Origin of the sequence: Mycobacterium malmoense (assembly GCF_019645855.1) — a bacterium.
GTDB lineage: Bacteria > Actinomycetota > Actinomycetes > Mycobacteriales > Mycobacteriaceae > Mycobacterium > Mycobacterium malmoense.
In genome coordinates, this window is sequence record NZ_CP080999.1 from 4979874 (window position 1) to 5036242 (window position 56369).

Below are 56369 nucleotides of genomic sequence, written 5' to 3' on the forward strand. Positions count from 1 at the left end.
CGTGCGCTCGGCATTCGACCACGTCGTCTGCGTCGACGACGGCAGCACCGACGGCACCGGCGAGATCGCCCGGCGGGCCGGGGCCCACCTGGTGCGTCATCCCATCAACCTGGGCCAGGGCGCGGCCATCCAGACCGGTGTCGAGTACGCCCGCAAGCAGCCCGGCGCACAGGTTTTCGCCACGTTCGACGCCGACGGCCAGCACCGCGTCAAGGACCTGGCCGCGATGATCGGCCGGCTCTGCGCCGGTGACGTCGACGTCGTCATCGGAACCCGGTTCGGCGGTCAGGACGGCGGCCGCCCGCCGTTTCTGAAGCGGGTCGTGTTGCGGACGGCCGCGCGGCTGAGCCCGCGCGGCCGCCGACTTGGCTTGACCGACACCAACAATGGGCTGCGGGTGTTCAACAAGAAGGTCGCCGACGGGCTGGACATCACCATGAGCGGCATGAGTCACGCCAACGAGTTCGTCGCGTTGATCGCCGAAAACCATTGGCGCGTCGCCGAAGTGCCGGTCGAGGTGCTCTACACCGAGTATTCGAAGTCGAAGGGGCAGCCCCTGCTCAACGGCGTCAACATCGTCTTCGACGGGTTCCTGCGAGGGAGGACATCATGAACTGGATCCAGGTGCTGCTGATCTCCTCGATCGTCGCGCTGCTGGTGTATCTGCTGCGGTCGCGGCGCAGCTCACGTTCCAAGGCCTGGGTCAAGGTCGGCTACATCCTGTTCGTGCTGGCCGGCATCTATGCCGTGCTGCGGCCGGACGACACGACGGTGGTCGCGCACTGGTTCGGGGTGCGCCGCGGCACCGACCTGATGCTCTACGCGCTGATCATGGCGTTCAGCTTCACGACGCTAAGCACCTACATGCGGTTCAAGGACCTGGAGTTGCGCTACGCGCGACTCGCCCGGGCCGTGGCTTTGGAGGGCGCACAGCCACCCGAGCGGGCGTCGAACGTGTAGCCATTGCGAAAAAACCGCCGGAATCTCGCAGTGGGTGCACGCTCGGCGCAGGGGTCAGCCGGCGTGCGACCGCCGGAAGTAGTCCACCGTCCGGCGCACACCCTCGTCCAGCCCGACTCGCGGCCGCCAGCCCAACACCCTTGCGGCCAAGCCGATGTCAAGGCAGGACCGCCTGAGGTCGCCGAGGCGAGGCGGATGGAACTCCGGGTCGTCGGGCCCCCCGACCGCGGCGGCCACCGCCGAATGCAGTTGGCGGTCCGAGGTTTCGATTCCGGTGCCGACGTTGAAGCGCTGCCCGCCGCCCGCGTCCCCGGAGGCCTTGACGAAGGCGTCCACCACGTCGTCGACGAACACGTAGTCACGGGTGTTGGTGCCGTCGCCGAACACCTTGGTGGGCTTGCCCTCCAAAAGCGCCAGGGCGAAGATCGCCACCACGCCCGCCTCGCCGTGCGGGTCCTGGCGCGGGCCATACACGTTGGCCGGCGCGATGTGCGAGCAGTCCAGGCCGTACAGGTGGCGGAAGGTATTCAGGTAGATCTCGCCGGCCACCTTGCCCGCGGCGTAGGGCGAAGCGGGATCGGTCGGGTCGTCCTCACTGGTCGGGTACCGCGGCGGGGTGCCGTAGATGGAACCGCCCGACGAGGTGTGCACGATTTTGCGCACGCCCGTCCGGCGTGCGGCCTCGGCCAGGCGCACCGTGCCGACGACGTTGACCGAGGCGTCGAATTGCGGGTCGGCCACCGAGCGCCGCACGTCGATCTGCGCCGCCAGGTGGAACACCACCTGCGGCCGGTGCTCGTCGAGGATCGCGCGCAGGTCCGCGGTCACGATGTCCGCCTCGACGAAGACGTGCGCGGGATTGCCGGCCAGGTGCTCGAGGTTGGTCGCGCGGCCGGTCGCGAAGTTGTCCAGGCCCACCACCGCGTGACCGTCGGCCAGCAGGCGGTCGACTAGCGTCGACCCGATGAATCCGGCTGCCCCGGTGACCAGTGCGCGCACCGGCCCACCATACAGAGTGGGGGCGGCCGCCGCGGCGCTGATCATCGCGCAGCTGGCGATCCGCGCGGCGCTGGCGTTCGGCGGCTACTTCTATTGGGACGACCTGATTCTCGTCGGGAAGGCCGGCACCGAGGGGCTGCTGTCGCCGGCGTACCTGTTCGACGACCACGACGGCCACGTGATGCCGGCCGCCTTCCTGCTCGCCGGCGCCATCACCCGCCTGGCGCCGCTGGACTGGACCGGGCCGGCGATCAGCCTGCTGGTGCTGCAGCTGCTGGCCTCGCTGGCTTTGCTGCGCGCGCTGCACGTCATCCTCGGCTGGCGGTGGGCGCTGCTGATCCCGTTGACGTTCGCCCTGTTTACCCCGCTGGCCGTGCCGGGCTTCGCGTGGTGGGCGGCGGCGCTGAACTCGCTGCCCATGCTGGCGGCGCTGGCCTGGGTGTGCGCCGACGCGATCCTGCTGGTCTGCACCGGCGACCGGCGCTACGCGGCGACCGGCGCGCTGGTCTACCTCGGCGGGCTGCTGTTCTTCGAGAAGGCCGCGGTGATCCCGTTCGTCGCCTTCGCGGTGGCCGCGCTTCTATGCAACGTGCAAGCGGTCCACGTTCGGGGTGACGGGTCGGCGTTGCGGACGGTGTGGCGGGCCGGCCTGCGGCTATGGATCGCGTCGGGGGCGTTGACCGCCGGCTGGGTGGCGCTGTACCTGGCCGTCGTCAATCAAAGGCGGTGGAGTTTCGACCTGGCGATGACGTGGGACCTGCTGTGGCGGTCGATCACCCACGGCATCGTGCCGGGGTTGGCCGGCGGGCCGTGGCACTGGGACCGTTGGGCGCCGGCCTCGCCGTGGGCCACGCCCCCGGCGTCGGTGATGGCGCTCGGCTGGCTGGTGCTGGCCGGGGTGCTCGCGCTGTCGCTGATCCGCAAGCGACGCGTCGGGCCGGTGTGGCTGACCGCGGCCGGGTACGCCGTCGCCTGCCAGGTGCCGATCTATCTGATGCGGTCGTCGAAGCAGACCGCCCTGGAACTCGCCCAGACCCTGCGGTATCTGCCGGACCTCGTCGTGGTGCTGGCGTTGCTGGCCGCTGTCGCGCTGTGCGCCCCGAACCGGCCGGCCGCGCCGCGTTGGCTGGACGCCTCGCCGAAACGCGCCGTGGTGACGGCGGGTCTGGCGGTGGCGTTCGTGGCCAGCAGCCTGTACTCGACGGCGACGTTTCTGACCAGCTGGCGCGACAGCCCCACCCGGCCCTACCTGGTCAACGCCCGCGCCGGCCTGGCCGCCGCGCACGCGGCCTCGAAGGCGCCGCTGCTGGATCAGGAGGTCGACCCGCTGGTGCTGCAACGGGTGGCCTACCCGGAGAACCTGGCCAGCCACATGTTCGCCCTGCTGCGGGACAGGCCCGAATTCGCCGCGGCGACAACCCAATTGCGGATGCTCGACAGCTCGGGAAGGCTGATCGACGCGAGGGTGACCTGGATCCGGACCATCGCGCCGGGGCCCACGCCGCGGTGCGGCTATTTCGCGCAACCGGATAGGCCGGCGCGGCTGATCCTGGACGGGCCGCTGCTGCCCGCCGACTGGACTGTCGAACTCAATTACCTCGCCAACAGCGAGGGTTCGATGACGCTGTCGCTGACGCAGGGGCCCGACGTCAAGGTTCCGGTGCATCCGGGACTCAACCGGGTCTTTGCCCGGCTGCCGGGCGCCGGCGACGCGATCACCGTTAGGGCCAACACCACCGCGCTTGCCCTGTGCCTCGCGTCGGGGCCGGTGGGGTTTTTGGCGCCGGCCTAGCGCGGCGGGAAGTTAGGGCCTCCTAGACAAACTTAAAAGCACACCCCCAGAAGGGGTGCTCAGCAAGGCCAGCGTGTGGTATAGATCACACTTTGATGCTAATCCGAACGTCCTTTTTTGACACGTTCTCACGACGTAGAAAGTTCCTTTCCACCCGTATCAAGTTCACCGAGCGGCTCATGACGAGCTAGGAGCTGCAGAAACTCCCGATTGATGAACAAGCGGTCGCGGCCGATCTTCACCGTTTGCAGGAGCCCGGCCTCGGTGAGCGCGGTCAGCCAGGACGTCGCGGTCGGTCGTGACACGTCGCAGCGCTCCATCACGGTGGCTATCCGGCAGTACGGCTGCTCGAAAAGCACGGACTGGAACTCAGCGTCCGCACCCCCCCGGGATGCCGCCCGTGCTCGCTGGTTGAAGTCGTCTTGCAACCTACGGATCGCGGCGATTTTGCGCAGTGTGTAACGCGACGTCACTTCGATCCCGGCCAGCACATACAGCACCCACTCTTCCCAAGCCGATTCAGCAGTGACCGCCAGAAGCAGACGGTAGTAGTCGTTTTTCGAGTCGATGATGTATCGCGATAGATAGAGCACGGGCAGCCCAAGGAGGCCGGCATACATAAGCATCAGGACGTTGAGGATCCGGCCGGTGCGCCCGTTGCCATCGGAGAATGGATGTATCGCCTCGAACTGATAGTGGGCTGCAGCCATCCTCACCAGTGGGTCGAGACCATCATCTGCATGGATGAATCGCTCCCACTCACTGAGCTTTTCGTTGATGACATCGCGCCCTTCAGGGGGGCTGTAGATCACCTCATTGGTTCCGGGCCGACCGATCCTGGTGCCGGGCAGCGCGCGCACCTTCATCTCACGTCCCTTGATGATGCTGCATATTGCTGATGCAGTCGCCGTCGTAAGTCCGCGCTCGAGGGTGCGGTCGAATCCAACGCGCAGCGCGGTGCGATACCGGAGAGTCTCGCGCGTGGCGGGATCAGCACCGGCTTCATCCTCGAGATGGCGAAACAACTCGTCGGTGGTTGTGACGATGTTTTCGATCTCCGAACTGGCTTGCGCCTCCAGAATTGGGATCGCGTTGATGAGAACGGTGGGATTCGGGATCGAGGCGACTGCTTGGTCAAGTTGTGCGAGCGCAGCGTTAGCGCCGATTGCGGCCTTGAGAACCCGTCGTGTCTCGAGGTCGTCCGCGCTCGGCGGAGCGGGCAAGTCGTTGTACGGCCGCTCCGGATCCCAGGCGCTCACACCGCACACGATGGCAGGACCACCGCTGATATGTAAAGTTCTTTCGAAAAATTTTACATATTTATCGGACGTGTCAACACACTTTGCATATGCGGCACACGCTGGATCAAGTGGAGCCGCCTGGGGGAATCGAACCCCCGACCTATTCATTACGAGTGAATCGCTCTACCGACTGAGCTAAGGCGGCACACCCGCACGCCGGGCGGCACGAGTCTACGGCAGGCGGGCGGACTCACCCAAGTTCCTGGCCGATGGTGGCAACCATGGCGTCAACGGCGAACTTGGGTTTGACGTTGATCGCCAGCGCTTCTCGGCACTCCAGGACCGCCTCGATGCAGCGCAGCAGCCGCTCGGGCGGGGCATGGGCGGCCAACGCGGCCACCCGATCGGCCATATCGGGATGATTGGCCCGAACTCCCCCGGCTCCCGAAGTAGCCCCAGCCGACACCACCAGCGCATCCCGGAAGTAGGTCGCCAGGTCGATCAGGGCCCGGTCGAGAGCGTCGCGCGACGCCCGCGTCTGACGGGACTTCTGCCGTCGCTCGAGGTCCTTGATCGCGCCCGTGACCCCGCGCAGGGCGCCCGCCGTGCCCTTGCCGGTGCCGCCGGCCCCGAGCGCCGTGCGCAGCTCTTCCGTCTCGGCCTCGGCGCGGTCGGCAGTCAGGACGACGGCCTCGGCCTCGGCAGCGGCGACCAGCTCCTCGGCGGCGGCGTAGGCCCGCGACGGGGTCGCGGCGTCGCGCACCAGCCCCAGCGCCCGCTCGCGGCGCTGCCGGGCCTCGGGGTCGGTGGCCAGCCGGCGCGCCCGCCCGACGTGACCGCCGCTGACCGACGCCGCCCAGTTCGCCGTGTCGACCGCCAGGCCGTCGCTTTCGAGCAGCACGCGCGCGATCGCCTCGGTCGACGGCGTCACCAGCGCGACGTGCCGGCACCGCGACCGCAGCGTGACCGCGATGTCCTCGGGATCCACCGACGGCGCGCACAGCAAAAACACCGTCGACGGCGGCGGTTCCTCCACCACCTTCAGCAGCGCGTTCGCCGCACCCTCGGTCAACCGATCGGCGTCTTCGATCACCACGATCTGCCGGTGTCCGGTGGTCGGGCGGCGCGACGCGATCTGCACGATGGCCCGCATCTCGTCCACTCCGATGGACAGGCCCTCGGGAATCACCCGGCGCACGTCGGCGTGGGTGCCGGCCATCGTCGTCGTGCAGGCCCGGCAGCGGCCGCACCCCGGCTCCCCGTCGGAAGTGCACTGCAGCGCGGCCGCGAAGCACAAGGCCGCGACCGAGCGCCCCGAACCCGGCGGGCCGGTGATGAGCCACGCGTGTGTCATAGTCCCGTCGCCGGCCCCGCTGTGAGCCGAATCACCGCGGGCCACCCGGGCGGCGGCGAGCAGCTCGGTCACCACCGCCTCTTGGCCCACCAGCCGCGTAAACACCCCGGACATCACCGGCAACAGTAACGACACCGGCCGACGGATACCGATCGGCCGCCGTATCGCGACAATTCCGTGACATTTCCTGGCGTTTTGGCGGCCCTGGGCGACTTGCCGAGATGCTCATAGTTTTCCGCCAAGTCCGCGCTGCCCGATACGGTGGATTGGTGGCAACCGCGGCAGCATTGCCCGGGCGGATCAGCGCATTCGTCCGGTGGGTCGTGCGCACGCCGTGGCCACTGTTCTCGCTGAGCATGCTGCAGGCCGACATCATCGGCGGCCTTTTCGTGCTGGGCTTCCTGCGCTACGGCCTGCCGCCCCAGGACCGCATCCAGCTGCAGGACCTGCCGCCGGTCAACCTGGCCATCTTCATCAGCGTCGTGGTCAGCCTGTTCATCGCCGGGATCGTGTTCAACCTCAAACTGCTGCTGCCGGTCTTCCGGTGGCAGCGCCGCGACAATCTGCTCGCCGAGGCCGATCCGGCCGCCACCGAAGTGGCCCGGAGCCGCGCGCTGCGCATGCCCTACTACCGCGCGCTCACCAGCATGGTGGCCTGGTGCATCGGCGGTGTGGTGTTCATCTTCGCGAGCTGGTCGGTGGCCAAGTACACGGCGCCCGTCGTGGGGGTCGCGACGGCGCTGGGCGCGGCCGCGACGGCGATCATCGGTTACCTGCAGTCCGAGCGGGTGCTGCGGCCGGTGGCCGTCGCCGCCCTGCGCAGCGGTGTGCCGGAGAACGTCAAGGCGCCCGGCGTCATCCTGCGGCAGATGCTGAGCTGGATGCTGTCCACCGCCGTGCCGCTGCTGGCGATCGTGCTGGCCGTGGTGGCCGACAAGGCTTCCCTGCTGCATGCCACACCCGAGAAGTTGTTCAATCCCATCTTGCTGCTGGCATTGACGGCGTTGGGCGTCGGGCTGGTGAGCACCCTGCTGGTGGCCATGTCGATCGCCGACCCGCTGCGTCAGCTGCGCTGGGCGCTGTCCGAGGTCCAGCGCGGAAATTACAACGCGCACATGCAGATCTACGACGCCAGCGAGCTGGGCCTGCTGCAGGCCGGCTTCAACGACATGGTGCGCGACCTGTCCGAGCGGCAGCGGCTGCGTGACCTGTTCGGTCGCTATGTCGGCGAGGACGTGGCCCGGCGGGCCCTGGAGCGCGGCACCGAGTTGGGCGGGCAGGAGCGCGACGTGGCCGTGCTGTTCGTGGACCTGGTCGGCTCCACCCAGCTGGCCGCGACGCGACCGCCCGCCGAGGTGGTCCACCTGCTCAACGAGTTCTTCCGGGTGGTGGTGGACACCGTCGGGAAGCACGGCGGGTTCGTCAACAAGTTTCAGGGCGACGCGGCGCTGGCGATCTTCGGCGCACCGATCGAACACCCCGACGCGTCCGGCGGGGCGCTTGCCGCCGCCCGCGAGCTGCACGACGAGCTCCTCCCGGTGATCGGTTCCGCGGAGTTCGGGATCGGCGTGTCGGCCGGCAGGGCCATCGCCGGCCACATCGGCGCGCAGGCCCGCTTCGAGTACACGGTGATCGGCGACCCGGTCAACGAGGCCGCCCGGCTCACCGAGCTGGCCAAACTCGAGGCCGGCCACGTGCTCGCGTCGGCGATTGCGGTCAGCGGCGCGCTGGACGCCGAAGCGTTGTGCTGGGACGTCGGCGAGGTCGTCGAGCTGCGCGGACGGACGGCGCCCACTCAGCTGGCCCGGCCGGTGAATCTGGCCACCCCTGAAGGGGTTGCCAGCGAACAGGTTTCCAGCGAAATGAGCGGCTAGCCGCCACGCTTGGCGGCGGCCTTCCTGGCCGGAGCCTTGCGAGAGGTCTTCTTCGCGGACCGCTTCACCGGACCCCGCGCTCGCCGGTCGGCCAGCAGTTCGGCGGCGCGCTCGTCGGTAATCGACATCACGTCGTCGCCCTTGCGCAGGCTGGCGTTGGTCTCGCCGTCGGTGACGTACGGCCCGAATCGGCCGTCCTTGATGACCATCGGCTTGCCCGACGCCGGATCGGTCCCCAACTCCCGCAGCGGCGGCGTCGAGGCGCTTTGCCTGCCACGGCGTTTGGGCTCGGCGTAGATCTTCAGCGCTTCGTCGAGGGTGATGTCGAACATCTGATCCTCGGTCGCCAGGGAACGAGAATCGTTGCCGCGCTTCAGGTATGGGCCATAGCGCCCGTTCTGCGCGGTGATCTCCTCGCCCGACGCGGGGTCCACGCCGACGACCCGCGGCAGCGACAGCAGCCTCAGCGCGTCCTCGAGCGTGACGGTTTGCAGGTCCATGCTCCGCAGCAGCGAACCGGTCCTGGGTTTGGGACCGGTGTCTTTTTTGCCCTTCTTGACGGGTTCGGCGTTCTCGTCGGCCGGCGGCTCCGGCAGGATCTCGGTCACATACGGCCCGTACCGGCCGTCTTTGGCGACGATCTCGTGACCCGTTGCCGGATCCACCCCCAAGACGCGTCCCTCTTGCGGTGTGGCGAAGAGCTTCTCGGCCACCTCCAGCGTCAGCTCGTCCGGGGTCAGCGAGTCGTTGAGGTTGGCTCGCTGCGGCGTGGGCTCGCCATCGTCGCCCGCCACCACGCGTTCCAGGTAGGGCCCGTTCTTGCCCACCCGGACATAGACGGGGCGGCCCTGCTCGTCGTCAAACACCTTGATGGAGTTGACCTCTCGCGCGTCAATGCCTTCGAGGTTGACGCCGACGAGCTTCTTCAGGCCACCGGAGCGGGCCACCGAGTCGGGCACGCCGTGGTCGCCGCCGAAGTAAAAGTTGTTGAGCCAGTTGGTGCGTTGCTCGTTGCCCGATGCGATCGCGTCCAGCTCGTCTTCCATCGCCGCGGTGAAGCCGTAGTCGACGAGCCGGCCGAAATGCTGCTCCAGCAGCCCGGTGACGGCGAACGCGACCCACGACGGCACCAGGGCGCTGCCCTTCTTGTACACGTAGCCGCGGTCCTGGATGGTCTTGATGATCGACGAGTACGTCGACGGGCGGCCGATGCCCAGCTCCTCGAGCGCCTTGACCAGCGAGGCCTCGGTGTAGCGCGCCGGTGGGTTGGTGGCGTGGCCGTCGGGGGTGAGCTCGAGGGCCGCCAACCGCTGGCCCTCGGTCAGGTGCGGCAGCCGGCTCTCGGCGTCGTCGGCCTCGCCGCCGGCCAGCTCGTCCACGGTTTCCACGTAGGCCTTGAGGAACCCGGCGAACGTGATGGTGCGCCCGCTGGCGGAGAACACGACCTGCCGATCCCCCGACCTGCCGCCGATCCGCAGGCTCAGCGTGGTGCCGCGCGCGTCGGCCATCTGCGAGGCCACGGTGCGCTGCCAGATCAGCTCGTAGAGGCGGAATTCGTCACCGTCGAGTTCGCGGCGCACCGCGTCCGGGGTGGCGAACGCCTCGCCGGCGGGCCGGATCGCCTCGTGCGCCTCCTGGGCGTTCTTCACCTTGCGGGTGTACTGGCGCGGCGACGGCGAGACGTACTCCTCGCCGTAAAGCTGACGCGCCTGGGTGCGCGCGGCGTTGATCGCCGACTCCGACAGCGTCGTGGAGTCGGTGCGCATATAAGTGATGTAGCCGTTCTCGTAGAGCCGCTGGGCGATGCTCATCGTGCGCTCGGAGGAGAACCGCAGCTTGCGGCCGGCCTCCTGTTGCAGCGTCGACGTCATGAACGGCGCGTACGGACGCCGGGTGTAGGGCTTTTCCTCGACCGAGGCCACGGACAGCTGCGCGCCCTGCAGTCCCGTCGCCAGCTCGGTCACGCTCGCCTCGTCGAGGATGACCACCTCGTCCGCTTTGCGCAGCTGACCCAGCGAGTCGAAATCACGGCCGGTGGCGACCCGCAGGCCATCCACGCTGGTCAGCCGGGCGGTGAAGGTGGGCGGCTGGGCCTGCGGGTCCGACACGCTGGCGTCCAGCTGGGCGACGATGTCCCAGTACGCCGCGCTGCGAAACGCCATGCGGTCGCGTTCGCGCTGCACGATGATCCGGGTGGCCACCGACTGGACCCGGCCCGCCGACAGCTTGGGCGCGACCTTCTTCCACAACACCGGGCTGACCTCGTAGCCATACAGCCGGTCCAGGATGCGCCGGGTCTCCTGCGCGTCGACCAGGTCGATGTCCAGGTCGCGGGGGTGCTCGGCCGCCTCGAGGATCGCCGGCCTGGTGATCTCGTGGAAGACCATCCGCTTGACCGGGATGTTGGGCTTGAGGGTTTCCAGCAGGTGCCAGGCGATCGCTTCGCCCTCGCGGTCACCATCGGTGGCCAGATAGAGCTCGTCGACATCTTTGAGCAGACCCTTGAGTTCGCTGACGGTGCTCTTCTTGTCGGGGCTGATGATGTAGAGCGGCTCGAAGTCATGGTCGACGTTGACCCCGAGCCTGGCCCACGGCTCCGACTTGTACTTCGCGGGCACGTCGGCCGCGGCGCGGGGCAGGTCGCGGATGTGGCCCCGCGACGACTCGACGATGTACCTGGAGCCCAGGTAGCCGGCCAGTTTGCGCGCCTTGGTCGGCGACTCGACGATGACGAGTCGCCGACGGGTCCCATTTCCGCCGCTGCTCGGGCTTCTGGGGTCCTTTAGCTTTGGGTCAGCCAACTGCGCTTACGCTCCATCTCTTATCCCGGCCCCACCGCGGGACCGCCCTGGAAGGAAGAATGACAGGCCAACGTCTGAAATTCCGGTGAAATCAGGTACGCCAGCGTTCCTTCGCTTTCGGGCAACTGACAATTTCGCACCCTTGGGTGGGCCTGCGCAAACCGGCCAATCACAATACGGGCCCTAGCGAACCGCTAGGCCCTGGGCCACAGCGGCAACGCTTCGGCGCCGTCCGGCGGTTCCCCCACGTTCTCTACCAGGCGCGACAGCCTGCGACGGCCGCTGATCCGAAGCGCCGGCCGGCCGCCCCGGGTGCCGATCAACGTGGGCGCGATCCCGACCCTCATGAGGGCCGACGCCAGCGGGGAATGGGTGTCGGGCGCGTGGGGATCCAGGCCCAGTAGATAGTGGTCGCCCTCCGGGTGACCGGCCGCCAGGGTCCATGCCCGCAGCTCGCGCGGCCCGGGCAGCCACCGCGGGGGCACCGTCTTGACCGCGCCGCGGGTCCATTCGACGGCGAGGTTGACCAACGAGGGGGTCACCGCCGTCCGCACCAGGGGGGTGTCCTCGTCGGTGCGGCCGATCTCGGGCACCAGGCCTGCCTCGCGGATCATCTCCGCCAGCGCCGACGCGCGCCAGAGGCGATCCACGACCACCGACAGCCGCGCACCCTGAAGCTCCGCGGCGCCGACCACGACGATCTGACCGGAGGCCGCCAGCACCCCGGAAAGATCGGCGACCGCGGGCGGCACCGACTCCGCTGTGAAGAAGGAAAGCTGGCCCACGCCACCGACAGTAGGCCAGGTTCGCGGCTCGAGGCGTCCGGCGCGGGGGTGTCGGCCGCGGCAATGACCCGCCGCAAATGAGAACCCCCCGCCCGGACCGCTGGGTGAAGCGGGCGACGCGGGGGGTTTCTGGGTTTTCAGGGGGTTTCTGGGGTTTTCTGGGGTTTTAGTGGCGAATCTGCTCTTCTCTTAGAGCGAGCGGACTCCGGTGGCCTGGGGGCCCTTAGGGCTGTGGCCGATCTCGAACTCGACCTTCTGGTTTTCTTCAAGGGTGCGGAAGCCCGAACCCTGGATCTCCGTGTAGTGGACAAAAACATCCGCGGAACCGTCCTCGGGGGCAATGAATCCGAACCCCTTCTCCGCGTTGAACCACTTCACAGTTCCCTGTGGCATCTCTCGATCTTTCCTTTTCTTCTGGGTGCGGGGCATCGCGTTTCGATGCCCCGGGCCGCGTACGACCGCCATACCTCGCAGAGTCGCCGGAACTTCACCCGACCGATAACCTCGCAGGAACCGCGGCCGCAACGTTGTTCCTGCGAAAGTTTGACACGAACACAGAAGCTGCGACCGCAATCAGTCAACCATGTTCGTCGCGCTGGCGACAGCCTTGCGTCTTAGACGGATCCTTAGTCGGATTCTTGGAGGGTGTGAGTGGCGAGTTTCGGCAGCGACCTGCTGGCCACCGCGCTCGCCGGTGCGGCCGTGGGCGAGCATCCGCTGCGCCACGTCGCCGAGCTGCCGGCGCGCAGCGGCCGGCCGGCCAGCTGGCCGGAGTGGGCCGAGCCCGACGTGGTTCGCGCGTTCGCCGACCGCGGCATCGACCGACCGTGGGCACATCAGGCCGCGGCCGCGGAGCTGGCCCACGCCGGCCGTCACGTGGTGGTCAGCACCGGCACGGCCTCGGGCAAGTCGCTGGCCTATCAACTTCCCGTCCTCAACGCGCTGGCGACGGACCCGCGGGCCCGGGTGCTGTACCTGTCGCCGACCAAGGCGCTCGGTCACGACCAGTTGCGCGCCGCGCACGCGCTGACGGCGGCGATTCCGCGGCTGCGTGACGTCGCGCCCACCGCCTACGACGGCGATAGCCCCGCCGAGGTGCGCCGGTTCGCCCGCGAACGCTCCCGGTGGTTGTTTTCCAATCCCGACATGATCCATCTGTCGATATTGCGCAACCACGCCCGCTGGGCCGCGTTGTTGCGCGGCCTTCGGTTCGTGGTTGTCGACGAATGTCATTACTACCGTGGTGTTTTCGGCTCGAACGTGGCGATGGTGCTGCGGCGGCTGTTGCGGCTGTGCGAGCGCTACTCGGCTGGCCCCACCGTCATCTTCGCCAGCGCGACGACGGACTCGCCGGGCGCGACGGCCACCGAACTCATCGGGCTCCCGGTCGAGGAGGTTACCGAAGACGGCGCACCGCAGGGCGCGCGGACGGTGGCGTTGTGGGAGCCCGCGCTGCGGGCCGACGTGACCGGCGAGAACGGCGCGCCGGTGCGCCGCTCCGCCGGCGCCGAGGCGGCGCGCGTGATGGCCGACCTGATCGCCGAGGGAGCGCAGACCCTGACGTTCGTCCGGTCGCGTCGCGCCGCGGAACTGACCGCCCTGGGCGCGCAGGCGCGGCTGGACGACATCGCCCCGGAGCTGTCGGGCACGGTGGCGTCGTATCGGGCCGGGTATCTCGCCGAAGACCGCACCGCGCTGGAGCGCGCCCTGGCCGAGGGCCGGCTGCGCGGCCTGGCCACCACCAATGCCCTGGAGTTGGGCGTCGACATCGCCGGGCTGGACGCGGTGGTGCTCGCCGGTTTCCCCGGAACGGTCGCCTCGTTCTGGCAGCAGGCCGGCCGGTCGGGCCGGCGCGGGCAGGGCGCGCTGGTCGTGCTGATCGCCCGCGACGATCCGCTGGACACGTATCTGGTCCACAACCCCGCCGCGCTGCTGGACAAGCCCGTCGAGCGGGTGGTGATCGATCCGGCCAACCCCCACCTTCTGGGTCCCCAACTGCTGTGTGCCGCAACCGAGCTGCCGCTCGACGAGGCCGAGCTGCGGGATTTCGCCGGCACCGACGTCGCCGAGGGTCTGGTCGACGAGTTGGTTGAGAAAGGGCTGCTGCGGCGCCGTGGCGGCAAGTACTTTCCGGCGCCCGGCATACAACCGCACGGCGCGGTGGACATTCGGGGCGCGGCGGGCGGCCAGGTCGTCATCGTGGAGGCGGGCACCGGGCGGCTGCTGGGCAGCGCCGGGGTCGATCAGGCCCCCGCCTCGGTCCACCCGGGGGCCGTGTACCTGCATCAGGGCGATACTTATGTCGTCGACTCGCTGGACATCGAGGACGGGATCGCGTTCGTCCACGCCGAGGATCCCGGCTACGCGACGTTCGCGCGCGAACTCACCGACATCGCCGTCACCGGCACCGGTGAACGCCGCGGGTTCGGTCCCGTCACCCTGGGCCTGGTGCCGGTCAAGGTCACCCACCGCGTGGTGGGTTACCTGCGCCGCCGGCTTTCCGGGGAGGTGATCGACTTCGTCGAGCTGGACATGCCGGAACGCGTGCTGCCCACCACCGCGGTCATGTACACCGTCACCCCGGATGCTTTGTCGCACAATGCTATTGATGCGCAGCGCGTCCCCGGGTCGTTACACGCCGCCGAACATGCGGCCATTGGCCTGCTGCCCCTGGTGGCCAGCTGCGACCGCGGCGACATCGGCGGCATGTCCACCGCGGTCGGTCCCGACGGGCTGCCCAGCGTCTTCGTCTACGACGGCTACCCGGGTGGGGCGGGCTTCGCCGAACGCGGCTTCCGCCGGGCCCGCACCTGGCTGGGCGCGACGGCCGCGGCCATCGAGGCGTGCGAATGCCCGAGCGGATGCCCGTCCTGTGTGCAGTCCCCCAAGTGCGGCAACGGCAACGACCCATTGGACAAGGCGGGGGCCGTGCGGGTGCTGCGGCTGGTGCTCGCGGAATTGGGCGACGAATCGCCCAGATAGGCCGTTGCACCCGCCCCCGGCGCGGCCTGACCTTACCGGCGCGTGAACGAGGGGCCTCGCGCCCCGTAAAATCGGCTGCATGGCCCACGACTGGCTGCTCGTGGAGACGCTGGGGGGCGAGCCCGCCGTGGTGGCGCAGGGGAGGCAACTCAAAAACCTCGTTCCGATCACGACGTTCCTGCGCCGCAGTCCCCATCTCGCCGCGGTCCGTACCGCGATCGCCGAGACGGTGCAGACCGGCCAGAGCCTGACCAGCATCACCACCAAGCGCGACCGAGTTATCCGCACCGAACCGGTGGTGATGTCCGACGGCCGTGTCCACGGTGTGCACGTGTGGACCGGCCCGGCCGACGCCGAGCCGTCGGAGCGGCCGGCCCCCGGTCCGCTGAAGTGGGACCTGACCTTTGGCGTGGCCACCGACACCCGGGAGTCGCTGGCCAACAGCGGGAAGAATCCCGACGTCGAGGTCACCTTCGGCAGGGCCTTCGCCGAAGACCTCCCGTCGCGCAAACTCAATCCGAACGAGACCAAGGTGCTTGCCATGGCGGTCAGGGCCAAGCCTGACCAAACTATTTGCAGCACATGGGATCTGACCGATTGGCGGGGCGATCCCATCCGGATAGGTTTCGTCGCGCGTACCGCTTTGGAGCCGGGCGCGGACGGCCGCGACCACCTGGTCGCGCGGGCGATGAACTGGCGCGCGGAACTGAAGGGCCCGCCGGTGTCGACGGACGACCTGGCGCAGCGGATCCTGCACGGGCTGGCACAGGCCGGGGTTCACCGGGCGCTGGTCGACCTCACGAGTTGGACCCTGCTGAAATGGCTCGATGAGCCCTGCACCTTCTACGACTGGCGGGGCGGTGAGACCCACAGGCCCACGGTTCATCCCGAAGACGAGCGCCTGATGTCCTCCATGACAAAGGAATTCGCCAACGGCGCCACCAGCCGGGTGCTGCGAATGCGGGGCCGCGACGTGGATTGGGTGCCGGTGCATGTCACGGTCAACAGGGTGGAACTCGAGCCGGACACCTTCGCCGGACTGGTGTCGCTGCGATTGCCGACCGATGACGAACTCGCCGCCGCGGGCCTGCCGAAATCCCCGGCCGATACGGCCTAACCGCCCGCGCCTACCGGCCCCGCGCGCGCCGCGGCCCGCGCCGCGCCGGCGACGGCGACGGCCACCCGGACGGTGACGACGACATCGAGATCGTCCACCTCACACCGGGCGTCGTCGACCCGCATCGCGCGGGCCACGGCCGTCGCGCCGGCGCAGGCCGCCCCCGCTCCGGACGGGAGCCGGGTGGCGGCGGCCAACGCGGCCAGGTCGGCCGCGGCCTGGGCGCGGTGGCGCGCCACCACCACCGAGCCGACGTAGGCGCCGGCGCCGGTGACGCACAGCAGCACCACGACCATCGTGGCCGCGACCACGGTGGTCGAGCCGCGGTCATCCCGGCTCGGCCACCGAGACCGCTTTGGCCGCAATATCCAACGTGGGCAGCAGTTTTGAGCGTGCGACCACCGTGGCCACCAGGAAGTCGCCGTCCCGATGCACCTGGATCCGTGCCCCCGCGGGCGCGATGCGCCGAGCGGCGTCGACCGCCGAACGCTCGTCGCCCCGCGCGGCCAGTCGGGCGGCCTCGCGGGCGGCGTCGACGCAGCGCACCTGCATCGACACCGCGGTGACACCGGCCAGGCACAACACCAGCACGACGACCAGCGCGGCGATCGCCAGCGCCGCCTCGACGGTGCTGGCACCCGCACAGCCGGCTAAACCTTGGTGTTGAGCGCGCGACCGATGATCTTGGTCAGCGCCGACACGATGGAATCGCCGGTGACGACGGTGTAAAGGATCGCTCCGAAGGCGGCCGCCGCGATCGTGCCGATGGCGTACTCGACCGTGGACATGCCCGACTCGTCGGTCGCCAACACGGCCACGCGCGCCAGGAATGTGCGGAACAGGTTGATCATCAGTGCTTTCCCTTCGTTTCATAGCAGGCCTGACTGCAGGACATCACGGGCCAACCCGGCGACCACCGGAACGATGCCCAGGCATACGAACGCCGGCAAAAAGCACAGTCCGAGCGGTCCGGCGATCAGAACCCCGGCCCGCTCGGCGGCCGCGGTGGCCGCGTGTGCGGCGTCGTGACGGGATTGGCCGGCCAATTCGGCGACGCCGCCGGCCAACGCCGCGCCCGAACACGCCGAGCGCCGTGCCAATCGCAGCAGCGCGTCGATCTGCGGGTCGACCGCGCTGGCCGGCCGATCCGGCGAAATCGACCATGCGACAGCGGGATCGGCGCCCAGCGCCAGCAGATCGGCGGCGCGGCGCAACACCCGGGCCAGCTTCGGGGGCGCGGACGGGGCGACCGCCGCCGCGGCCGTCGACACCGCCATGCCCGCTTCCAGGCACACGGCCAGCACGTCGAGGCTGGACGCGACCGCCAGCGGATCCGGCCCGGGTCTTCGTAGCGGCCCCCGGCGCAGCCGACGCGCCCGGGTCGGTATCCCGGCGCGCGCCCGCACCACCGACGGGCCGGGGCCGATCCACAATGCCGCGGCCAACAACACCGCCGCTGTGCTCATGCCTCGAGCCGATCGGTGAGGCGGTCCGACCACAACAGCCCGGCGCAGGCCAGCGTCGATCCGACAACCAAGAGCCATCCGCCCGCGTGCCCGCCCAGCAAGAAACTCAGCGGTCGGGCCCCGATCAGCTGGCCCAGCAGCACGCCGAGGATCGGCAGGCCCGCCAGTATCGCCGCGCTGGCGCGCGCCCCGGCCAGGCTCGATGACACCCGCGCCGAAAACCGTTGCCGCTCAGCAATGTCACGCTGCGCGGCCCGCATCAGGGTGGCTATCGCCAGCCCGTGGTCGCTGGCCAGCCGCCAGCACACCGCAAGCCGATCCCAGTGCGCGGGTAGGGCCGACGATCCCGCCGCGGCGCTCAGGCCGGACGTGACGTCGGCACCCAACCTGGCCCGCGCCGCGACGGCGCGCAACGACGCGGCAACCGCGCCAACGGTTTCATCGGCGGCGACGCCAAACGCGCGCACCGGATGAGAGCCCACTCGCAACTCGCCGACCAGCACGTCGAGCGCGGTTTCCAACGTTCGACCCTCCCGCATCGCGCGCCGGATCCGACGGCGGTGACGGTAACGCAGGGCCGCGGTCGCGCCCACCACCGCGATGGCGAGGACCGTCGTCAGCGGCGACAGCACCGCCGCGGCCACGACGGCGCACCCGGCGATGCAGCCGGCCCCGCCCGCCGGAACCGTGACCCGCCGGCGGGCGCGAGCCGCCGGCATGAGCCGGCGCCGCGGCGACGACGGAAACACCACCAACGCAAGCGATAACGCCGAGGCGGCAACCGTAATGCCGGTCATGCCGACATCCGGCTTCGCAGCAAGCGTTGCAGATCGTCCGCGTCGTCGGTCATCCCGTGGTCCGCCCGCCACACCGTGACGGCCCGGACCTCTCCCTCGATTCGGCGCAGCACGGCGATCTCGGCCAGCCGGCGCCGGCCGGTTCGATCCCGCGCGACGTGCAGCAGCACCTGAACCGCCGCGGCGAGCTGACTGTGCAGCGCGGCCCGATCGAGACCGCCCAGCGCACCCAACGCCTCCAGCCGGGCGGGAACCTCGCCAGGACTGTTGGCGTGCACCGTGCCCGCGCCGCCGTCGTGACCGGTGTTCAGCGCCGCCAGCAGGTCGACCACTTCGGCGCCCCTGACCTCGCCGACCACGATGCGGTCGGGCCGCATCCGCAAGGCCTGCCGGACGAGTTGGCGCACCGGAACCTCGCCGACGCCTTCGATGTTGGCGCACCGCGCGACCAGCTTGACCAGATGCGGATGCCGGGGCGCCAGCTCGGCGGCGTCCTCGACGCACACGATCCGTTCCGTGGGCGGCACGGCGCCCAGCATCGCGGCCAGCAAGGTGGTTTTCCCGGCCCCGGTGCCCCCGCACACCAGGAAGGCCAACCGGGCGGCGATGACGTCGGAAACCAGTGCGGCGGCCCGGGGATCGATCGCGCCGGCCGCGATCAGCGCCGCCAGATCCTGAGTGGCCGGCCGCAATATCCGCAGCGAGATGCAGGTGCCCCCGGCCGCCACCGGCGGCAACACCGCGTGCAGCCGCACCGCGAACCCGCCGGCGCCCACGCCGGTCAGCTGGCCGTCCACCCACGGCTGCGCGTCGTCGAGACGCCGGCCGGCGGCCAACGCCAGCCGCTGCGCCAGCCGCCGCACCGCCGCTTCGTCGGCAAAGCGAATTCTGCTGCGCCGCAACCCTTTTCCGTCGTCAACCCACACCGCATCGGGTGCGGTGACCAAGACGTCGGTGGTGCCGTCCGCGCACAGCAACGGTTCGAGGATGCCGGCGCCGGTCAGTTCGGTCTGGAGCACCCGAAGATTGGCGAGGACCTCGGTATCGCCGAGCACCCCGCCGGACTCGGCCCGGATCGCGGCGGCCACCACTCCGGGCTCTAGAGGGGGCCCCAAAGGCGACCCCAGCGGGGCGGATTCGGAGGCCAACCGCTCGCGCACCCGTTCAATCAGCGAGCCGCTCACGCCGCCCTCCCGTTCCGCACCGACCCCGCACGCGGCAGCACGGCAAGCACCCGCCGAGCCGCCACCGCGAGCGCGGATCGCCGTCCCAACCGCAGGCCACCGCGTTCCAACTGCTCGGCCAGCTGCGGTTGGGCTTTCACCGACGCCAGCAGCGGCAGGCCGGTGATGTCGGCGACCTCGGCCGCCCGCAATCCCCCCGGCGACGGACCCCGCACGACCAGCCCGAGGTTGGGATTGATCGCGGCCAGCACCGAAGCCATCGCCGCGGTCGCCGCGCACGCCCGCACGTCGCACCGGCTGACCACGACGACGAGATCGGCGGCATCCAGCGCGGCTTGCGTCGCATCGGTGAGGCGACGGGGCAGGTCGCAGACGACGGCGACTCCCCCACGGCGCCCGGCATCGACTACGGCGTCGACCGGCGCGCCGCCCACTTCGTAGCCGCGCCGGGTGCCGGACAGCAGGCTGATTCCGCGGTGCCGCGGCAGCGCCTCGCGCACGGCAGGCCAGTTGAGCCGTCCGCCCTGCAGCGCCAAGTCGGGCCAACGCAGGCCCGGTGTGTTCTCGCCGCCCACCAGCAGATCGATGCCGCCGCCCCACGGGTCGAGGTCCACCAAGAGCGCGTCGGCGGCGCCCTGCGCGAGGGCGACCGCGAGCGTGGATGCGCCGGCCCCGCCACAGCCTCCGATGACGGCGACGACCGCGCCACGCGGCCCGTCGTCGCGCGCCGATTCACTGGCTTCGCCGAGCTCGCGGATCAATTCATTCTCTTGCTCGGGCAGCCGCAGGACACGTTGAGCGCCGACCGCGACGGCCGCCGCCCAGGTCCCCGTCGCGGGTTCGCCGGCGCTCAGCACGCTGACGTGCGCGCGCTGCGGCATCCCCGCCTGCCCACATCGATCCGCCGCCGCCTCGTCCAGCACCACCGCCGCGGCCGCCGACCAGGTCTTGCGGCTCACCGGGGATGCGCCGCCGGCGCGGACCACCCGAAGGCCGACGGCCGCGGCCACCCGGTCCAACTCGTCGCGCAATTCGGGATCGGTCAACACCGCCAACACGCCCGAGGAACCCGCCGCCGCGGTGCCGGTGGTGCTAGTCACCCACCCACCTTGCGGGCCGCCGACGATGGGACACCAGTCCCAAAGCCGGATTTGTGGATAGAGACGCGAGTGTGCACAAACGGGACGGCCGGCGTCGACTCAGCGCACGAATGACACGTCTCCCGCAACGCGCGGCGGGTGGGCGAAAGGCCTTGCCGCGGGAGAGATATTTACCCCGCAAAAGGGACGACCCCCGCCAGGGGGGGAGGAGGCGAGGGTCGTCGTGCATCAGCCCCGGGGGGTCGGGCTGATACACCCTCGGCTCAGGCCGAGTACTGCTTACTATACACATGACAGTCCGGATTTACGCAAGTAGTCGTGATATCGAAAAAACACGTTGAGCCGCAAAAACACCGCTGGTCACGCCCGTCGCACCGGCGCTGAGCCGCCGTTTTGGGCGCAACGTGGCGGCGCCGTTGGACCGCCGACCTATGCTGGGGCGGTGACCGTCTTCGACTCGGCCGCGCAGCAGCAAACCTCACCGGCGACCGCTGCAACCACCGCTTCCCGCGCCCGCACCGCCGCCTTCTTCGACCTGGACAAGACGATCATCGCCAAGTCCAGCACGCTGGCGTTCAGCAAACCGTTCTTCAATCAGGGACTGCTCAACCGCCGCGCCGTGCTGAAGTCCAGCTACGCCCAGTTCATCTATCTGCTCTCCGGCGCCGATCATGACCAGATGGACCGGATGCGCACCCACATGACCAACATGTGCACCGGCTGGGACGTCGAACAGGTCAAGTCGATCGTCAACGAAACGCTGCACGACATCGTGACACCGCTGGTGTTCGCCGAAGCCGCGGACCTCATCGCCGCCCACAAGCTGTGCGGCCGCGACGTCGTGGTGGTCTCGGCGTCCGGGGAAGAGATCGTCGCGCCGATCGCCCGGGCGCTGGGCGCCACCCACGCGATGGCGACCCGAATGGTCGTCGAGGACGGCAAGTACACCGGGGATGTCGCGTTCTATTGCTACGGCGAGGGCAAGGTGCACGCGATCCGCGAGTTGGCCGCCCGCGAGGGCTACCCGCTGGAACACTGCTACGCCTACTCCGACTCGATCACCGACCTGCCGATGCTCGACGCCGTCGGCCACCCCAGTGTGGTCAATCCGGACCGCGGCTTGCGCAGGGAAGCCGCCGAGCGCGGCTGGCCGGTGTTGGTGTTCTCCCGGCCGGTGTTGCTGCGCGACCGGATTCCGGCGCCGTCGGGTGCCGCGATCGCGACCACCGCCGCGGTGGGCGTCACCGCGCTCGCCGCCGGCGCAGTCACCTACTCGCTGTTGCGCCGCTTCGCGTTCTAGCCCGGCCGAGCCCCGCCGTCAGCAAACGCGTTGAGCGCGCAATCCGGTGCCGCTTCGCAACATTCACAGAATTGGGCCTTGCTGTGCTAAGGACCAAGTAGTACAAAGGAACCACGGAAGCCCGGTGAGGCCTAGATCGGTCCGGAAGAGAAGGTTCGATCTCCCGATCCGGGCGCCCAGCACGGCACCCGGCACCCACGCGGAGTCATAGCCGCGATAATGGCAGAAGTGTTGCGGGCCTGCGTAATTGCGAAAAGCAGAAGGTGTTGGCGGCTCCTTGGGTGGGGTCGCAGCCGGAAGCGCCGCAAGATCGCCGAGGCCAACCCACGCAACCCAAAGATGCACGCTTGGTAACCGAGTTCCGTGCTAGCGGGCGGCGGACCGAATATTCGGAACGCCGCCCGCTCTGCATTTGCCGGACACATTCTCCGACGCCATTTCGAGGTCCGTTGGCTACCGATTTGGCTAACGACCCGACAGCGAGTCGGCGATCGACAACGCCTCCCGCGCGCCGGCTTGCATTGCCCGGCAGCACAGCACCAGCCAGGCGCCCAGCCCGGCCGGCGTGCCGTCGGCGAATCCGCGCGCGGCATTGCGATAGTCCTCCGGCTGGCGCATCCAAATCACCTCGGGCACACCCAATCCGTGTGGATCCAATCCGCTGGTGATCGTCACCAACCGCGACACCGCGCGGGCCACCACGCCGTCCGCACTGCCAAACGGCTTGAGCGTCAACAGTTCTCCGTGCGCGACGGCGGCCACCACCGGTGCCGGCGCGCGGGTGCCGCCGGTCACCAACCCCGCCAGCAGCTCCAGCCGCGGCCCAACCTCGGCATCGGCGCGCGGGCGGCCCAGCCGCTCGTCATCGACCTGGTCGGCCGCCGCCAGCATGTGCAGACGGGCCAGCGCCTGCAGGGGTGCCCGCCGCCAGACACCGACCAGGGGTCCACCGCCGCCCTCCAGCGCCTGGGCCACCCGCAGCGCCCCGCCGAACACCGGATCACTGAACGGGCCGGCCTCCGCCGGATCGTCCAGCCGGACCGGGCCGCCGTCGAGCACCGAGGAGGCGCGCGCCGCCCGCAGCGCGGCTTCGGCGGCGGTCACCGGCCAGCCCCGCAGGTTGGCCCGGTGGCGGTGGGCCCGCCCCAGCGCGTCGCGGGCCCGGTCGCTGGCCTCGGCAACGCCGGGCAGCTCCATCAACGGGGCCAGCGGGTCAGCCGTCACAGGTTGCCAACCTATCCCGGAGGGAACGGGGCGCCCGGAATGGCCTCCAACAACTGACGGGTGTACTCGTGGCGGGGCCGGGTGAACAGTTCCTTGGTGGGCGCCTGCTCCACCACCCGGCCGGCGCGCATCACCAGCACGTCGTCGGCGATCTGCCGGATCACCGCCAGGTCATGGCTGATGAACAGGTAGGCCAGGCCCAGCTCGGCCTGCAGTTCGGCCAGCAGGTCCAATATCTGCGCCTGCACCAGGACGTCGAGCGCCGAGACCGCCTCGTCGCACACCAGCACCTCGGGCCGCAGCGCCAGCGCCCGGGCGATGGCGACCCGTTGCCGCTGGCCACCCGACAGCTCCCGGGGCAGCCGGCCCAACACCGACGACGGCAGCGCCACCTGGTCGACGAGCTCGCGCACCGCCCGCTCGCGCTGCCTGCGGTCACCGACCCGGTGGATTCGCAACGGTTCCTCGATGGCACGAAACACCGAGTACATGGGATCCAGACTGCTGTAAGGGTTTTGGAACACCGGTTGTATCCGCCGGCGAAAGGCCAAGACCCGGTCCCGGTTCAATGCGTCACCGATTTCGGCGCCGTCGAAAACCACGGTGCCCGACGTCGGTTGCAGCAGACCGAGCGCCATCCGCGCCAGGGTCGATTTCCCCGAGCCCGACTCTCCGGCGATGGCCAGGGTGGCGGCCCTGCGCAGCCGAAACGACACGGCGTCGACGGCGCAGAAGTCCGTGCGTCGCCACGGCGCCCCGCGCGATCGCCGGTAGATCTTGGTCAGCTCCGAGGCGACGAGAATCTCCTCGACGCGTTCGTGCGGGGTGCGCTGCCGGGCTGGGGCTGAGCTGCCGACCGCCAGCGACGGGACGGCGGCCACCAACCGCCGCGTGTATTCGTGTTGCGGCTCCCGCAGGATCGACTGCGCCGCACCGGATTCCACCACCACGCCGCGGTGGACGACGACCACGGACTCCGCGCGTTCGGCGGCCAACGCCAGGTCGTGGGTGATCAACAGCAGCGCGGTGCCCAGTTCGTCGGTGAGCCGCTGCAGATAGTCGAGCACCTGCCGCTGCACCGTGACGTCCAGCGCGGACGTCGGCTCGTCGGCGATGAGCAGCTTCGGGCGGCCCGCCAGACCGATGGCGATCAGCGCGCGTTGACACATGCCGCCGGACAGCTGATGCGGGTACCGGCCGGCGTGTTCCACCGGATCCGGCATGCCCGCCTCGGCGAGCAGCCGCACCGCACGCCGCCGCGCCTCGCGGCCATCGGTGTTGGCCCGCAACGCTTCCCGGACCTGGAAGCCGACCTTCCAGACCGGGTTGAGGTTGGTCATCGGATCTTGGGGCACATAGCCGATCAAGCGGCCCCTGACCGACCGCAGCAGCCGACGGTCGGCACCGGTGATGTCGCGCCCGTCGAAAACGATGCGGCCGGCCGTGATTCGGCCTCCGGGCGGAAGTAGCCCGAGAATCGCGGCGGCGGTGGTCGACTTCCCCGACCCCGATTCGCCCACCACCGCGACGGTCTGACCACGCCGCACGACCAGATCCACGCCCCGAACCGCCGGGGCGTGATCGCCGAACCTGACCTCCAGCCCCTCGACCGACAGCAGCGGTGCCTCGCCGGTGCGGTTCATGCGCGCCACGCCCGCGAGGCCGGATCCAGGGCGTCCCGCAAAGCGTCACCCATCATCATGAAGGCCAGCACCGTAATCGCCAGCGCGCCGGCCGGATAGAACAGTATCGGCGAGCCCGACCGCAGCCGGCTCTGCGCCAGGCTGATGTCGCCACCCCAGGACACCACCGACGCCGGCAGCCCCACGCCGAGGTACGACAGGGAGGCCTCGGTCACGATGAACACGCCGAAGGCCAGCGTGGCCACCGCGAACACCGGGCCCAACGCGTTGGGCAGCGCATGCCGAAGCAGGATCTGGAAGTCACTCAGCCCCAACGCCTTCGCCGCAAGCACGTAATCGCTGCCGCGCACCTCGAGCACCGCGCCGCGAGCGACCCTGGCAACCTGTGGCCAGCCGAACAGGGCCAGGATGACGATCACCGTCCACACCCTGCGGTGGTGCAGGACACCCATCAGCACGATGGCCGCCAGCAGCAGGGGCAACCCGAAGAACACGTCGGTGACCCGTGAGACCAGCGCGTCGACCCAGCCCCCGTAGAAGCCGGCCAGCGCGCCCAGCGCCCCGCCGACGACGAACGCGAGCAGGGTGGCCCCCAGCCCCACGCTGACCGAGGCGCGGGCGCCATAGACGGTGCGCGCGTAGATGTCGTGGCCCTGCAGATCGGTGCCGAACCAGTGCGCGGCCGACGGCGGAAGCAGGCTCTGGCTGGGATCGGCATAGCCGGGATCGATTCCGGTGAACCACGCCGGGAACACCGCGACCACGACAATGAACAGAATCAGCGCGGCGGCGACGACGAACTTCGGGCGCCGGCGCAGTTCGCGCCAGGCGTCCCGCCAAAAGCCGTGGCGACCCGGAATGTGCTCAGCCATAACGGATCCGGGGGTCAAGGGCGGCGTAGAACAAGTCCACGACCAGGTTGGCCACCAGATAGATCAGCACCAGCACCGTCACGACGGACACCACCGTCGGCGCCTCCTGCCTGGTGACGGCCTGGAACAACACGCCGCCGACGCCGTGGATGTTGAAAATGCCCTCGGTCACGATGGCTCCACCCATCAGCGACCCCAGGTCGGCGCCCAGGAAGGTCACCACCGGGATCAGCGAGTTGCGCAGGATGTGCACCGTCACCACTCGCGGTCGCGACAGTCCCTTGGCCGTCGCGGTGCGCACATAGTCGGCGTGCGCGTTCGCGGCCACCGCTGATCGGGTCAGGCGCACCACATACGCGAATGACACCGAGCCCAAGACGATCCCGGGCAGCAGCAGCCGCGAAAAGGTCGCCCGGTCGCCCACCGTGACGGGCGCGATTCCCATCCGGACGCCGAACACGAACTGCGCCAGGAAGCCCAGGACGAATATCGGGATCGCGATGATGACAAGGCCGGCGAGCAGCACCGTGGAATCAAAGATTCCGCCCTCACGCAGGCCGGCGACCACGCCGAATCCGATCCCCAGCACCGCTTCCACCGCGACCGCGATCAGCGCCAGCCGCAGCGTCACCGGAAACGCGTGCGCCAGAACCGCACTGACCGGCAGCCCGGAATAGGAGCGGCCCAGATCGCCGTGCAGGACGCCACCCAGATAGCGCAGGTACTGCAGCAGGAAGGGATCGTCGAGGTGGTAACGGGCACGCAGCGCCGCGGCCACCGCGGGCGTCAGCGGACGGTCCCCCGCCATCGCCGCCACCGGATCACCGGGTAACAGGAACACCATCCCGTAGATCAGCAGCGTGGCGCCGAGGAAAACCGGCACCATAATGGCGATTCGGCGCACGATGTACCAGCCCATGTCAGACCTTCACAATGTTCTCGTAGTCGGGCAGGCCGTTCCAGGTGACATGCACGTTTTCGACCTGTGTGGACCACCCCACCACGCCGACGTTGTCCCAGAGCGGAACAACGGGCATGTCGCGGAACAGGATTCGCTGTGCGGCGTTGACCAGGGCGTCGGACTGCGGCAGGGTGGGCGCGGCCTCGGCGGCCACCAGCGCCGCGTCGAACTCGCGATCGGAGTAGCCGACGTCGTTGGAACCCGCCCCGGTGGCGAACAGCGGGGCGAGGAACTCGATCATGGACGGGTAGTCCCCCTGCCAGGCGGCGCGAAACGCGGTCGAGATGGTGTGGTTGGTGATCTGGGTGCGAAATCCGGCGAAGGTGGGCTGCGGCGCGCCGACCGCGTCGATGCCCAGAACGTTCTTGATGCTGTTGGCCACCGCGTCCACCCATTCCTGGTTTCCGGCGTCGGCGTTGTAGGCGATGGTGTACCGGCCGCTCCACGCGGAGATCGCGTTGGCCTGCGCCCAAAGTTGCCGCGCGCGACCGGGATCGAAGTTCAGCACGTCGTTGCCCGGCAGGTCGGGATCGAAGCCCGGCAACGACCGGGCGGTGAAATCCCGCGACGGGGTGCGGGTGCCCATGAAGATCTGCTTACAGATTTGCGGGCGGTTGACCGCGGCCGACAGCGCGAGCCGGCGCAGCCGGCCTTCCTCGCCGCCGAAGTGCGGCAGCCGCAGCGGCGTATCGAGGCTGTGTTCGACCGCCACGGGGCCGCTGGTGACGTTATCGCCCAAGTCGCGCTTGTAGACCGGCAGCGCACTCGGCGGAATCGTGTCCAGCACATCGAGATTGCCCGACAGCAGGTCGGCGTAGGCGGTGTCCAGGTTGGCGTAGAACTCGAACCTCAGGCCTCTGTTGCGGGGCTTGCGGTTGCCCCGGTAGTCCGGATTGGGCCGCAGATCGATCTTGACGTTGTGTTCCCAGGCCGGCCCGTCCGGGCTGTCGGCGAGCTTGTACGGCCCGTTGCCGACGGGGTTGCGGCCGAACGCCGCCATGTCGCGAAACGCGGCGTCCGGGAGCGGATAGAAAGCGCTGTGGCCCAGTCGCAAGACGAAGTCGATTGTCGGCGCCTTGAGCCGCACGGTGAACTCGAGATCGTTGACCACCCGCAGCCCGGACATGGTGGTCGCCCCCGGCTTTCCGTCGCTTGTCACGCCGGAAACCTCGTCGAACCCGTCGATCGGGCCGAAAAAGCTTTGCTGCAGTTGGGCATTGGTGCTCAAGGCCCCATAGTTCCACGCGTCGACGAACGAGTGCGCCGTCACCGGCGAGCCGTCGGTGAACTTCCAACCCGGCTTGAGCGTGATGCGGTAGTTGACGTTGTCGGTGGTGTCGATCGACTGGGCGACCTCCTTCGAAGGGTTTCCGGCGGCGTCGTAGGACATGAGGCCGGCGAAGAGCCGATCGATGATCCGGCCGCCGTTGCTGTCGTTGGTGCTGGTCGGGATCAGCGGGTAGGGCGGTTCGCCGCCGTTGACCAGCACCAGGTCGGGGCTCAAGACGCCGCCGCCACAACCGGCCAGCGACGCGGCCACCAGCATTCCGGCCGCGAGGACGGCCAGCGCGGCCCGCATCCGACACATGACAGCGACCCTAGGGCCTGCGGCCGCGCCGGCCTTGCCGGGCTTCGTCAGCCCACGGTCACGGGGTGGACCTCGAGCAGGCAGGCGTCGATGGTGGCCGGCACGGTGACCACGTCGGTGGTGTCGGGAGGGTTGACGAGCAGTTCGGTGTAGGTGGGGCACAGCTTGCCGCTGTCGTCGATGGCCATGCCCTCCACGACCGCCTGCCCCTGCGTCGATAGCGACAGCGTGACGGTGGGCGGCACGTCGACGCCGGCCGGCAGTCCGCCCATGTATCCGCGCAGCGTGGGCTGGGCGTGAACGAGCGGCCCGCCGGCGCCCGAGTCGACGCCCGGAAAACCGGTCAGCGTGCACGGGTCCGCACCCCCGGCGAGGGTGAAGATCAGGTTCAGCGCGCGGTGGCCCACGGCGCCCTGGGCCGGGGAGGCGGCCACGGCGATCTGGTCCGACCAGCATGGCGTCGGCTGGTCGGTGGTATCGGCCGGTGCGGCCCATGCGGGTGGCCCCAGCGCGGTGGCGGCCGCGTAACTCGTTGCGGCCGCGGCAAGGCTGGGGACTAGTCGGCGCGCGCGCCGCCCATGCGGTCCCGGCACACCGGTGATTATCCGCTATGCGGGCGCTTTTGGCCCCCCGTTTGACGAGCGCGACCCCGGTTTGAAGAGCGGCTTTTCCCTTTGCCGGTTAGGCTCACTGACGGTTGACGAGCCTCGACACAGGAGAGACGCCAGTGACCGCCACGCACGCCGAAGGCCCGGCTTCCTATCCGGCTTCGTATCCGCCGCCGCCACGATTCGCCGAGCATGCCAACGCCGGCGAGGAGCTGTACCGCGACGCCGAGGCGGACCGGCTGGGTTTTTGGGCCAAGCAGGCCAATCGGCTGTCCTGGGCGACGCCGTTCACCGAGGTCCTGGACTGGTCGCGGGTGCCGTTCGCCACGTGGTTCGCCGACGGCAAGCTCAACGTCGCCTACAACTGCGTGGACCGCCAGGTGGAGGCCGGCCATGGGGATCGGGTCGCCATTCACTGGGAGGGCGAGCCGGGCGACAGCCGCAGCCTGACCTATTCCGATCTGCAGACCGAAGTGTGCAAGGCGGCCAACGCGCTGACCGGCCTCGGCCTGGTCGCCGGCGACCGGGTCGCCATCTACCTGCCGTTGATCCCCGAGGCCGTGATCGCGATGCTCGCCTGCGCGCGGCTGGGCATCATGCACAGCGTCGTGTTCGCCGGCTTCACCGCGAAGGCATTGCAAGCCCGGATCGCCGATGCCCAGGCCAAGCTGCTGATCACCAGCGACGGGCAGTTCCGCCGCGGCAAGCCGGCGCCGCTGAAGGACGCCGCCGACGAGGCCGTCTCGGATTCCGATAGCCCCGTCGAGCACGTTGTGGTGGTGCGGCGCACCGGGATTGACGTGTCCTGGAACGACGACCGCGACCTGTGGTGGCACGAGGTCGTCGACTCCGCGTCCGCCGAACACATCCCGGAGCCGTTCGCCGCCGAGCAGCCGTTGTTCCTGCTCTACACCTCGGGCACCACCGGCAAGCCCAAGGGCATCGTGCACACCAGCGGCGGCTACCTGACCCAGGCCTCCTACACGCACCACTACATCTTCGACATCAAGCCCGAGAAAGACGTGTTCTGGTGCACCGCCGACATCGGCTGGGTCACCGGACACACCTACGGCGTCTACGGTCCGCTGTCCAACGGCGCCACCGAGGTTCTCTACGAAGGCACGCCCGACACGCCCACCCAGCACCGGCATTTCGAGATCATCGAAAAATACGGCGTGACAATCTATTACACCGCGCCCACGCTCATCCGGACGTTCATGAAATGGGGACGCGAGATCCCCGACGCGCACGACCTGTCCAGCCTGCGGCTGCTGGGATCGGTGGGCGAACCGATCAACCCCGAAGCGTGGCGCTGGTACCGCAAGGTGATCGGCGCGGACCGCGCCCCGATCGTGGACACCTGGTGGCAGACCGAAACCGGTGCCGCGATGATCTCCCCGCTACCGGGAGTCGCTGCGGCCAAACCGGGTTCGGCGATGACACCGTTGCCGGGCGTCTCGGCCAAGATCGTCGACGACCACGGCAATCAACTCCCCACCGGCAGCAAAGGGGGCGAGCACGTCAGCGGCTACCTGGTCCTGGACCAGCCGTGGCCGTCCATGCTGCGCGGCATCTGGGGCGACCCGGAACGGTACGTCGAGACCTACTGGTCCAGGTTCGCCGAGCAGGGCTGGTACTTCGCCGGCGACAGCGCCTATTACGACGCCGACGGCGATATCTGGGTGGTGGGCCGCATCGACGACGTGATGAACGTGTCGGGGCATCGACTCTCGACGGCCGAGGTGGAGTCGGCGCTGGTCGGCCACGTCGCGGTGGCCGAGGCGGCCGTGGTCGGGATGACCGACGAAACCACCGGGCAGGCCATCTGCGCGTTCGTCGTCTTGTGTGCCGACTACGACGCGCACGGGGGACATCAAGGGATCGTCGACGAGTTGCGCGTGGAGGTGTCCCGCGAAATCTCACCCATCGCCCGGCCGCGCGAGGTCCACGTGGTGCCCGAACTGCCCAAGACCCGCAGCGGCAAGATCATGCGCCGGCTGTTGCGCGACGTCGCCGAGAACCGTGACCTGGGTGACACGTCGACCCTGCTGGATCCCGGCGTGTTCGACGCGATCAAGGCCGGAAAGCCGGGCGGGTGATTCACGCCGGTACCGGCACGAACCCCGCGCCGGTCCGGTGTTTGGCGTTGATGTCGGCCAGGATCGCGTTGAACGACATCACCACCGCCGGGGTGTGCAGCGGGATGTATTTGATGATGCACGTCGGCAGGCTGTCGCTGAAGGCTCCGTGAATCATCCCGACCAGCAGGTTGTTGACCGTCACCGGCGCCCCGGAGTCGCCCGGCTGCCCACAGACCTGCATGACGATGGTGCCCGGATCCTGGCCCATCCCCCAGGTGACGCCGCACGAATTGCCGGTCGTGCGGCCCTGTTTGCAGGCGATCTGGCCGAAGGCCGGGTCCGGGCCGATGCCGTTGATCGGAAATCCGTTGTAGTTGGCCACCGGCGCCACCTTGGCCGGATCGAACTTGATCACCGCGTAGTCGAGATTGTCGTTGCCCGCGACCATCGTTCCCAGCGTGCCTCTGGCTCCGAGCGCCTCGGCGGCGACCTGAGCGCCCGGGCCCCCGCAGTGCGCGGAGGTGAAACCGATCAGCTCACCGGCGGCATCGCTGCCGATGGTCGTCAGGGTGCACATCGTGTCCCCGTTGATGACGATGCCCGCGCCGCCGCCCATCGGGACCCTGTCGTCGGCGGCGGCGGTGTTGGCGGGCAGACCCGGCAGGGCCACGAGCACGGCTACCATCGCCGCCAGAGAGCAACGGTGGGCCGTCTGCAAAGCAACACCCCCATCAAACGGTTGGACATCCCGAGCGGCCTCGACAGTCTAGTCGGCCGGTATGTCCCGCTCGCGGAGGTAGGCACCCCGGCCACACCGCTTCCTTAATCCCCTTCCCGCTCAAGGAGATCGACACACTCACGCCTCCGCCGTCTGGACGCCGTCCGGACGCACGCGGAACCTCTCCGACCGCCGGAATCCTCGGAGGTCGTCGGCTGGCCTCGTCTGCCACCGCACCGCATGGCAACATAAGCCGCGACGAGCGAACCGAGAGGACCGCCTGTGAGCAAAGTTGATCGCAAGAACGGTGTGCCCGGCACCCTGACCACGATTCCGTTGACCGACCCGCACGCCAAGCCCGCCGAGCCGTCGATCGGTGACCTGATCAAAGACGCGACGGCTCAGGTGTCCACGCTGGTGCGCGCCGAGGTCGAGCTGGCCCGCGCCGAGATCACCCGGGACGTCAAGAAGGGCCTCACCGGCAGCGTCTATTTCATCGCCGCGCTGGTGGTGCTGTTCTACTCCACGTTCTTTTTCTTCTTCTTCCTCGCCGAGCTACTCCACACCTGGCTGTGGCGCTGGGTGGCGTTTTTGATCGTGTTCGCGATCATGGTGGTGGTCGGGGCGGTGCTGGGGCTATTGGGTTTCCGTAAGGTGCGCCGGATCCGGGGACCGCGGCAGACGATCGAATCCGTCAGGGAGACACGCACCGCGCTCACCCCCGGCCACGACAAGGCCGCCGCCGGGGCCAAGCTGCTCACCGAGCCGCGCGGCAGGCACGAAAAGCCCGAAAGCGGCGCTCCCGCCGATCCCTCGGGCTGGTAGATGCCGGCACCAGATCCGTCGGTCACCCGCATCGACGGGCCATGGCGCCATCTGGACGTGCACGCCAACGGCATCCGCTTCCACGTCGTCGAGGCTTTGCCCGCGGGCCGGCCGGCCGGTGCGGACGCGGCTGGTCCACCCTCGGAGCCGGCCACGGCGCGGCCGCTGGTGATCCTGCTGCATGGTTTCGCATCGTTCTGGTGGTCCTGGCGTCATCAGTTGCGCGGGCTGACCGGGGCGCGCGTGGTCGCCGTCGACCTGCGTGGCTATGGCGGCAGCGACAAACCACCCCGCGGCTACGACGGCTGGACACTCGCCGGCGACACGGCCGGACTCATTCGCGCGCTCGGGCACTCGTCGGCGACGCTGGTCGGCCACGCCGACGGCGGGCTCGCCTGCTGGGCCACCGCCCTGCTGCATTCACGGCTGGTCTGCGCGATCGCGCTGATCAGCTCGCCACACCCGGCCGCGTTGCGACAATCCACGCTGACGCGCCGCGACCAGGGTTGCGCACTACTGCCGACGCTGCTGCAATACCAAATGCCGCTCTGGCCGGAGCGCCTGCTCACCCGAGACGACGCGGCGGAGATCGAGCGCCTCGTCCGCAGCCGCAGCTCCGCCAAATGGGTTGCCTCCGAAGACTTTTCCCAAACCATCGGCCATCTGCGCACGGCGATCCAGATCCCGGCGGCCGCGCACTGCGCACTGGAATACCAGCGCTGGGCGGTGCGCAGCCAGCTGCGCGGCGAAGGCCACCGATTCATCCGATCGATGTCCCGGCAGCTCGGTGTGCCGCTGCTGCACCTGCGCGGCGACGCCGATCCCTACGTGCTGGCCGACCCGGTCGACCGCACCCAGCGCTACGCCCCACAGGGACGCTACGTATCCATTGCCGGCGCAGGGCATTTCAGCCACGAGGAGGCGCCGGAGGAAATCAATAGGCACCTAACGAGGTTCCTTGAGCAAGTCCACGGGACCGGGGTCAGCTGACGCAGGCCCCGGTGCCCACCTGTTGGGTGTCACCGATCTTGGAAAGCTGACTCGCCACCTCGTCGGCCGTCAACACGAAGCCCGTGTCGGGGTCGTCGACGGCCGCGCCGAACACCACGCCGAGCACGTGGCCGCTGAGGTCGATCAACGGCCCACCCGAATTCCCTTGCTCCACACTGGCTCTGATCGTGTAAACGTCGCGGGTCACCGGCGCCGGGTCCCGGTAGATGTCGGGACCGCTGAGCCTGATGGCCTCACGAATCCTGGCCGGAGTCGCGGTGAAGTTGCCGCCGCCGGGATAACCCAGCACCACGACGCTGGCGCCGGTCTTCGCCTCGGTTTGGGCGAAGGCCAACGGCGGCGGCGGCAAGTTGGGAACGGCAAGAATGGCGATGTCCACGGACGGGTCGTAGGACACCACGGTGGCGTCAAGGGGGTTGCCGCTGGCGTAGACCTGGACGCTGTTGGACCCGGCCACCACGTGCGCGTTGGTCATCACCCGATCGGGTGCCACCACGAATCCGGTGCCCTCCAACACTTTTTGGCAGCTGGGCGCCAGGCTACGCACCTTGACGACGCTTGGCGCGGCCGCCGTCACCACCGGGTTGTTGGCCAGGGCGGGGTCGGGTGATGCGACCGGAATCACCGGGGTGCGGCTGAACGGCTCCAGCACCGCGGGCAGGCCGGACGTGTTCAGCAGCGCCGACAGCCGCTTGGGCACCGTCTTCAGCCAGGGCGGTGCGACGTCGTTGACCTGGGCGAGCACCCGCGAACCCCGGACCGCGGCGGCCAGCTCCGGCTGGTCCTTGGACTGTGTCAACGGCGTCGCCAACAACCAGGCCGCGGTCAACACCACGACGAGCTGGACCCCCACCCCGATGACCGAGTCGATGGAGCGGACGGCGCGGCTGTGGATCGCCCCGCGAACGGCCCGTCCCAGCACCACGCCGGCGACCTCACCGACGACGACCAACGCGAGGATCAAAAACAGCGCGGTGAACAGTTTGGCGCGGGGCGCGGCGATGTGGCTGACGATGTGGGGTGCCAGCAGCACGCCCGCGATCGCGCCGAGCAACACACCGATGAACGACAGCAGGGAACCCAACGCGCCCGAACGCCAGCCCGAGACGGCCGCGATGAAGGCGACCGCCAGCACGGCGATATCCAGCCACTGCGACGGGGTCATCGAACTCATGGGGACCCGCCCTGCTCGCCGACCAGCACCATCGCGTCGTCCAGCTCCCGCACGTCGGTGCTGTCCCAGGGCACGGCCCAGCCGGCGACGTCGAGCATCGCGGAAATCACCTGGCCAGTGAAGCCCCACACCAGCATCTCGTTCAACAGAAACGCCGGCCCGGCCCAACGGCGGCCGTGGTTGCCGCGGTACACCATCAGCCGGTTGGCCGGATTGATGAAGGCGCGCACCGGAACTCGCGCCACGATCGCCGTCTCGGCCTCGTTGACCACGGCCACCGGCCCGGGGTCCGGCGAGTAGGCCAACACGGGAACGACGTGGAACTGTGACGGCGCGATGAACGTCCGCTCCATGGTGGCCAGCGGACGCAGCCGGCTGACGTCAATCCCGGTTTCTTCGTGCGCTTCTCGCAGGGCGGTGGCCACCGGACCCTCGTCGGTGGGATCGGAGGCGCCGCCGGGGAACGCCGCCTGGCCGGCGTGGTGGCGCAGCGTCGAGGCCCGCACGGTGACCAACAGGTCGGCATCGTCGGGGACACCGTCGGCCGGCCCGGATTCCGGGCCGGAAAACAACACCAGAACGGCGGCCTCGCGGCCGTCGCCCCGCAGGGACGCCACCGATGAGGCAGCCTTGGCGGTCACCATCGCCAGCAGGTCGGCCGGCAGCCGGCGCCGAAACGCGTCCGGGATCCGCTCGACGTTGTCGACCAGCGGGCGCAACCAGGAGGGGGAGGCATCGGGCGTGAGCGCAACCGTCTCCCACCCGCGGGTGAGGTCCCCGTGCGGCAGGGGAGTATCCCCAACGCTCACCGGCACCTCCCTCGGCGTCATCCCGCGTCGTTTCCGATCGCGGCCGCGATCTCGTCGGCGGTGGCAAAAGGCCGCGGCAGCGTCTGCGCAACGCTACCGTCCGGCCGCAGCACCACGGTCGCGGGCATCACATTTACCACCCCCAGCGCCGCCGCGACCCGGCGACGGCCGTCCTGCAGGGTCGGCAGCCGAACACCCAACTCCGCCAACCGCAGTAGCGCGGCCGTCTCGTTCTCGTCCTGGTGCACCGTCACCACCGTCACGTCCGGCCCCACCCGTCGTTGGTACTCGGCCATCGCGGGCAGTTCGGCTGCGCAGGGCGCGCACCAATACGCCCACAGGTTGAGGACCACCCGGCGTCCGGCCAGAGCGCGGCCGACGTCGACGGCCGATCCGTCGGCGGCGCATTCGACCAGCACACCCCGCAGCGCCGCCGGGCCGGGACCGCCGCCGGCCGCGGGACAGGGCGGCAGGCCGGCCCGCTCGCGGGGACCCGCCAGCGCGGCCGGGGTGTCGGCGTCGCGGTGTTCCCGGTCGGCCGCGGCCCGGGGCGTCGCGCTCGTCGGGGTCAGCGGCGTCCGGGCGGCATTGTCGCGCAGCTGGGTCGCCAGGGCCGCCGCCAGCGCCGCCACCACCGCCAAAATCGCGATGGTCCAGCGCGTTTTCCGGCTCAACGTCTCCTGCCCGCGGTGTTACAGCCCGGCCAGGGCCAGCAGGTGCTCGGTTTCCGGGCCCTGCACGAGGCGCGCCGCGAGCAGTGGTTCCGTGGGACCGAGGCCGAAGGAGGGGCAATCCTTGGCCAGCAGGCAGACGCCGCACGCCGGCTTGCGGGCGTGGCACACCCGCCGGCCGTGGAATATCACTCGATGGCTCAACATGGTCCACTCGCTGCGGTCGATCAGTTCGCCGACCGCGTGCTCGATCTTGACCGGGTCCTTTTCAGCGGTCCAGCGCCACCTGTGCACCAGCCGCGAGAAATGGGTGTCGACGGTGATGCCGGGGACGCCGAAGGCGTTGCCCAAGATGACGTTGGCGGTCTTGCGTCCCACTCCGGGCAGCGTGACCAGCTCGGCCATGGTCGACGGCACCTCGCCGTCGAACCGTTCCACCAGGGCCTGACCCAGGCCGATGAGCGCGGCCGCCTTGTTACGGAAGAAGCCAGTGGGACGGATGAGGTTTTCTAGCTCGGCGCGATCCGCTTGCGCATAATCCAGTGCCGAGGTGTATCGCGCGAACAAAGCCGGTGTCGTCAGGTTGACCCGTTTGTCGGTGCTTTGCGCCGACAAAATGGTGGCCACCGTCAGCTCCAGCGGCGTCCTGAAATCCAACTCGCAGTGCGCGTGCGGAAACGCTTGCGCCAGTACGCGATTCATCCGGCGTGCCCGTCGCACCAAGCCGACCCGGGTTTCCTGCGCCCAGCGCCGGGCCAGGACGCCGTCGGGCGAGGCCGGCGTTGACTTCGAGCGCCCGGACGACTTTGCCGCTGTCACCTACGACAGAGTACTGATTTCGTGATCTCACTGAGACCTTAGGCATGTTTACTCTCCTTGTGTCATGGTTGCTGGTGGCCTGCGTGCCCGGGTTGCTGATGCTTGCGACGCTCGGTCTGGGGCGGCTCGAAAAGGAGCTCGCCCATGACACCGTCACCGCGACCGACGTAGACGAGTTCCTCGAGCACGCGGAGGCCGTGGACGTGCACATGCTGGCCCGCGAAGGCATGCCCGAGGCGTTGGAATACCTGCATCGACGCCAGGCTCAGCGGCTGGCCGATTCGCCACCGCTGGACGCACACGTCGGGAGGCACCGCGCCGAGACGGTCCTGGCCACCTTTGCCACCGATTTCGGTGACCGCAACGAGGCCGGATTACCGACGCGAATACACACCCATCCGCGCGTCAATCCGCAATATGGTGGGACTAGACACGTCAATCCTGTGTAGCGTGGCACGTTGGACGCATTGGCCTACCTTTAGACTCGTCAGACGGGCAAGCGGTTGGCCTGCCCACATCACATCGTTGGAAAGCTGAAGAGGCAACGTGGACGAGATCCTGGCAAGGGCAGGAATCTTCCAAGGGGTTGAGCCTGGCGCAGTCGCCGCACTGACCAAGCAACTACAACCCGTCGACTTCCCCCGTGGGCATATGGTTTTCGCCGAGGGGGAGCCGGGCGATCGGCTGTACATCATCGTCTCGGGAAAGGTCAAGATCGGCCGCCGCTCGCCGGATGGTCGGGAGAACCTGCTGACCATCATGGGCCCGTCGGACATGTTCGGCGAACTGTCGATCTTCGACCCGGGTCCACGGACCTCCAGCGCGACCACGATTACCGAGGTGCGGGCGGTGTCGATGGACCGCGACGCGCTGCGGGCGTGGATCGCCGATCGTCCCGAAATCGCCGAGCAGCTGCTGCGCGTGCTGGCCCGGCGGCTGCGGCGGACCAACAACAACCTCGCCGACCTGATTTTCACCGACGTGCCCGGCCGGGTGGCCAAGCAGCTGCTGCAGCTCGCCCAGCGTTTCGGCACTCAGGAGGGCGGCGCGATGAGGGTCACCCACGACCTGACGCAAGAGGAGATCGCGCAGCTGGTCGGCGCCTCCCGGGAGACGGTGAATAAGGCATTGGCCGACTTCGCCCATCGCGGCTGGATCCGTCTGGAGGGCAAGAGCGTGCTGATCTCGGACTCCGAGAGGCTGGCCCGCCGAGCGCGCTAGCTGCGGCCGGTCATCGAGACTGCGCCCAGCGCTACCCGATGGCCCGCCGGCGCACTCTGTGTACAGTTTCGACGCGCTCAGCGCAGACTCGACGCGGATCAGCGGCGCAGGTAGTCCAGCTGGGCCTGAACCGACCATTCGGCCGCGTCCCAAAGCTTCTCGTCGACGTCGACATAGACGTGTTCGACGATCCGGCGGGCGGTGGCGTCCTCGCCAAGATCGCGCAGCGCGGCGCGCACCTGCTCTAAACGCTCGTGCCGGTGCACTAAGTAACCCGACGCGACGGCTTCCAGGTCAGGCAATTCAGGCCCGTGCCCGGGCAACACCGTGCGCCGCCCCAGGCCGCGCAGCCGCCGCAGTGATTCCAGGTAGTCGGCGATGCCGCCGTCTTCGGTGTCGATGACGGTGGTGCCCCGGCCCAACACGGTGTCCGCGGTCAGCACGGCGTCGTCGAGAACGAATGACAACGAGTCCGCGGTGTGGCCGGGGGTCGCCATCACCTTGATCTTCAGGCCGGCCGCATCGATCACCTCCCCGTCGACCAGCTCCCCGCCGAGGCCGCGCAAAAACCCGCTACCGGCCGAGCGGACCGTCGCCCCGGTCAGCTCGACCAGCTTGTCGATGCCGTCGGTGTGGTCGCCGTGCCGGTGGCTGATCAACACCAGCGCGATGCGGCCGACGGCGGCGACCAGGGCGATGTGTTCGTTGTCGTCCGGCCCGGGATCCACGATCACGACCTCGTCGCTGCGCGGGCCACGGAGCACCCAGGTGTTGGTGCCGTCCAGCGTCAGCAGGCCGGGGTTGTCGGCCAACAGGACCGAGGCCGTATCGGTGACCGGCCGCAACCGGCGGTATGCGGGATGGGCCAGCGACTCGGCAGCCTCGGTCACGGCCGTTGGCCCACCTCGACGATCAACTCGACTTCCACCGGCGCATCCAGCGGCAGCTCGGAGACCCCGACGGCCGAACGCGCATGCGCGCCCTTGTCGCCGAACACCTCGGCGAGCAGGTCGGACGCCCCGTTGACCACGCTTGGCTGGCCGTTGAAACCCGGCGCGGACGCGACGAACCCGACGACCTTGACCACACGGGTCACCGCGTCGATGCCCACCAGCGAGTTCACCGCCGCCAGCGCGTTGAGGGCGCAGGTCCGCGCCAGCGCCCTGCCCTCTTCGGGGCTGACCTCGGCACCGACCTTGCCGGTCCGCGCCAGCTTTCCGGACTCCATCGGCAGCTGGCCCGCGGTGTAGACGAGGTTTCCGGTCCGCACCGCCGGCACGTAGGAGGCCAGCGGCGCGGCCACGTCGGGAAGCGCGACGCCAAGTTGGCCGAGCCGGGCGGAAGCGCTCATCTACTTGGGGCGCTTGAGGTACGCAACGTGCTGCTCGCCGGTGGGCCCGGGCAGCACCGACACCAGCTCCCAGCCGTCGGCACCCCACTGGTCGAGGATCTGCTTGGTGGCGTGCGTCAGCAGCGGGACGGTGGCGTACTCCCATGCGGTCGGTTGGCTCATGACGCGAGCTTATCGGTCGATTTCGAACGGCTCTGGCCCGGTGGCCACGGGCGCCCGGGCTAGCATGCGAAGGTGGCAACCACACCTAGCGGCGGCAGTTCCGTCGGCTGGCCGGCGCGCTTGTCCAAGGCCCGCTTGCATTTCGTGACCGGCAAGGGCGGCACGGGTAAATCGACGGTGGCGGCCGCGCTGGCGCTGACGTTGGCCGCGGGGGGCCGCAAGGTCCTGCTCGTCGAAGTCGAGGGCCGCCAAGGGATTGCGCAACTCTTCGACGTCCCGCCGCTGCCGTATCAGGAGCTCAAGATCGCCACCGCCGAACGCGGCGGCCAGGTCAACGCCTTGGCGATCGACATCGAGGCCGCGTTCCTGGAATACCTCGACATGTTCTACAACCTCGGCATCGCGGGCCGGGCGATGCGCCGCATCGGTGCGATCGAGTTCGCGACGACGATCGCGCCCGGCCTGCGCGACGTGCTGCTCACCGGCAAGATCAAGGAGTCGGTCGTGCGGCTGAACAAGGGGGCCAAGACCCCGGTCTATGACGCGGTTGTCGTGGATGCACCGCCGACGGGCCGGATCGCGCATTTCCTGGACGTCACCAAGGCGGTGTCCGACCTGGCCAAGGGCGGCCCGGTGCACTCGCAAGCCGAGGGTGTGGTGAAGCTGCTGCACTCCGACCAAACCGCCATCCACCTGGTTACTCTGCTGGAGGCGTTGCCGTTGCAGGAAACGCTGGAAGCCATCGAGGAGCTTGCGGAGATGGAGCTGCCGATCGGCAGCGTGATCGTGAACCGCAATATCCCGTCTTATTTGGAGCCGCGTGACCTGGCAAAGGCCGCCGAGGGAGATGTCGACTCGGACTCGGTGCGGGCCGGGCTGAAGATGGCCGGGATCACGCTCAGCGACACCGACTTCGCCGGCCTGCTGACCGAAACCATCCAGCACGCGACGGTGATCGCCGGGCGCGCCGAGATCGCACAACAGCTCGACGCGTTGAAGGTGCCGAGGCTAGAATTGCCGGCGATCTCCGACGGCGTCGACCTCGGCAGCCTGTATGAGCTTTCGGAATCTCTTGCGCAGCAAGGAGTTCGATGAGCACCGCACCGAAAACCCTCGATATGGCGGCAATTCTGGCCGACACCACGAACCGAGTGGTGGTGTGCTGCGGCGCCGGTGGGGTGGGCAAGACCACGACCGCGGCCGCGATGGCGCTGCGGGCAGCCGAATATGGCCGCACCGTATGTGTTTTGACGATTGACCCGGCCAAGCGGTTGGCGCAAGCGCTGGGAGTCAACGACCTCGGCAACACGCCTCAGCGGGTGCCGCTGGCGCCCGAGGTCTCCGGCGAGCTGCACGCGATGATGCTCGACATGCGCCGCACCTTTGATGAAATGGTCGTCCAATACTCCGGACCCGGACGGGCACAGTCGATTCTGGACAATCAGTTCTACCAGACCGTCGCCACTTCGCTTGCCGGCACGCAAGAGTACATGGCGATGGAGAAGCTCGGCCAACTGCTGAATCAGGACCGCTGGGACCTGGTGGTGGTGGACACTCCTCCGTCGCGCAACGCGCTGGACTTCTTGGACGCGCCAAAACGACTGGGCAGCTTTATGGATAGCCGATTGTGGCGCCTGCTGCTTGCGCCCGGCCGGGGCATTGGGCGGTTGGTAACCGGCGCAATGGGTTTGGCGATGAAGGCGATGTCCACCGTGCTCGGTTCCCAAATGCTTGGCGACGCAGCAGCATTCGTGCAGTCCCTGGACGCCACATTCGGCGGTTTCCGCGAAAAGGCCGATCGCACCTACGCGCTGCTGAAAAGGCGCGGCACACAATTTGTCGTGGTGTCGGCGGCCGAACCCGACGCGCTGCGCGAGGCGGCCTTCTTTGTCGACCGGCTGTCGCAGGAGAGTATGCCGCTGGCGGGGCTGGTCTTGAACCGCACTCACCCGACGTTGTGTGCCCTACCGGTCGAGAGGGCGATCGACGGAAGCGAAACGCTGGAGGCCGAAACGGATTCGGAGGCCGCGTCACTGGCCGCGGCCGTGCTGAGGATTCATGCCGATCGGGGGCAAACCGCCAAGCGGGAAATCAGGTTGCTTTCCCGGTTCACCGGGGCCCATCCGCACGTGCCGGTGATCGGGGTTCCGTCACTGCCGTTCGACGTTTCGGACCTGGACGCGCTGCGCGCGCTCGCCGACCAGATCACTTCGGTCGGCGACGAAGCGGCCCGCGCAGCGGAACGCTGAGAAGCCGACCAATCCGACCCGCGCCGGCGACGAAGCGGCCCGCGCAGCGGAACGCTGAGAAGCCAACCAATCGACCAGCCCCTGCCTGATACTATTTGACGCCGGCTAGTCCTACGTGGTGCGCACGAATGGTTGCTGACGAATCCCTATTAGGCACAAGCCAGTTCGTATTCGACACGGGGCAATTGTCTATTAGACACGGTCTAATAAGACCAGCAGCCTCGGCTGTAACATGAACGTAATCATGAAAACACGGGTTTTCAGGACCCTTTGAAGTACCAGGGCCGCCGTGCTAGACCGTGCGGCCGGCTCAGCCGACACTCCGGTTTCTGCGCTTTTCGAAGAAGTCCGCCCACGAGACGACCTCGGGGTGCTGCTTGAGCAGGGCTCGGCGCTGACGCTCGGTCATGCCGCCCCAGACCCCGAACTCGACCTTGTTATCCAGCGCGTCCGCCCCGCACTCTTGCATTACCGGGCAATGACGGCAGATCACAGCCGCCTTACGTTGGGCGGCGCCCCGAACAAACAGTTCATCGGGGTCAGTGGTTCGACACAACGCTTTAGAGACCCAGGCGATCCGATCCTCGGCGTCGACACTGCGCAGTACCCCTTGTTCAGCCGCAATATTTGGTTCATCCGCGGCCGGCCGTGTTCCTGACACGAGCTGTTCCCTTCCTCCCGGCCGCGAGTTGCGACCGCCCTCCTCGGGTGCAGACCCCTGCTGCGATCTACGCCACACTATGCAGATCGGTGTTAGCTGAATCTCACCGTGTGTCTAAGTTAGGTGGTCAAGTGGCAATTGCGCAACAGTCTGATAACGGTTTTTTTGGGACGCGCGTGCAGTCTCGTCCCGAAGCATAAATCCGGCCGCCGTGTCGCGCACCTCAGCCCGGTGGTCCATCAGTGACGTCGACGCAAATTTTTTCCCAAAGTCGCTGGTAAGTCCACTGGCCACAGCATGGCCGAGTTCCGGCCAACTCGTGGCGTGGCCGGGTGACTGAGGGCCGCTACCCTAGTACCATGCCCGACCGCCCCCCGGCCGCCGTCACGCTTCTCAAGCTTGCGGGCTGCTGTTTATTGGCGAGTGTCGTCGCCACGGCACTGATGTTCCCACTGGCCGGTGGACTGGGCCTGATGTCCAATCGGGCCTCTGAAGTCGTCGCCAACGGCTCGGCCCAGCTTCTCCAGGGTGAGGTGCCGGCCGTGTCGACGATGGTCGACAAGAAAGGCAACGTCATCGCCTGGCTGTACTCGCAGCGCCGGTTCGAGGTGCCCACCGACAAGATCGCCAACACCATGAAGCTGGCGATCGTTTCGATCGAGGACAAGCGGTTCGCCGACCACAACGGGGTGGACTGGAAGGGCACCCTGACCGGGCTGGCCGGCTACGCGAGGGGTGACGTCGATACCCGGGGTGGTTCGACCATCGAACAGCAGTACGTAAAGAACTACCAGCTGCTGGTGACCGCCCGAACCGACGCGGAAAAACGCGCGGCCGTCGAAACCACGCCGGCGCGCAAGCTGCGTGAGATCCGGATGGCGCTCACGCTCGACAAGACCTTCACCAAACCCGAAATCCTGACCCGCTACCTCAACCTCGTCTCTTTCGGCAACAACTCGTTCGGCGTGCAGGACGCCGCGCAGACCTACTTCGGCATCAACTCGTCCGAGCTGAATTGGCAGCAGGCGGCGCTCCTGGCGGGCATAGTGCAATCGACCAGCACGCTCAACCCGTACACAAATCCGGACGGCGCCCTGGCCCGCCGGAACTTGGTGCTGGACACCATGATCGAGAACCTGCCGCAAGAGGCCGACGCCCTGCGCGCCGCCAAGGCCGCACCGCTGGGGATATTGCCCCAGCCCAACGAGCTGCCTCGGGGCTGCATCGCGGCAGGCGACCGCGCCTTCTTCTGCGACTACGTCCAGGAGTACCTGTCGCGCGCCGGGATCAGCAAGGAACAGGTGGCCAGGGGCGGCTATCTGATCCGCACCACGCTGGACCCGGACGTGCAGGTCCCGGTCAAGGCGGCCATCGACAAGTTCGCCAGCCCGACCCTGGGGGGCATCTCGAGCGTGATGAGCGTGATCGCGCCGGGCAGAGATTCCCACAAGGTGATGGCGATGGCCAGCAACCGCAAATACGGGCTCGACGTCGATGCCGGCGAAACCATGCGACCGCAGCCGTTCTCCCTGGTCGGCGACGGTGCGGGATCGGTCTTCAAAATCTTCACGACGGCCGCCGCGCTGGACATGGGCATGGGCATCAACGCCACGCTCGAGGTGCCGGGCCGATTCCAGGCCAAGGGCATGGGCAGCGGTGGGGCCAAGGGCTGCCCCAAGGACACCTGGTGCGTGATCAACGCCGGTAATTACCGGGGTTCGATGAATGTGACGGACGCGCTGGCCACCTCGCCCAACACCGCGTTCGCCAAGCTGATCCAGCAGGTCGGGGTGACGCGCACGGTGGACATGGCGATCAAGCTCGGCCTGCGGTCCTACGCCAACCCCGGCACCGCCCGCGACTACAACCCGGACAGCAACGAGAGCCTGGCCGACTTCGTCAAACGGCAAAACATCGGCTCGTTCACCCTCGGCCCGATCGAGGTGAACGCGCTAGAGCTGTCGAACGTGGCGGCCACCTTGGCCTCGGGCGGCGTGTGGTGCCCGCCGAACCCGATCGACAAGCTGTTCGACCGGCACGGCAATGAGGTCGCGGTGACCACCGAGACCTGCGATCAGGTGGTGCCCGAGGGTTTGGCGAACACGCTGGCCAACGCCATGAGCAAGGACGCCTTGGGCGGTGGCACGGCGGCGGGTTCGGCCTCCGCGGCCGGCTGGGACCTGCCGATGTCCGGCAAGACCGGCACCACCGAGGCGCACCGATCCTCCGGTTTTGTGGGCTTCACCAGCCACTACGCGGCGGCGAACTACATCTACGACGACTCACCGACGCCGACGGATTTGTGCTCCGCCCCGCTGCGCCATTGCGGCGAGGGTGACCTGTACGGCGGCAACGAGCCGGCACGCACCTGGTTCACCGCGATGAAACCCATCGCCAACAACTTCGGTGAGGTGAAGTTGCCGCCCACCGACCCCCGTTACGTCGACGGGTCGCCCGCCTCACGGGTGCCCGCCGTCACCGGATTGGATGTCGACGCGGCGCGTCAACGCCTGAAGGACGCGGGCTTCCAGGTCGCCGACCAAACCAACTCCGTCAACAGCAGCGCAAAGTCGGGTGAGGTGGTCGGAACGACACCCAGCGGCCAGACGATTCCGGGGTCGATCATCACGATCCAAGTCAGTAACGGCATCCCGCCGGCTCCGCCTCCGCCACCGGAAGGCGTCCCACCGCCGATCGGATCGCAGGTCGTGGAGATTCCGGGTCTGCCACCGATTACGATTCCGCTGCTGGCGCCCCCGCCGCCGCCCGGACAGCCGCCCCCGTAGAGCGCGGGATCGCGGTCTGCATGCGCGACCGGCAGTAGGCTGCCTGCATGGCTGAAGTTTTGCCCGTCCTGATCCGCACCGGCGCCGCCGCGCTCGGCTCGACCGTCGCCGGCATCGGTTATGCCGCGCTCGTCGAGCGCAACGCGTTCGTCCTGCGCGAGATAACCATGCCCGTCTTGACGCCGGGCTCCACGCCGCTGCGGGTACTGCACATCAGCGATCTGCACATGCGGCCCAACCAGCACCGCAAACAGGCCTGGCTGCGCGAACTGGCCAGCTGGGAGCCAGATCTGGTGGTCAACACCGGCGACAACCTGGCGCACCCCAAGGCGGTGCCCGCGGTTGTGCAGACCCTGGGCGACCTGCTGTCGCGGCCGGGTGTGTTCGTGTTCGGCAGCAATGACTACTTCGGGCCGCGCCTGAAGAACCCGTTGAACTACGTGACCAACCCGTCGCACCGGCTCCGCGGCGAGCCGCTGCCCTGGCAGGACCTGCGGGCGGCGTTCACCGAACGCGGCTGGCTCGACCTCACCCACACCCGCCGCGAGTTCGAGGTGGCCGGCCTGCACATCACCGCCGCGGGCGTGGACGACCCGCACATCAACCGGGACCGCTACGACGCGATCGCGGGCCCGGCCAGCCCGGCCGCGAACCTGCGGCTGGGGCTGACCCATTCCCCGGAGCCGCGGGTGCTGGACCGGTTCGCCGCTGACGGCTACCAGCTGGTGATGGCCGGACACACCCACGGCGGGCAGGTGTGCATGCCGTTCTACGGCGCGCTGGTGACCAACTGCGGCCTGGACCGGTCCCGCGCGAAGGGACCGTCGCGTTGGGGCGCGAACATGCAGTTGCACGTCTCCGCCGGGATAGGCACCTCCCCGTTTGCGCCCGTGCGATTCTGCTGCAGGCCCGAAGCGACTCTGCTGACGTTGATCGCCACTCCGATGGGCGACCGGGATTCCACCAGCGACCTGAGCCGTTCGCAGCCAACCGCTTCGGTGCACTGAACGATCGGACCCGGATCGCGGTCCGCGGCCGCTCCCATTGCTGGGCCGACAATCCGGCTGATCCGGGCCCATGCGCGTCGCAGCGCCGACACACACTTGCTCCGGTACCCCGCTGCCGTCGGCGTGGTGTGCGGACGTGGGCATCGCGCTGCATCTCAAAGACGAGACGACGCACATCACCGGCAGCCTCAAGCCGCGCTCGTTGTTCCTGTATGTGCTGCGCAACGGGGGATCGACGACCGGGCCGGTGGTCTAGCCTGTTGCACTGCGGTTTCGCCAGCCGACGGGCCGGTGCGATAGGCTGTCGTGGCTTCAAGCGGGGTGTGGCGCAGCTTGGTAGCGCGCTTCGTTCGGGACGAAGAGGCCGTGGGTTCGAATCCCGCCACCCCGACCCGTGATTCAAGCGCCTGACCAGTAGCAACACGGTCGGTGCTTCTCTGCGTCAGGAAGACGTTTGCGCGTCCGTCCGCAGCGCGTCCGCAGCAGATTTGCGCAGCGCCAGCACTGCAGGTAAACGGCCCGGATTCGATCATCCCGGTCCATCTCCTTTAGTGGACGATGAGCGAACAACGTCACCGACGTTTGGCCCTCAGCGACCCGTACGAGCGGTGCGGGAAGTTAATTGAAATTAGTGAACGCTACTCGGTGCTAGCGGGAAAAGACCAGTTAGATGCGCCTCGGCTGATAGTGCGTGGAGAAGCGCCGCCGTCTCGGCGGAACGACGCTGGGCGCGGCGCCCGCCCAAATTCGCAATTCCGCCCGCCCGACGAGGCGGCAACGGTGGGTGGTCGCCAACTGGCGAGCCGCCTTTGTGAACGCTCGGTTTGTCACCACGACCGTCTGATTACAACCGTGGTGCAGTGCTCCGGAAACGACCTGCTGCACCGCGGCCACGCCGACAGCCTTTGTCAGCCGCTTACATTGGACCGCCATGCGGGTGCCGTCTTTTTTGGCGATTAGATCTACCCCGTAGTCGCCGGTGCTTGCGGTGGGGGTGACGCTCCAACCCGCGGTGCGAAGCTGTGCCGCAACGAATCCTTCAAACTCGACACCCGACATCTGGTCGATGGCCGCCATGTCGGAAGTCGCACATCGACGATCGCGCCTTCGCTGCAGCGCGACTTGATAGCGGTCCCATCGAACAGAAAGCCACAACAGGGTGGCCAGCGTCAGGACCAGGCCGCCGAGCCCGGCCGAAAAGCCCGCCGGCACGCTACCGGTGGTCTGCTGGGTGAAATACCAAGGGAGAGCGAACCCGAACAAGAGCAGGACGAACCCGAGTATCTTCTCCATGGCTCCTCACGGTGCTGCGCCGACGTGGACTTGTCCGACGAAGCTACCGGAGGGCTGTGACAATCCAGGACAATCCACCGCTGCGGCGCTGCGGCCTCGAAGTCCGATTGCGGGAGCTTGCTCCCCGACGGCGTCTGGCACCGCCGCATTCACGCGCAGGTTTTTGGGGCTAAGTGCCCGGAGACCGTTTGGGGCGTGAACGTGGTTTCGTGACCCGCTAGGTCGGGGTGATCAAAGATAGTCCGTGAATCTCGCTGTCCGACAGCCCATCTCGGCTGCTCAGGCGTGGATCGTTTGCCGTTGCGCGAATGCCGGCACGCCGACGACGGAAAGACGGCGTTTCCACTTGATCATGGCGCGGTGCGGCATCAGGCGCAGTCCGCGCAAATCGGAAGTCCGGAGCTGGAGCTGCGCAACCTGCTGCGGTGCTGCACCAGGAAGCAGCTCGAACAGGTGAACTCGTCGGCCCGCTGGGGAATCACCGTCACCGACAGTTCTTCGCCGGACAGGTCCGCGCCGGGCAGCTCGAAAAAGAGCGCATCGTAAAGGTCCTCGTCGACAACCGCGGTGGACGAGCCGGACAGGGTGGGCGCTAGCTCGCGCAGACCGGACGTGTCCTGGGCCTCGACGTCGGGCGCGCGGCGTGCGTCGTAATCACTTGAGGTCGCCATGGGTGTTCCTTCCTGCTCAAGGGCGGGTTGACGCACTTGCCTGTACTCACCCGCAGCATCAGCCGATACCCCATTCAGGGCTTAGCCACACCCGTCGGCCCCAAAAAATTGCAGACACGACAATGGACGCCCTCGGTCGCCTCGCCGGATCGTGACCCGGACACCCAGACCGGCCCCAACCATGGTGCTGTGCGTGCGGATGGGCCAGCGTGACCGACCGGAACTTCGCTCGTTGCGAAAGGCTTGTGCGCCAAGCCTATTCGTGTGGCAGGACAGATCCGAGAGCGCGACTTGGCGGCCGAGGGCCTGACCGATACTGCGCGAGCCATAGTGTCAGCCAGCCCCAACGTGGGTATGCCGGGCAGATGACGTTGCAACCCCGAGCACGACGCCGTCTCACCGCCGACGCGGGGTGGGTCCGCTGAAACCCGCCCGCGGCGCCCCCGCCGCCCTATTCGACGTGGACGGAACCCTGGTCGATTCCAACTACCTGCACGTCTACGCCTGGCAACGCGCCTTCGACGACGAGGGCATGTCCGTCGCCGCCTGGAAGATCCACCGCTGCATCGGCATGGACGGCTCGGCGTTGGTGCGCACCTTGTCCGATGACGCCCCGGCGAAGGTGCAAAACCGGCTCAGCGACGGGCACAGCCGCTATTACCGCGACACCACGCCGCTACTGGCGCCGCTACCCGGTGCCCGCGCGTTGCTGCGCCGCGTCGCCGGTCTCGGACTGCAGGTCGTGCTCGCCAGTTCGGCGCCCGACGACGAACTCCAGTCCCTGCTCAAGGCGCTCGACTGCGACGACGTCATCTCGGTGTCGACGTCGTCGCGCGACGTCGACACCGCCAAGCCCGAACCCGGCATCGTGCGGGTCGCCCTGGACCGGGCCGGTGTGGACGCGGAGCATGCCGTGTTCGTCGGCGACGCCGTGTGGGATGCGCACGCCGCGGCGGGCGCGGAATTGCCGTGCATCGGCCTGTTGAGCGGCGGCATCTCCGGCGCGGAATTGCAAGCCGCCGGCGCGTCACCGATCTTCGCGGATCCGCAGGACCTGCTCGACCATCTGGAATCCACCCGCATCGCGGCGCTGGCGCCCCACCGCTGACCGGACGCTACTTCCCATGGGTGCGCAGCAACAGCGGTAGCGCCCACCAAAAGAACGCGAACATCGCCAGCGCACCCGCTCCCGCTACCAACCCCGCGTCGCGCCCCGCCACCGCGACGAAAACGACGACCGTCACCCCGGTCAGCGCCAGACCGAGCAGCGCCAGCCCGGCGTAGGCGCACCGGTGCGCGGCCGACACCAGCACTTGAAGGCGATGCCGCCTGAACAGCAGCCGGTGAATCCCGACCGGGGCGACCAGCAGCACCGTCGCGACCACCGAACAAGCCACCGTCGCCAGGTATACGTCCCGCATGTCTTCGTCGAGAACGTCGAAACGCTGTTGGAACGGCAACGTCAACAGGAACCCGGTGAGCAGCTGCACCCCGGTCTGCACGACCCGCAGCTCCTGCAGCAGGCTGTTCCAATTACGGTCCAGCCGTTCGATTTCGGTTTCGCCGCGCTGGTTGCGATCCCACCGCTGGTCGCCTTCGGGATGATCGGCATCCATGGCCGTGATCTTCGCACCGGCCCCGGGGGGCCAGGGTCGAATGGTTAGCCGTTGAGCTTGCCGTCGCGGACGGCGGTCAACGCGTCGTCGAGCGTCGGGTAAAGCGGGAAGGTCTTGTCCAGACCGGTCAGGTGGATCGGCCTCCTGGTCGCCGGGCCGCGCGCAACGACGCCGAACTCGGTGGACTTGCCGAGTTTCTCGTACGTCGCCGCGAGGATCTTCAGCCCCACCGAGCCGAGAAACTCGACCGCGGACAGGTCGATGACCAGCGCCGTGGGGCCGTCAGCCACCACCGCACCGATGGCCTGTTCCAGGGCCGGGGCGGTGACCAGATCGATTTCGCCGCTGACACTGACCACGGAGACCCCATCGTGGTCCTCGACCAACGTGGTAATCGAATCGGGAGCTGACAATGGCGATCCTTTGTCCGGGGCCGTGAATGTGCTGCAAGCCTAACCTGCCGTGCGAACTGCGAGAAGAATAAGCCCTCCCCACCTGCGCCGCGATAACCCAGGCTAATCTCCCCATAGGCGCTGTGCACTGCAACGCGGCACTTGGGAGGCCAGATGTCAGATTCGCCGTCCGATTTCGGCAGCGTCAACACCGCCGCGCAGACAGTCAGCAATTCCAGCGAGGGCCTGCTGCCGCAACTGGTGCAGCACCTGCGGCAGAACCGGACCATTTTGCGCGAGGAGTGGGCCCGCCGGATCACCGAGGCCGAACTGCTCACCGCGATGACGTCGGAGGAGATCTTCTCCGAAGCGACCGCCGTCTACGACAACTACGTGGAGGTGCTCGAGACCGGTAGCGTCGAGGCGCTGCAGGACTACGCGCGCGACCTGTCGGAACGCATCATCCCGCGGGGCGTGGAGACCGACGAGGTCGTCGGCATCGTGCTGCTGCTGCGCGACGTGCTGGCACGCTCCCTGTTCGAGAAGTACCAGACCGACTTCGAGATGCTCACCCGCGTGCTGGACGCCTACGAGCCGGCGGCCAACCGCATCGCCAATACGGTGGCCGTCAGCTTCGTGCAGGAACGCGAGCGCATCATCCGCCAGCAGCAGGAGGCCATCCGCGAGCTGTCGACGCCGGTGCTGCAGGTGCGCGAGCAGCTGCTGATCCTGCCGATCATCGGGGTGCTCGACAGTCAGCGCGCCCGCCAGGTCACCGAGCAGCTGCTGCGGGCCATCCGCGCGAACCGCGCCAAAGTCGTGGTCATCGACATCACCGGTGTGCCCACCATCGACTCCACGGTGGCAAACCACCTGGTGCAGACGGTCGACGCGTCGGGGTTGATGGGCGCGAGCGTAATCATCACCGGCCTGTCCTCCGAGATCGCCCTGACGCTGGTGACGATCGGGCTGGACCTGTCGAAGATGAACGCCGTCGGCGACCTGCAGGGCGGTATCGAAGAAGCCGAGCGCCTGCTCGGCTACGAGGTCACTCGCGCCGGCGAGCTGACCGGGTAAGCACACGTAGCACGAGCACCCCATGCCAGTACCCATCCTGAAACAGGGCGCAATCCTCATCGCCTCGGTGCAAGCCGCGCTCACCGACTCCGACGCCGAACGCCTCCGCCACGACCTCATGGAGCGGGTCAGCCGGTTCCGCGCCCAGGGCATCATCGTCGACGTCACCGCCATCGATGTGATGGATTCGTTCGCCGCCCGATCGCTGCGGACCATCGCACACATGACCCGGCTGCGCGGCGCGAACACCGTGATCGTGGGCCTGCAGCCGGAGGTGGCCTTTGCGATGGTCCAACTCGGTTTGGCGTTCGACGACATGAACACGGCACTGGACCTCGAAGAGGGCCTTGCCCTGCTGAATCGTCAACGGGGAGTAGGGAAATCGACGATCGGGCGCGACGGTGGCGGATGACCCGCAAATTCTGGTCGTCGATATCGATAACCCCGACGACATCGTCGCTGCCCGTAAAGCAGGACATCAGCTCGCACTTGATCTCGGATTCTCGCTGACCGACGTCACCATGATCGCCACGGCGATCTCCGAGATCGCACGAAACATCACCAGCTACGCGGGCCACGGCGCCGTGCACGTCGCGGTGGCCGACCGGGAGGGCCGCAAGGCGCTGGTGGTGCGCGCGGAGGACGACGGCCCCGGCATCGCCGACATCGAGCGCGCGATGGAGGACGGGTACTCGACCGGGCGCGGGCTGGGGATGGGCCTGCCCGGTGCCCGCCGGCTGATGGACCGCCTGGTCGTGGAGTCCGCGCTCGGCCGCGGAACGGTCATCGAAATGTGGAAATGGGTTCCGGCTCGTGCATGAGCATGCATGACGGCGGCCGGCTGGGTCCGATCGAGTGGGCAACCGCGGGTCGCCCGGTGCCCGGTGAGCACATCTGTGGTGACCAGCCGATCGCGATCGGCGTCGACGGCGACGCCGCCCTGTTCGGTGTGATGGACGGCCTTGGCCACGGTCCGGCCGCCGCACACCCGGCGCTGCGCGCCGTCGATACGCTCAAGCAGGCCCGCGGCGAGCGGCTCGAAGTGTTGGTCCAGCTCTGCCACCGGGTGTTGACGGGGACCAGGGGCGTCGCCATGACGTTGGCGCGGGTGGATTTCGGCGCCCGCACGCTGACGTGGACCGGGGTCGGCAACGTCACCGCCAACCTGGTCGCCAAGGCCGCCGACGGTATCCAAGTCCGGTCCACGGCGCGTCTGACCGCGGGTATCGTCGGCTATCGCATACCGGAAGTCCAGCCGGCGCAAGTGGTTTCGCTGCGCACCGGCGATCTGATCGTGATCGCCTCCGACGGCATTACTCCGGACTACGTGGACCACATCGACTTCGCCGCCCCCGCCACCGTTATCGCCGACGAGATCTTGGGTAAACACGCCAAGAAGTCCGACGACGCGATGGTGCTGACGGCGCGTCACCGGGGAGCCGCGACATGACCGACACCGACGACTTTCACGCCGAATACGACATCGCGCTGCACGCATATTTGGAGGCACGCGACGAGGACAGCCTGGCGGTCGGCCATGAGCTGGGGCGACGCGCCTTGCAAGAGCGAATCAGCATGCTCGACATCGTCGAGCACCATTTCCGCCGGGTCCAAGGGCTCGCGCAGAACCACCCCGTCGACAGGCCGGCCGCACTGGAATTCCTGTTGCAGACGCTAGCCCCGCTCGACGTCGCAACCCGGGGGTTCCTCGACGGCACCAGGCGTTACGCCGAACAACGGGCCCGCGCCGAGGATCTCGCCGACCGCGACAAGTTCCGCACCGCGCTGGTGAATTCCTTGCAGGAAGGGTTCTTCGTCGCCGATCACGAGGGCGCGGTGGTCGAAATGAACAACGCCTTCATCGAGATCCTTGGCTATCCCACCGAGAGCCTGCCGTATCGCTGGCCCCATCCGTGGTTGGTCGACAAGAAGACGGCGCGTCAACAAATATCCCGGGTTTTGAGCCACGGCAGCACCGAATACGAAACGCCGATCCGGCATCGAGATGGCCACCTCGCCTGGGTCACGGTGAGCATCAACGCGGTCCAGGAGACCGGCACCGACCGAGACGTCTACGTGGGGACGATCCGGGACATCACCGCGGAACGGGCATTCGCCGCCCGGGAAAGCGCAGTGCTACGGCTGGCCACGGCGGTGGCCGTCGCCAAGAGCGTCGCGGAGCTGCTGTCCATCACCCTCGACGAATGCCGGACGGCGATCGATATCCAGCGCGTGGTCGCCGTCTCATGGCCGAACGGGGACAGCGAACCGACCGTCCAGGCGGCGGGCGAGTCCTGCGAGTCGACGTGGCGCGGACTTGATCCGTGGCTGCGCAACACGTTTCAGGACGCGCGCCACCAGCTGCCGCTGACGGCGAAGACGGTCGAGCGGCCCGACAATCCCGGCAAGGCGCAGGGATTGATCGCGGTGCTCTCCGGCACGGGAGACCTCGCGCTGTGGTTGGAGCTGCGCTCCCCCCGCTGGGTCAGCGCGGAGGACCGGCTGCTGGTCACGGTGCTCATCGGTCACCTCAGCCTGGCCATGCAGCACGTGCGCCAGTTCGAGAGCGCCCGGGAGACGTCGCTGACCTTGCAGCGCGCGATGCTGCCGCCGGTGCAGCCGCCGCCGGGCTTTGCCGTGTGCTACGAACCGGCCGTCCCGCCGTTGGAGATCGGGGGCGACTGGTATGACGTGCTGCCGATCGGGGATAACCGCATGGGCATCGTCGTCGGCGACTGCGTGGGCCGTGGTCTGCCGGCAGCCGCGATCATGGGTCAGCTGCGCAGCTCGGCGCGCGCGCTGCTGATCAACGGCGCCCAGCCCGCGCTGGTGCTCGAGCAACTCGACTCGGCCGCGTCGCTGATTCCGAACGCATACTGCACAACGGTTTTCCTGGCGATCCTGGACACCGAATCCGGTGTCCTGCAATACAGCAACGCCGGCCACATGCCCGCCGTGGTCGCCGGTCCCGAGCCCGGGCAGACGACCATGCTGACCGACGCCGCGTCGGTGCCGCTGGCGGTCCGCCGAGACGAACCGCGCCCGCAGGGCTCCCGGGTGCTGCCGCCGGGCTCGACGCTGATGCTCTTCACCGACGGCCTGGTGGAACGCAAACACGAGTCGATTGACGACGGAATCGCCCGCGCCGCAAGCTTTTTGATGCAGACGATGAAGCTGCCCCTGGACGCGGTCGCGGACGCGGTGCTCGGCAAGCTGGCCCCGGCGGGCGGGTATGACGACGACGTCGCGATGGTGATCTACCGGCACCGGCCGTCGCTGCTTCGAATCGAAACCAAAGCCACCGCAGACCAATTGGCCAACATCCGGCATCGGCTGACCGCGTGGCTGCGCGTCGCCGATGTGCCCGATGCGTTGAACGCCGACGTCGTGCTGGTCGTCAACGAAGCGTGCACCAACTGCGTCGAACACGCATACCGCGGGCACCGCGTCGGGACGATGCTGCTCGAAGCCCGCATCGCTGACGGCGAAGTCCGGGCACGAGTCGCCGACTCCGGTTCGTGGAAGACACCGGCCGCCAACCCGGGCAACGGTGGACGGGGCCTGGTGCTGATGAGGGCGCTCAGCGATGCGATGGAGCTCGACACCACCCAAACCGGCACCACGGTGGACATCGGCTTCCGGATACCGGCCGAGACGTGACCGCTTCGTTTCCGGGCACCGTTTGCCGGGCCCGGTTTGCGGGTAGTCATCGGCGTGACTCGCGCATCGATCTCGGCCGAACCGGCCCTACCGGAGGCATACGGACCGCTGTCGACGGCCGTCCGTCGTGCCTTGACGGGACCGCCCTCCCGTGACCACCTCGCGCGCATCGGCGCGTCCGTCCGCGACTCCGACCCCTACGGTCTGGACCTACAGCTCGCATTGTGCATGTGCTACGAGCTGCACTACCGGGGCTTTGCGGGCGTCGACCCGGACTGGGAGTGGAACCCCGCGCTGCTGCACCTGCGCGCCGAACTGGAACGCGTCTTCTTGGCGGGCATACGCCGCGACGTTGGTCCCGTCGAACCCGGCCAGACGTCGGCGGCCGAAATGGAAGCGCTTTCGATGGAGCCCGCCGACGGCACCGGCCCGTCGTACTACCTGCGCGACACCGGAAGCTGGCAGCACATGCGCGAATACTTCGTGCACCGATCGCTGTATCACCTCAAGGAGGGCGACCCGCACGCGTGGGCGATCCCACGCCTGATGGGCACCGCCAAGGCGGCCTTCGTGGCGGTCGAGTTCGACGAGTACGGCGCCGGGCAGGGTCCGCGGCTGCACCAGCAGCTCTTCGCCGATCTCTTGGCGGCGGCCGGCTTGGATGCGACGTATCTCGGTTACCTCGAGACCGTTCCGGCCGAGTCGTTGGCGGTGGTGAATCTCATGTCGCTGTTCGGGCTGCACCGCTCGTTGCGCGGCGCGACGATCGGACACTTCGCGGCGACGGAGATCACCTCGCCGCCGGGCTCCCGGCGGATGGTCCAGGCGCTGCAGCGGATGGAGGCACCGCCGGCCTGCGCCGGCTTCTATAGGGAGCACGTCGAGGCCGACGCGGTGCACGAACAAGTCGTGCGCATCGACGTCGTCGCCGACATGGTCGCCCGTGAACCGCACCTCGACTCGGACGTCGTTTTCGGGATGCGCGCCCACGCCGCGGTCGAAAACCGTTTGGCGGACAAACTCATGGAGTCGTGGCAGCGGGGTCAGACGTCGTTGCGGAGTCCGCTGGATTAGCGGCCCGGCATCGCCGATGGCTGGTGTCGCACAACGGATAAGCGTTGCTGCGCCGGCAGGCGCAGATCGCCACCATGAACCGGTCAGACTCGATGATTTCGCCGCCGGGCGTCTCGATGCGCACCGGTCCGGACACCAGGATTGGGCCGCCCGCCACCACCCGTACCCGCGTGGTCATGGCTTGTCCGCCCGTATCACAACGAGTTCCTCCTGCCGGCGTCCCCGGGGGATCCGGCCGGTTTCTTCCAACCAGCGCGCCCGCCCCGACATGACGGGCCCGAAGGGAATCCACTTGGAGGCAATGACTTTTGCGTCCAAGCCCGTCGATCTCAAACATGCCAGCGACCGCTGGACACCGGCCAGTGCGGAGTGCACGAGCAACAGGGATCCACC

General features: G+C 68.4%; 56 protein-coding genes, 2 tRNA genes and 2 pseudogenes (2 of these 60 cut by a window edge). 25 read left to right on the forward strand and 35 right to left on the reverse strand.

Annotated features, from left to right (window positions below):
• A protein-coding gene (ppgS, locus tag K3U93_RS23020) for a polyprenyl-phospho-N-acetylgalactosaminyl synthase PpgS (RefSeq protein ID WP_220688563.1) crosses the window boundary here: on the forward strand, positions 1 to 613 show its 3' portion. It extends 98 nt beyond the left edge of the window; the window shows 613 of its 711 coding nt (coding positions 99-711); its start codon lies beyond the left edge, outside the window; the stop codon is at positions 611 to 613.
• Complete coding sequence (locus K3U93_RS23025) at positions 610 to 960, forward strand: DUF2304 domain-containing protein (protein WP_083010234.1); 351 nt, start codon at positions 610 to 612, stop codon at positions 958 to 960. Before ppgS ends, K3U93_RS23025 begins: the two co-directional genes overlap by 4 nt.
• Positions 961 to 1014: 54 nt before the next feature.
• Here the strand turns inward: K3U93_RS23025 and K3U93_RS23030 are convergent, their stop codons facing one another.
• On the reverse strand, positions 1015 to 1959 hold the full coding sequence (locus tag K3U93_RS23030) for an NAD-dependent epimerase/dehydratase family protein (protein WP_083010164.1): 945 nt from the start codon (positions 1957 to 1959) through the stop codon (positions 1015 to 1017).
• Here K3U93_RS23030 and K3U93_RS23035 point away from each other — a divergent pair.
• Positions 1925 to 3751: a hypothetical protein gene (locus K3U93_RS23035; RefSeq protein WP_230981534.1), complete on the forward strand. Its 1827-nt coding sequence runs from the start codon at positions 1925 to 1927 to the stop codon at positions 3749 to 3751. The genes K3U93_RS23030 and K3U93_RS23035 overlap by 35 nt on opposite strands.
• A 128-nt stretch (positions 3752 to 3879) precedes the next feature.
• On the opposite strand, the gene K3U93_RS23040 is transcribed toward K3U93_RS23035, so the two are convergent.
• The 3 genes from K3U93_RS23040 to K3U93_RS23050 form a co-directional block, all read right to left on the reverse strand.
• Entirely contained in the window at positions 3880 to 5010 is a 1131-nt protein-coding gene (locus tag K3U93_RS23040) for a Fic family protein (RefSeq protein ID WP_230981535.1), read from the reverse strand.
• Positions 5011 to 5121: 111 nt separating this feature from the next.
• Positions 5122 to 5197: transfer RNA gene (locus K3U93_RS23045), tRNA-Thr, on the reverse strand.
• A 45-nt stretch (positions 5198 to 5242) separates the two neighbouring features.
• Positions 5243 to 6460 (reverse strand): DNA polymerase III subunit delta', encoded by a 1218-nt coding sequence (locus K3U93_RS23050; RefSeq protein ID WP_083010232.1) that lies wholly within the window; start codon positions 6458 to 6460, stop codon positions 5243 to 5245.
• 107 nt (positions 6461 to 6567) lie between these two features.
• On the opposite strand from K3U93_RS23050, the gene K3U93_RS23055 reads away from it, so the two are divergent.
• Complete coding sequence (locus tag K3U93_RS23055; RefSeq protein WP_139796859.1) at positions 6568 to 8220, forward strand: adenylate/guanylate cyclase domain-containing protein; 1653 nt, start codon at positions 6568 to 6570, stop codon at positions 8218 to 8220.
• On the opposite strand, the gene topA is transcribed toward K3U93_RS23055, so the two are convergent.
• From topA to cspA, 3 genes are all read right to left on the reverse strand, one after another.
• Positions 8217 to 11021 carry a type I DNA topoisomerase gene (gene topA, locus K3U93_RS23060; RefSeq protein WP_083010162.1) on the reverse strand — a complete coding sequence of 935 codons (2805 nt, stop codon included), beginning with the start codon at positions 11019 to 11021 and terminating at the stop codon, positions 8217 to 8219. The two genes, K3U93_RS23055 and topA, sit on opposite strands and share 4 nt — an antisense overlap.
• A gap of 194 nt (positions 11022 to 11215) precedes the next feature.
• Positions 11216 to 11806, reverse strand: a complete 591-nt coding sequence (locus tag K3U93_RS23065) for a hypothetical protein (RefSeq protein WP_071513034.1) — start codon at positions 11804 to 11806, stop codon at positions 11216 to 11218.
• Positions 11807 to 11995: 189 nt separating this feature from the next.
• Complete coding sequence (gene cspA, locus K3U93_RS23070) at positions 11996 to 12199, reverse strand: cold shock protein CspA (RefSeq protein ID WP_007772268.1); 204 nt, start codon at positions 12197 to 12199, stop codon at positions 11996 to 11998.
• A 258-nt stretch (positions 12200 to 12457) separates the two neighbouring features.
• On the opposite strand from cspA, the gene K3U93_RS23075 reads away from it, so the two are divergent.
• Both K3U93_RS23075 and K3U93_RS23080 read left to right on the forward strand, forming a co-directional pair.
• Positions 12458 to 14788, forward strand: a complete 2331-nt coding sequence (locus tag K3U93_RS23075; protein WP_083010161.1) for a DEAD/DEAH box helicase — start codon at positions 12458 to 12460, stop codon at positions 14786 to 14788.
• Between the two features lie 79 nt (positions 14789 to 14867).
• A complete protein-coding gene (locus K3U93_RS23080) occupies positions 14868 to 15905 on the forward strand; it encodes a PAS domain-containing protein (protein WP_083010160.1) in 1038 nt (345 codons plus the stop codon).
• Here K3U93_RS23080 and K3U93_RS23085 read toward each other — a convergent pair.
• The 7 genes and pseudogenes from K3U93_RS23085 to ssd form a co-directional block, all read right to left on the reverse strand.
• Positions 15902 to 16201 carry an Rv3654c family TadE-like protein gene (locus K3U93_RS23085; protein ID WP_338156894.1) on the reverse strand — a complete coding sequence of 100 codons (300 nt, stop codon included), beginning with the start codon at positions 16199 to 16201 and terminating at the stop codon, positions 15902 to 15904. The two genes, K3U93_RS23080 and K3U93_RS23085, sit on opposite strands and share 4 nt — an antisense overlap.
• A pseudogene (locus K3U93_RS23090) lies at positions 16174 to 16520 on the reverse strand (TadE family type IV pilus minor pilin); the annotation flags it as partial. The pseudogene K3U93_RS23090 and the gene K3U93_RS23085, both read right to left, overlap by 28 nt.
• Positions 16521 to 16555: 35 nt before the next feature.
• Entirely contained in the window at positions 16556 to 16756 is a 201-nt protein-coding gene (locus K3U93_RS23095) for a DUF4244 domain-containing protein (protein ID WP_071513029.1), read from the reverse strand.
• 18 nt (positions 16757 to 16774) lie between these two features.
• Entirely contained in the window at positions 16775 to 17371 is a 597-nt protein-coding gene (locus K3U93_RS23100) for a type II secretion system F family protein (RefSeq protein WP_139796858.1), read from the reverse strand.
• Positions 17368 to 18168 carry a type II secretion system F family protein gene (locus K3U93_RS23105; protein WP_071513028.1) on the reverse strand — a complete coding sequence of 267 codons (801 nt, stop codon included), beginning with the start codon at positions 18166 to 18168 and terminating at the stop codon, positions 17368 to 17370. Before K3U93_RS23105 ends, K3U93_RS23100 begins: the two co-directional genes overlap by 4 nt.
• Positions 18165 to 19352 carry a TadA family conjugal transfer-associated ATPase gene (locus tag K3U93_RS23110; RefSeq protein ID WP_083010158.1) on the reverse strand — a complete coding sequence of 396 codons (1188 nt, stop codon included), beginning with the start codon at positions 19350 to 19352 and terminating at the stop codon, positions 18165 to 18167. The genes K3U93_RS23105 and K3U93_RS23110 overlap by 4 nt, the downstream gene beginning before the upstream one ends.
• On the reverse strand, positions 19349 to 20401 hold the full coding sequence (gene ssd / locus K3U93_RS23115) for a septum site-determining protein Ssd (RefSeq protein WP_083010229.1): 1053 nt from the start codon (positions 20399 to 20401) through the stop codon (positions 19349 to 19351). The genes K3U93_RS23110 and ssd overlap by 4 nt, the downstream gene beginning before the upstream one ends.
• A gap of 493 nt (positions 20402 to 20894) precedes the next feature.
• Between ssd and K3U93_RS23120 the strand changes: the two genes are divergently transcribed.
• Complete coding sequence (locus tag K3U93_RS23120) at positions 20895 to 21752, forward strand: HAD-IB family hydrolase (protein WP_083010157.1); 858 nt, start codon at positions 20895 to 20897, stop codon at positions 21750 to 21752.
• Between the two features lie 465 nt (positions 21753 to 22217).
• Here the strand turns inward: K3U93_RS23120 and K3U93_RS23125 are convergent, their stop codons facing one another.
• The 6 genes from K3U93_RS23125 to K3U93_RS23150 are packed head-to-tail and all read right to left on the reverse strand — an operon-like array spanning position 22218 to position 28633.
• On the reverse strand, positions 22218 to 22976 hold the full coding sequence (locus K3U93_RS23125) for an oxidoreductase (RefSeq protein WP_071513025.1): 759 nt from the start codon (positions 22974 to 22976) through the stop codon (positions 22218 to 22220).
• Between the two features lie 11 nt (positions 22977 to 22987).
• Positions 22988 to 24619 (reverse strand): dipeptide ABC transporter ATP-binding protein, encoded by a 1632-nt coding sequence (locus tag K3U93_RS23130; protein ID WP_083010228.1) that lies wholly within the window; start codon positions 24617 to 24619, stop codon positions 22988 to 22990.
• The gene (locus K3U93_RS23135; protein WP_071513024.1) at positions 24616 to 25491 is read right to left on the reverse strand and encodes an ABC transporter permease; all 876 of its coding nucleotides are present in this window, start codon (positions 25489 to 25491) and stop codon (positions 24616 to 24618) included. The genes K3U93_RS23130 and K3U93_RS23135 overlap by 4 nt, the downstream gene beginning before the upstream one ends.
• Positions 25484 to 26410 carry an ABC transporter permease gene (locus K3U93_RS23140; RefSeq protein ID WP_083010156.1) on the reverse strand — a complete coding sequence of 309 codons (927 nt, stop codon included), beginning with the start codon at positions 26408 to 26410 and terminating at the stop codon, positions 25484 to 25486. The genes K3U93_RS23135 and K3U93_RS23140 overlap by 8 nt, the downstream gene beginning before the upstream one ends.
• A gap of 1 nt (position 26411) precedes the next feature.
• Entirely contained in the window at positions 26412 to 28040 is a 1629-nt protein-coding gene (locus tag K3U93_RS23145; RefSeq protein WP_083010155.1) for a peptide ABC transporter substrate-binding protein, read from the reverse strand.
• Between the two features lie 47 nt (positions 28041 to 28087).
• Positions 28088 to 28633, reverse strand: coding sequence for a DUF4232 domain-containing protein (locus K3U93_RS23150; protein WP_071513021.1), 546 nt, complete (start codon positions 28631 to 28633; stop codon positions 28088 to 28090).
• A 134-nt stretch (positions 28634 to 28767) separates the two neighbouring features.
• Between K3U93_RS23150 and acs the strand changes: the two genes are divergently transcribed.
• Positions 28768 to 30747 carry an acetate--CoA ligase gene (acs, locus tag K3U93_RS23155; protein WP_083010154.1) on the forward strand — a complete coding sequence of 660 codons (1980 nt, stop codon included), beginning with the start codon at positions 28768 to 28770 and terminating at the stop codon, positions 30745 to 30747.
• 1 nt (position 30748) lies between these two features.
• Here the strand turns inward: acs and K3U93_RS23160 are convergent, their stop codons facing one another.
• Complete coding sequence (locus K3U93_RS23160) at positions 30749 to 31447, reverse strand: chymotrypsin family serine protease (RefSeq protein ID WP_139796857.1); 699 nt, start codon at positions 31445 to 31447, stop codon at positions 30749 to 30751.
• Positions 31448 to 31729: 282 nt separating this feature from the next.
• On the opposite strand from K3U93_RS23160, the gene K3U93_RS23165 reads away from it, so the two are divergent.
• Positions 31730 to 32272: a phage holin family protein gene (locus K3U93_RS23165; protein ID WP_083010152.1), complete on the forward strand. Its 543-nt coding sequence runs from the start codon at positions 31730 to 31732 to the stop codon at positions 32270 to 32272.
• Entirely contained in the window at positions 32273 to 33262 is a 990-nt protein-coding gene (locus tag K3U93_RS23170; RefSeq protein ID WP_083010151.1) for an alpha/beta fold hydrolase, read from the forward strand.
• Here the strand turns inward: K3U93_RS23170 and marP are convergent.
• The 4 genes from marP to nth are packed head-to-tail and all read right to left on the reverse strand — an operon-like array spanning position 33255 to position 36639.
• Positions 33255 to 34448, reverse strand: coding sequence for an acid resistance serine protease MarP (marP, locus tag K3U93_RS23175; RefSeq protein ID WP_139796877.1), 1194 nt, complete (start codon positions 34446 to 34448; stop codon positions 33255 to 33257). The genes K3U93_RS23170 and marP overlap by 8 nt on opposite strands.
• Positions 34449 to 34453: 5 nt before the next feature.
• A complete protein-coding gene (locus tag K3U93_RS23180) occupies positions 34454 to 35266 on the reverse strand; it encodes an NUDIX hydrolase (RefSeq protein WP_083010227.1) in 813 nt (270 codons plus the stop codon).
• A gap of 17 nt (positions 35267 to 35283) precedes the next feature.
• Positions 35284 to 35940: a TlpA family protein disulfide reductase gene (locus tag K3U93_RS23185; protein ID WP_083010150.1), complete on the reverse strand. Its 657-nt coding sequence runs from the start codon at positions 35938 to 35940 to the stop codon at positions 35284 to 35286.
• Positions 35941 to 35958: 18 nt separating this feature from the next.
• Positions 35959 to 36639 (reverse strand): endonuclease III, encoded by a 681-nt coding sequence (gene nth / locus K3U93_RS23190; protein WP_420915432.1) that lies wholly within the window; start codon positions 36637 to 36639, stop codon positions 35959 to 35961.
• Between the two features lie 161 nt (positions 36640 to 36800).
• On the opposite strand from nth, the gene K3U93_RS23195 reads away from it, so the two are divergent.
• Positions 36801 to 37205: a hypothetical protein gene (locus K3U93_RS23195; RefSeq protein WP_083010148.1), complete on the forward strand. Its 405-nt coding sequence runs from the start codon at positions 36801 to 36803 to the stop codon at positions 37203 to 37205.
• Positions 37206 to 37302: 97 nt separating this feature from the next.
• Positions 37303 to 37977: a cAMP-activated global transcriptional regulator CRP gene (gene crp / locus K3U93_RS23200; RefSeq protein ID WP_071513012.1), complete on the forward strand. Its 675-nt coding sequence runs from the start codon at positions 37303 to 37305 to the stop codon at positions 37975 to 37977.
• Positions 37978 to 38075: 98 nt separating this feature from the next.
• Here the strand turns inward: crp and K3U93_RS23205 are convergent, their stop codons facing one another.
• Genes K3U93_RS23205 through sp36 form a run of 3 tightly spaced genes read right to left on the reverse strand, consistent with a single transcriptional unit; the run spans position 38076 to position 39490 of the window.
• Positions 38076 to 38867 carry an MBL fold metallo-hydrolase gene (locus K3U93_RS23205; protein WP_083010147.1) on the reverse strand — a complete coding sequence of 264 codons (792 nt, stop codon included), beginning with the start codon at positions 38865 to 38867 and terminating at the stop codon, positions 38076 to 38078.
• Positions 38864 to 39328, reverse strand: coding sequence for a RidA family protein (locus K3U93_RS23210; protein ID WP_071513010.1), 465 nt, complete (start codon positions 39326 to 39328; stop codon positions 38864 to 38866). The genes K3U93_RS23205 and K3U93_RS23210 overlap by 4 nt, the downstream gene beginning before the upstream one ends.
• Positions 39329 to 39490: a Sp36 family protein gene (gene sp36, locus K3U93_RS23215; RefSeq protein ID WP_003873302.1), complete on the reverse strand. Its 162-nt coding sequence runs from the start codon at positions 39488 to 39490 to the stop codon at positions 39329 to 39331.
• A gap of 72 nt (positions 39491 to 39562) precedes the next feature.
• Here sp36 and bagA point away from each other — a divergent pair, with 72 nt between their 5' ends.
• Both bagA and bagB read left to right on the forward strand, forming a co-directional pair.
• Positions 39563 to 40585, forward strand: coding sequence for an ATPase BagA (gene bagA, locus K3U93_RS23220; protein WP_071513009.1), 1023 nt, complete (start codon positions 39563 to 39565; stop codon positions 40583 to 40585).
• Complete coding sequence (gene bagB, locus K3U93_RS23225) at positions 40582 to 41739, forward strand: ATPase BagB (protein WP_083010146.1); 1158 nt, start codon at positions 40582 to 40584, stop codon at positions 41737 to 41739. The genes bagA and bagB overlap by 4 nt, the downstream gene beginning before the upstream one ends.
• Positions 41740 to 42049: 310 nt before the next feature.
• Here bagB and K3U93_RS23230 read toward each other — a convergent pair whose 3' ends face one another.
• Positions 42050 to 42400 (reverse strand): WhiB family transcriptional regulator, encoded by a 351-nt coding sequence (locus K3U93_RS23230; protein WP_071513007.1) that lies wholly within the window; start codon positions 42398 to 42400, stop codon positions 42050 to 42052.
• Positions 42401 to 42759: 359 nt separating this feature from the next.
• On the opposite strand from K3U93_RS23230, the gene ponA2 reads away from it, so the two are divergent.
• The 4 genes and pseudogenes from ponA2 to K3U93_RS23250 all read left to right on the forward strand — a co-directional run bounded on the left by ponA2 (position 42760) and on the right by K3U93_RS23250 (position 46584).
• Positions 42760 to 45186, forward strand: coding sequence for a transglycosylase/D,D-transpeptidase PonA2 (ponA2, locus tag K3U93_RS23235; RefSeq protein ID WP_083010145.1), 2427 nt, complete (start codon positions 42760 to 42762; stop codon positions 45184 to 45186).
• Between the two features lie 47 nt (positions 45187 to 45233).
• Entirely contained in the window at positions 45234 to 46193 is a 960-nt protein-coding gene (locus K3U93_RS23240; RefSeq protein WP_071513005.1) for a metallophosphoesterase, read from the forward strand.
• Positions 46190 to 46446 (forward strand): annotated as a pseudogene (locus K3U93_RS23245) (PLP-dependent cysteine synthase family protein); the annotation flags it as partial. The gene K3U93_RS23240 and the pseudogene K3U93_RS23245, both read left to right, overlap by 4 nt.
• A gap of 64 nt (positions 46447 to 46510) precedes the next feature.
• Positions 46511 to 46584, forward strand: a tRNA-Pro gene (locus K3U93_RS23250).
• Positions 46585 to 46859: 275 nt separating this feature from the next.
• Here the strand turns inward: K3U93_RS23250 and K3U93_RS23255 are convergent.
• Complete coding sequence (locus tag K3U93_RS23255; RefSeq protein WP_083010144.1) at positions 46860 to 47486, reverse strand: restriction endonuclease; 627 nt, start codon at positions 47484 to 47486, stop codon at positions 46860 to 46862.
• Between the two features lie 368 nt (positions 47487 to 47854).
• On the reverse strand, positions 47855 to 48157 hold the full coding sequence (locus K3U93_RS23260) for a DUF4193 domain-containing protein (protein ID WP_083010143.1): 303 nt from the start codon (positions 48155 to 48157) through the stop codon (positions 47855 to 47857).
• A gap of 412 nt (positions 48158 to 48569) precedes the next feature.
• Here K3U93_RS23260 and K3U93_RS23265 point away from each other — a divergent pair, with 412 nt between their 5' ends.
• Positions 48570 to 49265: an HAD family hydrolase gene (locus K3U93_RS23265; RefSeq protein WP_230981536.1), complete on the forward strand. Its 696-nt coding sequence runs from the start codon at positions 48570 to 48572 to the stop codon at positions 49263 to 49265.
• Between the two features lie 7 nt (positions 49266 to 49272).
• On the opposite strand, the gene K3U93_RS23270 is transcribed toward K3U93_RS23265, so the two are convergent.
• Together K3U93_RS23270 and K3U93_RS23275 are read right to left on the reverse strand one after the other, a co-directional pair.
• Positions 49273 to 49773, reverse strand: a complete 501-nt coding sequence (locus K3U93_RS23270) for a DUF6328 family protein (RefSeq protein WP_083010142.1) — start codon at positions 49771 to 49773, stop codon at positions 49273 to 49275.
• 44 nt (positions 49774 to 49817) lie between these two features.
• Complete coding sequence (locus K3U93_RS23275) at positions 49818 to 50186, reverse strand: STAS domain-containing protein (RefSeq protein WP_139796855.1); 369 nt, start codon at positions 50184 to 50186, stop codon at positions 49818 to 49820.
• 153 nt (positions 50187 to 50339) lie between these two features.
• On the opposite strand from K3U93_RS23275, the gene K3U93_RS23280 reads away from it, so the two are divergent.
• Genes K3U93_RS23280 through K3U93_RS23305 form a run of 6 tightly spaced genes read left to right on the forward strand, consistent with a single transcriptional unit; the run spans position 50340 to position 55976 of the window.
• Positions 50340 to 51242, forward strand: a complete 903-nt coding sequence (locus tag K3U93_RS23280; protein WP_071513000.1) for an STAS domain-containing protein — start codon at positions 50340 to 50342, stop codon at positions 51240 to 51242.
• Between the two features lie 22 nt (positions 51243 to 51264).
• The gene (locus K3U93_RS23285; protein WP_071512999.1) at positions 51265 to 51654 is read left to right on the forward strand and encodes an STAS domain-containing protein; all 390 of its coding nucleotides are present in this window, start codon (positions 51265 to 51267) and stop codon (positions 51652 to 51654) included.
• Entirely contained in the window at positions 51644 to 52063 is a 420-nt protein-coding gene (locus K3U93_RS23290; RefSeq protein WP_071512998.1) for an anti-sigma regulatory factor, read from the forward strand. Before K3U93_RS23285 ends, K3U93_RS23290 begins: the two co-directional genes overlap by 11 nt.
• Before the next feature lie 2 nt (positions 52064 to 52065).
• Entirely contained in the window at positions 52066 to 52692 is a 627-nt protein-coding gene (locus K3U93_RS23295) for a SpoIIE family protein phosphatase (protein ID WP_071512997.1), read from the forward strand.
• Positions 52689 to 54902, forward strand: a complete 2214-nt coding sequence (locus K3U93_RS23300) for a SpoIIE family protein phosphatase (protein ID WP_083010141.1) — start codon at positions 52689 to 52691, stop codon at positions 54900 to 54902. Before K3U93_RS23295 ends, K3U93_RS23300 begins: the two co-directional genes overlap by 4 nt.
• A gap of 54 nt (positions 54903 to 54956) precedes the next feature.
• Positions 54957 to 55976 carry an iron-containing redox enzyme family protein gene (locus K3U93_RS23305; protein WP_083010140.1) on the forward strand — a complete coding sequence of 340 codons (1020 nt, stop codon included), beginning with the start codon at positions 54957 to 54959 and terminating at the stop codon, positions 55974 to 55976.
• On the opposite strand, the gene K3U93_RS23310 is transcribed toward K3U93_RS23305, so the two are convergent.
• A complete protein-coding gene (locus K3U93_RS23310) occupies positions 55924 to 56154 on the reverse strand; it encodes a CDGSH iron-sulfur domain-containing protein (RefSeq protein ID WP_083010139.1) in 231 nt (76 codons plus the stop codon). The genes K3U93_RS23305 and K3U93_RS23310 overlap by 53 nt on opposite strands.
• Positions 56151 to 56369 carry the 3' end of a HemK2/MTQ2 family protein methyltransferase gene (locus tag K3U93_RS23315; RefSeq protein WP_083010138.1) on the reverse strand. The gene runs 471 nt beyond the window's last position, so only the last 219 of its 690 coding nucleotides appear in the window; its start codon lies off the right edge, out of view; the stop codon is at positions 56151 to 56153. Before K3U93_RS23315 ends, K3U93_RS23310 begins: the two co-directional genes overlap by 4 nt.

Bases quoted from the DNA above. Each gene is read 5' to 3' on its own strand.
- K3U93_RS23025 (WP_083010234.1), top strand. From the start codon at position 610: ATGAACTGGATCCAGGTGCTGCTGATCTCCTCGATCGTCGCGCTGCTG.
- K3U93_RS23035 (WP_230981534.1), top strand. From the start codon at position 1,925: ATGAATCCGGCTGCCCCGGTGACCAGTGCGCGCACCGGCCCACCATAC.
- K3U93_RS23050 (WP_083010232.1), bottom strand. From the start codon at position 6,460: ATGTCCGGGGTGTTTACGCGGCTGGTGGGCCAAGAGGCGGTGGTGACC.
- K3U93_RS23055 (WP_139796859.1), top strand. From the start codon at position 6,568: ATGCTCATAGTTTTCCGCCAAGTCCGCGCTGCCCGATACGGTGGATTG.
- cspA (WP_007772268.1), bottom strand. From the start codon at position 12,199: ATGCCACAGGGAACTGTGAAGTGGTTCAACGCGGAGAAGGGGTTCGGA.
- K3U93_RS23080 (WP_083010160.1), top strand. From the start codon at position 14,868: ATGGCCCACGACTGGCTGCTCGTGGAGACGCTGGGGGGCGAGCCCGCC.
- K3U93_RS23085 (WP_338156894.1), bottom strand. From the start codon at position 16,201: ATGGTCGTGGTGCTGCTGTGCGTCACCGGCGCCGGCGCCTACGTCGGC.
- K3U93_RS23095 (WP_071513029.1), bottom strand. From the start codon at position 16,756: ATGATCAACCTGTTCCGCACATTCCTGGCGCGCGTGGCCGTGTTGGCG.
- K3U93_RS23100 (WP_139796858.1), bottom strand. From the start codon at position 17,371: ATGAGCACAGCGGCGGTGTTGTTGGCCGCGGCATTGTGGATCGGCCCC.
- K3U93_RS23105 (WP_071513028.1), bottom strand. From the start codon at position 18,168: ATGACCGGCATTACGGTTGCCGCCTCGGCGTTATCGCTTGCGTTGGTG.
- K3U93_RS23130 (WP_083010228.1), bottom strand. From the start codon at position 24,619: ATGAACCGCACCGGCGAGGCACCGCTGCTGTCGGTCGAGGGGCTGGAG.
- K3U93_RS23135 (WP_071513024.1), bottom strand. From the start codon at position 25,491: ATGGCTGAGCACATTCCGGGTCGCCACGGCTTTTGGCGGGACGCCTGG.
- K3U93_RS23140 (WP_083010156.1), bottom strand. From the start codon at position 26,410: ATGGGCTGGTACATCGTGCGCCGAATCGCCATTATGGTGCCGGTTTTC.
- K3U93_RS23145 (WP_083010155.1), bottom strand. From the start codon at position 28,040: ATGTGTCGGATGCGGGCCGCGCTGGCCGTCCTCGCGGCCGGAATGCTG.
- K3U93_RS23170 (WP_083010151.1), top strand. From the start codon at position 32,273: ATGCCGGCACCAGATCCGTCGGTCACCCGCATCGACGGGCCATGGCGC.
- marP (WP_139796877.1), bottom strand. From the start codon at position 34,448: ATGACCCCGTCGCAGTGGCTGGATATCGCCGTGCTGGCGGTCGCCTTC.
- nth (WP_420915432.1), bottom strand. From the start codon at position 36,639: ATGAATCGCGTACTGGCGCAAGCGTTTCCGCACGCGCACTGCGAGTTG.
- K3U93_RS23195 (WP_083010148.1), top strand. From the start codon at position 36,801: ATGTTTACTCTCCTTGTGTCATGGTTGCTGGTGGCCTGCGTGCCCGGG.
- K3U93_RS23210 (WP_071513010.1), bottom strand. From the start codon at position 39,328: ATGAGCGCTTCCGCCCGGCTCGGCCAACTTGGCGTCGCGCTTCCCGAC.
- sp36 (WP_003873302.1), bottom strand. From the start codon at position 39,490: ATGAGCCAACCGACCGCATGGGAGTACGCCACCGTCCCGCTGCTGACG.
- bagB (WP_083010146.1), top strand. From the start codon at position 40,582: ATGAGCACCGCACCGAAAACCCTCGATATGGCGGCAATTCTGGCCGAC.
- ponA2 (WP_083010145.1), top strand. From the start codon at position 42,760: ATGCCCGACCGCCCCCCGGCCGCCGTCACGCTTCTCAAGCTTGCGGGC.
- K3U93_RS23240 (WP_071513005.1), top strand. From the start codon at position 45,234: ATGGCTGAAGTTTTGCCCGTCCTGATCCGCACCGGCGCCGCCGCGCTC.
- K3U93_RS23255 (WP_083010144.1), bottom strand. From the start codon at position 47,486: ATGGAGAAGATACTCGGGTTCGTCCTGCTCTTGTTCGGGTTCGCTCTC.
- K3U93_RS23260 (WP_083010143.1), bottom strand. From the start codon at position 48,157: ATGGCGACCTCAAGTGATTACGACGCACGCCGCGCGCCCGACGTCGAG.
- K3U93_RS23270 (WP_083010142.1), bottom strand. From the start codon at position 49,773: ATGGATGCCGATCATCCCGAAGGCGACCAGCGGTGGGATCGCAACCAG.
- K3U93_RS23280 (WP_071513000.1), top strand. From the start codon at position 50,340: ATGTCAGATTCGCCGTCCGATTTCGGCAGCGTCAACACCGCCGCGCAG.
- K3U93_RS23285 (WP_071512999.1), top strand. From the start codon at position 51,265: ATGCCAGTACCCATCCTGAAACAGGGCGCAATCCTCATCGCCTCGGTG.
- K3U93_RS23295 (WP_071512997.1), top strand. From the start codon at position 52,066: ATGCATGACGGCGGCCGGCTGGGTCCGATCGAGTGGGCAACCGCGGGT.
- K3U93_RS23300 (WP_083010141.1), top strand. From the start codon at position 52,689: ATGACCGACACCGACGACTTTCACGCCGAATACGACATCGCGCTGCAC.
- K3U93_RS23310 (WP_083010139.1), bottom strand. From the start codon at position 56,154: ATGACCACGCGGGTACGGGTGGTGGCGGGCGGCCCAATCCTGGTGTCC.